Origin of the sequence: Flavobacterium croceum DSM 17960 (assembly GCF_002917885.1) — a bacterium.
Classification (GTDB): domain Bacteria; phylum Bacteroidota; class Bacteroidia; order Flavobacteriales; family Flavobacteriaceae; genus Flavobacterium; species Flavobacterium croceum.
Map to the genome: position 1 here is coordinate 1 of NZ_PQNY01000009.1, position 57,671 is coordinate 57,671.

Below are 57,671 nucleotides of genomic sequence, written 5' to 3' on the forward strand. Positions count from 1 at the left end.
TAAATATTTTATGTTGATTAATTCTTCTTTAATCACACACTCCTAAAAGTGTTGAAACTACAAAACTAATACCTTTACAACTAGTCAAACCTTTGACCCTAAAGATAATAAACGGGCGAAGCAAACAATATTTGACCAATTAAAAATATTTTTCAAGTTGAGCTCTCAAGAAATAGCTCTCAAATTAACTACTTAAATAACGCATTTTCGGCTTTGATTGAATGCATTTTTGTTGAGAAAAAAACTTCTTTAAAAATAATCTTGTCAATACTAAACAATTAATACTTTTCAGTAATTTTAACGAAATAAACGATTCGTAAGGACAAAATAACGTTAAAAACACGCAAAAAAAATACCTCAAGCACGGTACTACTTGAGGTTTTACTCTAAAAATTAGTTCAAAAAAAAGGAAATTTCAGCTTGAATTTGTAACACCTAAGTCAAGTAATAAAACACGTGTTTTTTTGTGTAGGCAAAATCAAAATTCGGTTTTTGGTAATGGCGGTTGTATGGTGTTGCTTGTGGAATAGTGTTGCCTTGCAAACATACACCTGTATTAAAATTGCCTAAGAAAAAATGATTTACCATGTGGTTTTGCTCTGGCTTATTGTTACTCATAAAATCGAGTAAAGCATTGGCAATGGCTACCACACAAAACGTAAAGTATGCTACAACATACTGACGCATATTTTTGATAAAAAGTGTAAAAGGAACCGTCATTTTTTTTCTTTTTAATACTTTAGTCTATTAACTTTATGCTTATTTGTTTACCACTGATTACAAAGGTTTTTAAACCTGAACTTTTAAATGAATAGTTCAAACTGTTTTCGTGCATAATCTTTACATTGTTTGTCTATTAAGCAATTACAAAGTTTGGATTTTTGCATCAATAATAAAAGTTAAACTTATTCACAATTAGCCCATTTTTTTAACAAAGTAGGAGAGATGTTACGAATTTCAGCATCTTACTCTTTAGTATATTAAGATGCCGAAATAAATTCGGCATGACAAGCGATGCGTTTTTCACTTTGATTGTAGATTAGTTTATGTTGTCATTCCGAACCCTTGCTGTCATGCTGAACTCATGCTGTTATACTGAACTCGTGCTGTCATGCTGAACTCGTTTCAGCATCTACAGATTTTTGAGTTGCCGAAATAAATTCGGCATGACAAGCGATGCTTTTTTACTTTGATTGTGGATTAGTTTATGCTGTCATGCTGAACTCGTTTCAGCATCTATGGTTTGGTTTGTATTCTACTGTTTTGAGTTGCCGAAATGAATTCGGCATGACAAGCGAGTAGGGTATGCGTGCTGTTTGTCATTCCGAACTCGTTTCGGAATCTATGGTTTGTTGAGATGCCGAAATGAATTCGGCATGACAATCGAGTAGAGTATACGTGCTGTTATGCCAAACCCTTGCTGTCATGCTGAACTCATGCTGTCATTCCGAACTCGTTTCGGAATCTATAGTTTGTTTTGTATTCTATTGTTTTGAGATGCCGAAATGAATTCGGCATGACAAGCGTTGTGTTTTTCACTTTGATTGTAGATTAGTTTATGTTGTCATTCCGAACTCGTTTCGGAATCTATGGTTTGGTTTGTATTCTACTGTTTTGAGTTGCCGAAATGAATTCGGCATGAGAATAAAGAGGCTTTTTAGAAAGCCTCTTTATTGTCAATTATTTACAATTTATTCTTGATTGCGAAAAACCAATTTTCCGTCAAAACTATCAAGCAATATTATACTATCGGTTTTTATACTACCTGCCAATATTTCTTTACTCAACTGGTTTAGTACTTCGCGCTGAATAACTCTTTTTACTGGGCGAGCGCCAAACTCGGCATCAAAACCTTTGGTAACCAAATAATCTACAGCTTCTGGAGTAGCATCCATAGTAATGTGTTGTTGAGCCAACATTTTGGTTACTTGTTTAAGCTGTAAGCTCACTATTTGTTTAATATTATCTTGCGAAAGTGGTGTAAACATCACAATCTCATCGATACGGTTTATAAACTCGGGGCGAACCGTTTGTTTAAGCAAACCTAATACTTCTGCTTTTGCTGCCTCGGCGGCAGCTTCTACAGAACCTTTTATGTTTTCAAATTTATCTTGTATAATGTGGCTACCCATGTTGGAAGTCATAATGATAATTGTATTTTTAAAATCGGCTAAACGCCCTTTGTTATCTGTGAGTCGTCCTTCGTCTAGCACTTGCAGTAAGATGTTAAACGTATCGGGGTGTGCTTTTTCAATTTCGTCTAGAAGTACCACACTGTATGGTTTTCTTCGTACAGCTTCTGTTAATTGTCCCCCTTCGTCATAACCTACATAGCCTGGAGGCGCACCTACCAAACGGCTTACACTATGGCGCTCTTGGTATTCACTCATATCGATACGGGTAATGGCATTTTCATCGTCAAACAAATACTCGGCCAAGGCTTTTGCTAGTTCTGTTTTACCAACCCCTGTAGTACCTAAAAACAAGAACGAACCAATAGGTTTTTTTACATCTTGCAATCCGGCACGGCTACGGCGTACAGCATCGCTTATAGCTTGTATTGCTTCTTCTTGACCTACTACGCGCTTGTGTAGTTCGAGTTCTAGTTTTAATAGTTTTTCGCGCTCGCTTTGGAGCATTTTTGTAACCGGAATCCCTGTCCATTTAGCAACTACTTCTGCAATATCATCGTGGGTAACTTCTTCTTTTATAAGCGATTCTCCTTCTTGATTTTCGACCAATTGGTGTTGCAATGCATCGAGTTTTTCTTGTGCTTCTTTTATTTTACCATATCTTATTTCGGCCACTTTACCATAATCGCCTTCGCGCTCGGCACGCTCGGCTTCGAGTTTAAAATCTTCAATTTGTTGTTTTACGCTTTGAATACTTTCTACCACTTCTTTTTCTGATTTCCATTTGGCAAAAATCTCATTACGCTCTTCTTTTAAATTGGCTAAATCTAACCCTAACGATTTTAATTTGGTTTCGTCTTGCTCGCGTTTTATAGCTTCAATTTCTATTTCGAGTTGCATAATTTTTCTATCCAAAACATCGAGTTCTTCTGGTTTTGAATTGATTTCCATGCGCAATTTTGAAGCCGCCTCATCCATTAAATCAATGGCTTTATCGGGTAAAAAACGGTTGGTAATGTAGCGTTGCGAAAGCTCTACAGCAGCAATTATGGCATCGTCTTTAATGCGCACTTTGTGGTGTGTTTCGTATTTTTCTTTAATACCTCTTAGTATAGAAATGGCACTTTCTGTATCGGGTTCGTCGATATTTACTTTTTGAAAACGACGCTCTAGCGCTTTATCTTTTTCGAAATATTTTTGATATTCATCTAGAGTTGTAGCCCCTATAGCACGTAGTTCTCCGCGCGCCAAAGCAGGTTTCAAAATGTTAGCCGCATCCATAGCGCCTTCGCCACCGCCTGCACCCACAAGCGTGTGAATTTCATCGATAAATAGCACAATATCACCTTCGGCCGAAGTTACTTCTTTTACAACCGATTTTAATCTTTCTTCAAATTCACCTTTGTATTTTGCACCTGCTATAAGGGCGCCCATATCGAGCGAAAAAACAATTTTATCTTTTAAGTTTTCGGGCACATCGCCGTCTACAATTCGATGCGCCAAACCTTCGGCAATAGCTGTTTTACCTACACCTGGTTCGCCAATAAGCATAGGGTTGTTTTTGGTTCTTCGGGTAAGAATTTGCAATACTCTGCGTATTTCTTCATCACGACCAATTACAGGGTCTAGTTTGCCTGTACGAGCCAATTCGTTTAGATTTTTGGCGTATTTATTTAGAGCATTGTAGGTTTCTTCTACAGATGCCGAAGTAACACGTTCGCCTTTGCGCAATTCATTAATCGCTGCTTCTAGAGCTTTTTCGGTTACGCCTTGGTCTTTAAGTATTTGCGCTACTTTACTTTTTGATTTGAAAATGGCAAGCAAAATATGTTCGATAGAAATGTATTCATCGTTCATTTTTTTGGCTATGATGCCTGCTTCTGTCAATGTAGAACCAGCCTCACGAGAGAGCATAATATCGCCTCCCGATACTTTTGGAAAACTTTGAATTGTGCTTTCTAAAATTTGTTGAAACAAATTTACATTCACGTTTAATTTTTTGAGTATAAATGGTGTAACATTTTCGTCTACTTCCATAATACCCTTAAAAATATGTTCATTTTCCAGTTGTTGCTGTCCGTTGGTTTGTGCAATTTGCTGTGCTTGTTGCAAAGCCTCTTGCGATTTGATGGTTAAGTTTTTTAAGTTCATAATTGTATTTTCTCCTTTTGTGTTGTTGTGCTAAACACTTTGAAAGTGTCATTACTACTTTGGACAATTTATGTTCCAATCTACTTTTTAAGACAAAATGACCACAAAACATAGTTTTTAAAGCACGAAACAAGACAAAATGACATACTGTTGGGTTGGATTTCATGTAGAATGAAGCAAATAAAATACTTGTAAGTGTACAACTTATTATGGATTAAAAAAGGAAATCAATTTAGTAGCGTAAATTTTGTAACCTGTGGCAACAACTTAAATATACTAAACTTTTAAATTCTTAGGGTTTAACAATCATTTATTGGCTAACTATATTGTATAAGAAAAAGATAACTTACTTTTACAAAAACAAGTAAAATATTCAAAAAATGAATTGGAACAACATTACTGAAGAACATGATCTCGAAAATATTATTGAACAATCGCACAAAAAGCCATGTTTGATTTTTAAGCACAGCACCCGTTGTATTATTAGTAAAATGGCTTTAAAAACATTTGAAAGTGAGTTTGATTTAGAACCCTATGTTGAGCCGTATTTTTTAGATTTATTAGCCTATCGAAGCCTATCAAACGCTATAGCCGAAAAGTTTGAAGTACAACACCAATCACCACAATTCATACTTATAAAAGAAGGGAAGGCTGTTTTTGACGCTTCGCATGAAAATATCAGTGTAGAGTCAATTAAAAAATATATTACTAGCACAGCGCTGTAAAAGATAAGATTTTACTTATAATTCTTTAACAAGGGTATGTTTATACACTTGAAATGGTTGTTTTTAAAACAAAAAACTTTAAAATTTAACGCTTTTGATTAAAAAATGTTAAATTTGGTACACTATGTAAAATTATTTTGACATGAACCAGCCAAAATACAACCGAAGAAAACTATTTACTAACTTAGTAAATAAAGAGCAAAATAGCTTGCAAAAAGGCGACCCTCTTTTTGAAAAATATTCTAGAAAAGACTACACAAAAGGACGTAAGTACCAATCGGCCAAGTCGATAGATTCTGTTACCAATTCTAATGCTAAAGACAGTAACGTATTGCGAGTAAACCCTGTTACTTCTGGGCTTGCACCCTATACAGGCCCTTGGACTACTGCAGAAGTATTGCATTTATTGAGAAGAACAGGATATGGGTATAAAAAATCCCATTTGGATATGTTGCTTACTATGAATGTATCGCAAGCGGTAGACAAAGTTTTAACGATAGACGCCACGGTTCCTTCGCCTCCTGTAAATTACTACCAAAATACATTTGCTGACGAAAACAACCTTCCTTATGGTTCTTCTTGGGTAAATGATGCTTTTACGGGCTCTATTGGGGGTACTTCAAACTATTACCGATGGCAAGGTTTAAAACGATGGTGCTTAGGGCTTGGGCTTAATCATGATATTTCTATTCGAGAAAAAATGACTTGGTTTTGGTATCATTTTATTCCGGTAGATTTTAATGCCATATACCAATCGGCCAATTCTTACTGTGGGAATAATTCTGCAAGAATAAGTTATACTTATATTAAATTGTTTCGAGATAATGCTCTGGGCAATTTTAAAACATTGATAAGACAAATGGCAACGCACCCAGCTATGATGTTTTATTTGAACAATCAGGCAAATTCGAGTAGTGCGCCAGATGAAAATTTTGCTCGAGAAATTATGGAACTTTTTACATTGGGGAAAGATCCGCTAAGCCAATATACTGAACAAGATGTTATTGAGGCTGCAAAAGTACTTTCGGGGTGGCGCGTTCAAAATTTGAATACAGCAACACCGCAAACCAATTTTGTTTCTAGTTTGCACAATACAAGTACAAAGCAATTCTCGTCGTTTTTCAACAATACAACGATTACCAATACAGGTGCTACCGAGTTGGATACCTTTATTACTATGCTATTTTCTAAAACTCAAGTAGTATCAGAATATATATGTAGAAGAATTTACCGCTATTTTGTGTATTATGATATTGACCAAAATATAGAAACCAATATTATAACACCATTGGCACAAACTTTTGTAGCAAACAATTGGAATATCAAACCTGTTTTGGAACAGCTTTTTAAAAGTGAACATTTTTATGATATGGCCAATAGAGGAGTGTATATTAAGTCTCCTCTAGATTTAGTGATTGGTACAATGCGTACTTTTAACCTAAACCACAATGTATCTGACCAAACAAACTACCAAGCACAGTATCAACTTTGGGCTACCTTAACCGATGGTTATTTAACACAAATGGAACAAGTAATGGGAAAAGTACCCAGTGTATCGGGTTGGCAAGCTTTTTACCAAAATCCGTCTTTTCATGAGTATTGGATAAACTCAAATACTACGCAAAGACGTTTTGCCTATATTAGTGCTATATTTAATGGGTTTAACTCAACCTCAAATGGATTAACAACAAGAATAGAAGTAGATTTAATGGCTTTTGTACAACAATTTTCGTACGCTACGTGTGCCAATCCAAATTTGCTTATCGATGAGTGTATCAAATATTTATTACCTATAGATTTGAGTGCTACACAAAAAGAAACCATTAAATTACAAACCTTACTTACAGGACAAACCACAGATAGTTATTGGACAAACGCTTGGAATAACTATGTAGGATCGCCAACCAATACATCGTATGTGAGTATTGTAAAATCGAGATTAAAAAGTTTATTAGTAACCATTTGCCAGTATGCAGAATTTCAATTAATGTAAAGATGAAAAGAAGAGATTTTATAAAAGCAAGTTCTTTGGCAGCAGCTCCTATTATTTTAAATGGTGTACCTGTAATGGCATCATCTGCAATAGAAAGTTCTGCTCTAGAAAAAATGGCCAATGCTGCCGTAGGTTGTGGTAAAATATTGGTTATTATTCAGCAAAATGGGGGTAATGATGGTTTAAATACAGTATTCCCACTCGATAAATGGAGTAATTTGCAAAATGCACGTTCTAATATATTAATGAATGAAAGCTCGGTTTTAACCTTAAACAATAATGCCACTACAGGATTACACCCAGCCATGACAGGCTTGAAAAATTTATATGATAACGGAAAAATGATGATTGTACAAGGTGTATCTTATCCAAATCCTAGTTTTAGTCATTTTAGAGCTACAGATATTTGGTTTACAGCCTCCAATAGCAATCAATATTTAGAAAATGGTTGGATAGGCAGAGCTTTAGAAACCATTTATCCCGACTATCCCAATGCGTACCCTAGTGCAGATATGCCAGATCCTTTGGCTATACAAATTGGTTCTACATTGCCTTTTTCTTTGCAAGGAACCAATATTAATATGGGGTATTGTGTGCCTAGCCCAAGTAGTTTACTCAATGTAGTAAATGGTATTACAGACCCTGCTCCAGATTCTGACTACGGAAAAGAACTAACCTTTTTAAGGTTGATGAAAGACCAAAGTAACGTGTATAGAGAAGGCATACAAACGGCTTACAATGTAGCTCAATCGCAAGCAGCAGTGTATCCAACAGGAAATTCACTTGCCGATCAATTAAAAATAGTGGCACGACTTATAAACGGAGGATTGCAAACTCCTATTTATATTGTAAATCATCCAAATACTCACGATAGCCATGAACATCAAGTAGATGAAAATGACAGAACCATAGGTACCCATGCAAACAATTTAGGAATACTTTCTCAGGCAGTAAGCGCATTTCAAGAAGATTTGGGCTATATGGGTAAAGAACATTTGGTTACAGGAATGACCTTTAGCGAATTCGGACGACGCATAAAAAGCAATGCTAGTTTTGGTACCGATCATGGATCTGCAGCACCTGTACTGTTTTTTGGAGCTGCGCTAAACACAAGTCCTGCTGCGGTTGCCAACACTGCATATCCTGTACCAGGCATGATAGGAACCTCGCCAAACTTACCTTTAAACGCTACGGTAAACGATCAAGTACCTATGCAATTTGACTTTAGGCAAATTTATACTGCTATTATGCAAGATTGGTTGTGCATGACAGAAACTCAAGCTGCAGATGTATTGGGAGGAACTTTTGTAAAACTACCTATTTTTAATACTACAGTGCTAAGTAGTACAAACTTTGATGACCCTCAAAATGATTTTATATCTGTTTATCCAAATCCGGTGCGTATAAACGGTACATTAACAGTACAGTTTAAAGACAGTATTGCTGCACATGTATTGATTACTATATATAGTGTAAACGGAAGTTTAGTATATACCGCGCCTCATAAAGTAGAACAAAATTTTGTAGAAATTCCCATAAACTCATTGGCTCCAAATGCCTTATATATACTTGAAGTAAATTACAATAATCAGCAGTTTTACAAAAAAATTGTAACACAATAAAAACAAAGCCAACCAAATAAAAGGTTGGCTTTTTTAGTAATTATGCTAGGAATAAAAAATAATAATTTCCGATATTTGCCTTTTAATATAATACATGAATATGGGAATGAATAAAAATACAGTTTTAGGTTGGGCCACTTTTATAATGATACTTATGGGAATTATTCTTATAGGTCTTGGAGTTTTTAGATACGATGATGTAGCAGGCTGGGGTTTTGGCGCAGTAGGAGTAGGTTTTTTGGCTAATGCATGGGTTTTTAGTTCTCTAAAAGGTAGGGTGTAATGCAAAACAACAAAAACCATTTAGTTATTCTTATTACAGCTATTGTACTAAGTTTTTTCTTAGGATTTAAGGCTGGAACGTTTTACGAAAATACAAGTTCTAGCAGTACTGCTACGCTAAATTCTAAAACCGAAACAGTACCAGCGTCTAGGGAGCATGAAGATTTTAAAACAAGAGAGCAAAAACCAGAGGTAACTTATACTCAAGAGCAAAACAACAATGCTATACCCGAAAAAGTATATACCGTTTTAAAATACATTCGAGAGCATAATGAAGCTCCAGAAGGTTATGTAGGTGGCAGAACTTTTTCGAATAGAGAGCGAATATTGCCTCAATTTGATGACAATCATCAAAAAATAAAATACCAAGAATGGGATGTAAACCCAAAAGAGCATGGCAAAAATAGAGGCGTAGAGCGATTGGTAACGTCAAGCAAAAAAGCCTATTACACCAACAACCATTATAAATCTTTTCAAGAAGTTTATGAATAAAGATACCATCAAACAAGCACTACTGTTGAATGGAGCTAAATGTAACACCAAACAAGAGTTGTTTTCTTATTTTGCAAGTAAATTGGACTTTCCTGATTATTTTGGAAATAATTGGGATGCTTTTGAAGAAATTATCAACGATATTTCGTATAAAAATGTAGTAATCTTTTACAACTTGGAGCAATGTTTACCAAACGATACAGAAAACAAAACAATACTATTTGATATATTAAACCAATACAATCAAGATAATAAAATCGTTTTTTATTATTTAAATTCAGCATTTTAAAAACAATAAAATTATGTCAGACGATAAGAAAGTAATATTTTCAATGTCTAGAGTAAGTAAAACTTATTCTAGCTCAAACAAACAAGTACTTAAAGATATTTACCTAAGCTTTTTTTATGGAGCAAAAATAGGTATACTAGGGCTCAACGGTTCTGGTAAATCATCATTATTAAAAATTATTGCAGGGGTTGATAAAAACTACCAAGGCGATGTTGTTTTTGCACCAGGCTACACTGTAGGCTACTTAGAACAAGAACCCCAATTGGACGAAAACAAAACAGTTATAGAAGTTGTTCGCGAAGGCGTATCGGAAATTGTCGCGATACTAGACGAATTCAATAAAATTAACGATATGTTTGGGTTGCCAGAAGTGTATGAAGATGCCGATAAAATGCAAAAACTGATGGATAGACAAGCAGAACTACAAGATAAAATAGATGCTGCTGGGGCTTGGGAACTCGATACAAAACTCGAAATAGCAATGGACGCTTTGCGTACACCAGAAGGCGATACACCAATAAAAGTATTATCGGGTGGAGAAAAACGTAGAGTAGCACTTTGCCGTTTATTACTACAACAACCCGATGTATTATTGCTCGATGAGCCTACAAACCACCTAGATGCCGAGTCGGTACTATGGCTTGAGCAACATTTACAGCAATATGCTGGAACTGTAATTGCAGTAACCCATGATAGATATTTTCTTGATAATGTAGCAGGCTGGATATTGGAGCTAGATAGAGGAGAAGGTATACCTTGGAAAGGAAATTATTCGTCATGGTTGGATCAAAAAGGAAAAAGACTTGACCTAGAAGAAAAAGTAGCTTCAAAAAGAAGAAAAACTTTAGAAAGAGAGTTAGACTGGGTGCGTCAAGGCGCTAAAGGAAGACAAACAAAACAAAAAGCACGTTTACAGAATTACGATAAATTACTGAATGAAGATCAAAAAGCACTCGACGAAAAATTAGAAATCTATATTCCAAATGGCCCACGCTTGGGAACCAATGTTATAGAAGCAAAAAATGTATCGAAAGCTTTTGGAGATAAAATTTTGTACGAAGATTTAAACTTTACACTACCTCAAGCAGGAATTGTAGGAATAATAGGCCCTAATGGAGCGGGTAAATCGACTATTTTTAGAATGATTATGGGAGAAGAAAACCCAGATTCGGGAAGTTTTTCGATAGGAGATACCGTAAAAATTGCGTATGTAGACCAAACACACGCCAACATTGATCCCGAAAAATCGATTTGGGAAAACTTTTGCGATGGTCAAGAGTTAATTATGATGGGAGGCAGACAAGTAAACTCTCGTGCTTATTTATCGAGATTTAATTTTGGAGGTAGCGATCAAAATAAAAAAGTAGCCACACTTTCGGGAGGTGAACGAAACAGGCTTCATTTGGCAATGACCTTAAAAGAAGAAGGTAATGTTTTACTTCTAGATGAGCCTACCAACGACCTAGATATCAATACACTAAGAGCTCTAGAAGAAGGTTTGGAAAACTTTGCGGGTTGTGCTGTTATTATTTCTCACGATAGATGGTTTCTAGACAGAATATGTACACATATCTTAGCTTTTGAAGGCGACTCTCAAGTATATTTCTTTGAAGGTGGATTTAGTGATTATGAAGATAACAAAAGAAAAAGACTTGGTGTAGATTTAACTCCGAAAAGAATTAAATACAAAAAACTAATAAGAAGTTAATTTTTTTAAATCTCGGTTAATTTTTAATCGAGATTTTTTATTTTTAACCAATAAAAAAAGTTTGAAGCCACACTACATTTTAAAAATTTGTATTTTTTTATTCTGTCTTTTTGTTCATGGGCAAAAAGAAGATAAAACCTTGCGGAAAAATACGATTGATAATCTCAATAAATCGGTTAAATATTTTAATAGTTTCAATGTAGAAAAATCTTTAAAACACGCCAGAATTGCTCTTGATGGTGCTTACAAATTAAAAGATCATTCACTTACAGCAAAATCGTATAATATTATTGCTGTTAATTTTGATGAATTTGGCGAAGTAAGTAAAAGCATTGTGTACTTTAAAAAATTTTTAGAATATGCAGAATTAGCCAAGAACGATACTTTAATGGATTGGGCTAATAATAATCTAGGCAATGTATACTATCATAAAATAAAAGATTATAAAACAAGTGTAAGTTATTATTTAAAAGGGCTTTCTTATTCAAAAAAAATTAATGATCGTTTTGAAGTTCTTTTTTCGGAGTTAAATTTATGTGCTGCTTATTTCAAATTAAAAGAATTTGACAAAGGGTTACAATGTCTTAAAAACACACAAACAACTGTAAAAGAAACCCGAGATATACAACCCAAAGTTGCCTATAATACGTTGTACGGTATATATTGTAGTTATAAAGGTAATGCTGTTTTGGCTGAAAGCTATTTTAAAGAAGCAGAAAAAATTTGCTTGGCAAACGATATAGAAATTATTAGAGCAGATTTGGCCGAACTGTACTTAACCATGTATGAACATTTTGAAAGAAATAATCAGTTTGAAAAAGCACTCATTTATTTCAAAAAAAATACTGAGTTACTTGAACAGCTTCATAATAAAGAAAGAAAACAAAGTTTTGCAAAAGCAGCAAATCAAATCGAGTTTAAAGAGTTAGAAAAACAAATCAATGTTATTGAAAGTGAAAAAAACAAACAATCTAAAGATTTAAAAAATTCTAGAATTATTACACTATTGTTTGCTCTAATACTACTTTTTTTAATATTGCTTTTGTACTCCCAATACAAAAACATCAGATATAGAGAACAAAAAAACAAAGAGTTAAGCCAAGCCAATCAAGAGCTTAAAGAGGCCAAAGAGAAAGCCGAAATAGCATCAAATTTAAAAACGCAGTTTGTTTCTACAATAAGTCATGAATTACGAACACCTCTTTATGGTGTGGTAGGAATTACAGATATTTTGATAGATGAGCATAAAGAATTAGCCCAAAACCAACATCTTAATGCCTTAAAATTTTCAGCAAAATACTTACTGTCTTTGGTAAATGATTTGTTGCAAATGAACAAAATTGAAGAGAATAAAGTAGAGCTTGAAAAAGTACCCTTTCATTTGCAATATGAACTGAATGAAATAGTAGAATCTTTACAGTTTATCGCCATTAGAAATAGTAATAAATTACATTACGAAATAGATACTCAAATTCCGAAAATGCTTGTGGGAGACAAACTTCGCCTTTCTCAAATTTTTATTAATTTGGTAAGTAATGCTTTAAAATTTACCAAAAACGGAACTGTATTTGTAAAGGCTACACTTTTAGAAAAAACAGAAGAAACCTGTAAAATTAAATTTTATGTTATCGATACAGGTGCAGGAATTTCTAAAGAAAATCAGCATAAAATTTTCGATAAATTTGTACAGCTAGACCGTAAAAGTGGCGATTATCAAGGCACAGGGCTAGGGTTAAGTATCGTAAAAAAATTATTGGAATTATTTAACAGTAAAATAGAATTGGAAAGCGAATTAAACCAAGGAACTACATTTCATTTTGACATTTCTTTTGAAATAGATAAAAATTTTCAAAACAATCCTACAAACATAGACGAAATGCCTATTAAAATAAATTCGAATTATAAAATATTAGTAGTTGAAGACAATAAAATAAATAGAATTGTTACTAAAAAAATATTAGATTCAGGTAATATAGAAAGTGTTATTGTAGAAGATGGCTATATTGCTCTAGATATTCTTGATTATGAAAACTTTGATGCTATACTTATGGATATTAATATGCCTCTTATAGATGGTTATGAAACCACCAAAATGATTCGTAAAAAAGGTATCAAAACACCTGTAATTGCTCTTACAGCATACGATCGATCTGAAATTTTAGAAAAAGTAAATTTATCGGGTATGAACGAAGTGTTGATGAAACCTTTTGAGGTTCAAAATCTTTACAAAATATTAAATAAATACAATACCCAACAAAACTAGTTATCTAAACATATCCATACCTGGTATAGAAGGCATACCTTCTTTTGCTACTGCTGCAAGTTCTGTTTCGCTTATTTTTTCTGCACGATCTAAAGCTTTATTTAACGTAGTAATTAAGTAATCTTCGAGCATTTCTTTATCTTGCAATAAACGATCATCTATAGTGATATTTTTAATCGTTCTCGATGCTGTAACCGTTATTTGCACGAGATTATCATGACTATTTTCATCAATTAATACTGTATGCAAACGGTTTTTGGTATCTTCAATTTTTTGTTGGGCTTCTTTTAACTTACCCATCATACCCATAATATCTCCAAACATAGTTAAATTTTTTTTGCAAAAATATTAAATAATGATTCATTTATACAGCTTGTATACAAAAAGAATTATTTCGTCGATTTTTTGCGCTATTTTTGTTTTTTAAATACATATTAATACATACAGAATGACAAAAATAGAACCACCTATTGCAAAAATAGTTCCTCAAGTTTTTGAAAACCACGGCAACCAACGCATTGACAATTATTATTGGCTTAATGATAGAGAAAATCCAGAAGTTATTGCCTACCTTAATCAAGAAAATGAGTATTATAAACAAGCTACACAACATACCAAACCACTACAAGAAGCTTTATTTGAAGAGCTTAAATCGAGAATTAAAGAAGACGATACTTCTGTACCTTATTTTTACAACCAGTATTGGTATATTACCCGCTATGAAAAAGGAAAAAATTATCCTGTATATGCTAGAAAATACCTTACGCTAGATGCTCCCGAAGAAATATTATTTGATTGTAATGTGCTAGCAGAAGGGCACAATTATTTTCATTTAACAGGATTAAATATTTCTGAAGATAACCAATGGGTAAGTTTTGGTATTGATACCGTTTCGCGAAGAAATTATACCATACAAATAAAAAATTTAACAACAGGAGAAATTCTGCCTACAAAAATAGAAAACACTACAGGTGGCGCTACTTGGGCTAGCGATAATAAAACTTTGTTTTATACAAGAAAAGATTCAAAAACACTTAGAGCCGATAAAATATACAAACACAAATTGCATAACGATGTAAGTACCGATGTATTGGTGTATTTTGAAGAAGATGATACTTTTTCGGTAGGTGTATATAAAACAAAATCAAAAAAATACATTTGCATTTCTTCCTACAGCACCTTAACAAGCGAGTACCGATTGGTTTTGTCAAAAACACCCGACGAACCTTTTACTATTTTTCAAGAAAGAATACGAGGTCTCGAATATTCTTTCTCGCATTATGAGAATAATTTTTATATTCTTACCAATAAAGATGAGGCTACAAATTTTAAAATAATGATTACTCCAGAGAATCAAACTTCTGTAGAAAACTGGAAAGATTTTGTACCTCATAGAGAAGATACCTTACTAGAAGATATCGATATTTTTAAAAACTATTTTGTAATTTCAGAACGCAACAATGGTTTGCACAAAATATACATAAAACCTTGGGAAGGAGAAGCTTATTATTTACCTTTTAACTCCGAAACTTACACAGCATATACCACTACCAATATAGACTTTGATACCGAAATACTACGATACGGGTACCAATCTATGGCAACGCCAAATTCTATTATAGATTTTAATATGCGTACCCAAGAAAAAACCATTCTTAAAGAACAAGAAGTTTTGGGCGGAAAATTTAGTAAAGAAAACTATATTGAAGAGCGCATTTGGGCTACAGCAACAGATGGTATTCAAGTTCCAATGTCGTTAGTGTATAGAAAAGATGTGAAAAAAGATAGTACAAATCCATTTTTAATGTATGCCTACGGTTCGTACGGTCATTCTACAGATCCTTATTTTTCTACTTCTAGATTAAGTTTACTAGATCGAGGCTTTATATTTGCCATAGCACACGTAAGAGGTGGTGAAGATTTAGGAAGACAATGGTATGAAGATGGTAAATTACTCAAGAAAAAAAATACGTTTACCGATTTTATAGATTGTTGTAAACATGTTATCAACCAAAAATATACATCACCAAATCATTTGTATGCCGAAGGAGGTTCGGCAGGAGGATTGCTCATGGGAGCTATTATAAATATGACACCAAATTTGTTTAACGGAATTATTGCACAAGTGCCTTTTGTAGATGTAATCAATACCATGCTCGACGATACCATACCGCTTACTACAGGTGAGTATGACGAATGGGGAAATCCAAACGACAAAGAATATTATGATTATATGATGTCTTATTCCCCATACGATAATGTTACAGCGCAAGAGTATCCTAATATGTACGTTTCTACAGGATTACATGATTCGCAAGTACAATATTGGGAACCTGCAAAATGGGTAGCCAAACTCCGAAAATTCAAAACCAACGCTACAGTACTGTATTTAGATACCGATATGGATGCAGGACACGGTGGAGCTTCCGGACGATTTGAAGCCTTAAAAGAAGTGGCAAAAGAGTATGCTTTTTTATTAGATTTAGAAAAAATTACAAAATAGTTTCCAAAAAAATATTAAATTTGCACGTTTGATTGCGTTATAAATAACGCTCTCCGATTAATTTTAATCACTTATGAAAGAAGAAATTAAGGCTTATAATAATATCCTTGACCTTATAGGAAACACCCCACTTATAAGCATTGCAAAAATAGCAAATACATTACCTGGTAACTATTTTGCAAAAGTAGAAGCTTTTAACCCTGGACATTCTTCAAAAGATAGAATTGCACTTTATATTATAGAAGAAGCCGAGCGTTTAGGTATTTTAAAACCAGGCGATACCATAATAGAAACCACATCTGGAAATACTGGATTTAGTGTTGCTATGGTTAGTATTATAAAAGGATATGATTGTATTTTGGCGGTTACTTCTAAATCTTCAAAAGATAAAATAGAAATGTTAAGCGCTATGGGAGCTAAAGTATATGTTTGTCCTGCCAATGTCTCTGCAGACGATGAACGTTCTTACTACTCGGTTGCAAAACGATTACACGAAGAAACAAAAGGATCAATCTACATTAATCAGTATTTTAATCAACTTAATATTGAGGCACATTACAGAACAACAGGGCCAGAAATTTGGGAACAAACCAATGGAAAAATTACACACTTAATAGCTTGTAGTGGTACTGGAGGTACAATTTCTGGAACTGCCAAATTTTTAAAAGAACAAAATCCTAACGTAAAAGTAATTGGTGTAGATGCCTACGGATCTGTATTAAAAAAATACCACGAAACCAAAGAGTTTGATACCAACGAAATTTATCCTTATAGAATAGAAGGAATGGGTAAAAACCTTATTCCAACAGCTACAGATTTTGATGTTATAGACAAATTTGTAAAAGTTACCGATGAAGAAAGTGCTCATGCAGCGAGAGAAATTGCTCGCACTGAAGGCTTATTTGTAGGCTATACTTCGGGGGCAGCATTACAAGCAGTAAAACAATTAGCCGAAGAAGGCGAATTCACATCAAATAGTAATGTTGTTATCATTTTTCCAGATCATGGTTCTCGATATATGAGTAAAATATATAGTGATGAATGGATGAGCGAACAAGGCTTTTTTGATAGTGTAAATGTAGAAGATTCTCAAAAAATAGAGTTTATTAAATAAACCCCTATTATTACTATAGTTTTAAACCGTTAAACCCAATTTGTTTAACGGTTTTTTATTTTTGATAATTTATCAAAAACTTAATTTTAAGCAAAGAAATAAAACTGTACTTTAGTAGTACAAATAATTACAGTAGTCATGCCACTAAACAAAATAATTTTAGGCTCTGAAGAATGGTGCTCTTTTCCCGAATTACAAATACCGGCTATAAAAGCACGCGTAGATTCTGGCGCCAAAACATCGGCATTGCATGCTATTAATATTGCTCCATTTATTAAAGATGGTGAAAACTGGGTTAAGTTTGATATCAATCCGATACAAAAAAATTTAAAAACCGTTATTCACTGCGAGGCTTTATTAGTAGGCAAACGAGTAGTAAAAAGCTCAAGTGGTTTTAGAGAACAACGGTATGTTATTCAAACGAATTTGAATATTGCCAATAATACTTGGAAAATAGAAGTAACACTTACTAATAGAGACTCTATGGGTTTTAGAATGCTATTGGGTAGAGAAGCAATGAGTGGTAGAGTTTTGGTAGACCCTGAGCAAAAATATTTATTAGGAGAAACCTCTACCGAAAGTTTAAAATCTATATACAAAGCAAGCGATATAGCCAAAACAGGTTTAAAAATAGGAGTTTTGGCAAGTAACCCAGAACTCTATAGCAATAAGCGCATTATGGAAGCAGGGGAAATGCGAGGCCATGAAATGCATTTTTTAAATATTAAAGAATGTTACATGAAACTCGATGCCGATAAGCCCGAAATACATTATAGAGGCGGTAAAATTCTTGAAAATTTTGATGCGGTAATACCTAGAATTAGACCAAGCATGACTTTTTATGGTTGCGCACTTACCAGACAATTTGAAGCCATGAAAGTATTTTGTTTGAATTCAGCCGCAGCAATAACGCAATCGAGAGACAAGTTATTTTCTCTACAACTATTACTTCGACACGGTGTAGATATACCTACTACAGGTTTTGCAAATTCTCCTTTAGATACAGACGATTTAATAAAAATGGTAGGAGGCACGCCACTCATTGTTAAATTATTAGAAGGTACTCAAGGAAAAGGTGTGGTGTTGGCAGAGACAAAAAAAGCAGCCGAATCGGTTATTAATGCTTTTAAAAGCTTGAATGCAAATATTTTAGTTCAAGAGTTTATAAAAGAAGCTAATGGTAAAGATTTAAGACTCTTTGTAATAGATGGAAAAGTAGTAGCAGCAATGCAACGTGAAGCTGCTCCTGGAGAATTTAGAGCAAATATTCACATGGGAGGCACTGCCTCTGTAGTAAAAGTAACAGCCGAAGAAAAAAAGATTGCCGTAAGAGCAGCCAAAGCCATGGACTTGAGAGTTGCTGGTGTAGATATTATTCGTTCATCGAAAGGGCCTTTGTTATTAGAAGTAAATTCATCTCCAGGCTTAGAAGGTATAGAGGGCGCAACAAATAAAGATATTGCTGGCGAAATGATAAAAGCAATCGAAAAAAGTATTAAAAAATAGTACGATGAACGCTTATCTTGATATCGTTATTAGAAGTGTTGCCGTATACTTATTTATGCTTATTGCGTTGAGAATTTTTGGTAAAAAAGAACTTTCTCAACTTAATTCGGCCGATGTTATATTAATTTTATTGATTAGTAATGCTGTTCAAAACGCAATGGTTGGCCCAAACACGACACTTTCTGGAGGTGTTGTAGCGGCTTTGGCTTTGTTTTGTATTAATTTTCTAATAAAAAAAATAATGTCTAGATCTCGATTTGTTAAAGAACTAGTACAAGAAAAGCCCGAAATATTAATACACAACGGAATAATAGAATTTAAAACGTTGTCAAAACTAGGCATCACGTCAGATGAACTTCAAGAAGCTATGCGTGAGCATGGTGTTGAACATTACAACGAGGTAAAACTTGCCATGATGGAAATAGACGGAAATATTAGTATAATTTCTGGGAATGAAGCCGTGAAACAAACCTATCATAAAAGAAAAATCCATAAAAGCCTTGTGCAACAAGGATAAAAAAAGGGGCTGTCCAAAAAGTCTGATTATTGTCTTTCCAAATTAATTTCGGAATCTAATAATAGTTGATAATCAAATATTTATAGAAGCTGAAAACAAGTTCAGCTTGACAAGATTGTACTTTTTAGACAACCTCTTTTTTATGATTTGAATCTATATAATTACAAACCCAAATTTGTTTTTGTTTTCTTTACTAAAGCATCTTTACACATTAAAACAGAAATACTTTTTAAGCGAATGTAAGCTACACTCATATACACATAACCTTCTTTTCCAGATTTGGTTCCCCAAGAATTTTTTACTTTGTAGTATATTTTTCCGTTTTGATCTTTTACTTTTCCTACTATATGCATTAAATGATCATCTTGTGTAGATAAATTTTCAAACTCTTGTTGGCGGAGGTCTGGAGTAATATTTTTCTCTGGTTTTATTTCTGTTAAAATAAGCGTATTATCGGTATCATGTTCTGGTATTACGGCCAAACCAAATCTACCAGAAAATGTAGGCTCGCTTACATCACAATCCAAAGCAATTGTATATCCGTTATCTATTGCATTATCAATATTTTGTGTGTATTCATCTAAAGTAATATTGTAAAATAAACCATTAGAAAAATTATCTGGAATATCCAACAAAAAAGGCTTATTGTATTCAAAATTTGTAAACGAAGACAAGGTTACATAATTGTGTAAATCTAGCTTAGTACTTTCTAAAAATGTTTTAGGAGTATATTTTTTGCCTTCATAAGTAAAATCGGTTGGATTTTTACCCATATATACATCCAAAACGGCGTTCACAGCATCTTTCCATTGCGGAGAAAGTTTCTTTCCAGGATTGGATACATATGTTTTTAGCATAGATTCTAAAACAGCAACCATTTCGGCATGGTTATATTTACCTTCAAGCTTATTTCCTTCGTAAACATTCTCGGGTACAATACCAAAATCGCGAGCACTATTTATTACATCATGAGCCAAAGCGCCTTCACCAAACTGTGCTTTGCCTTGACGCATAATATAGTTCCAAGCTTTCTTAGGGTAAGTATTTCTTACATTATACATTTCAGACAAATCGATTTGTTTGCCTGTAGTTCGTATAATTTCTGCTTCTAAAAATGAAGTTGTTGAAAAACTCCAACAAGTACCAGTATTGTCTTGAGAAATCACTGGAGTACTTGTAATGTCTTTAACTGTTTGAAATTGATACGTTTGGGCATACATTGCAGTACCTAAACAAAGTAAAAAACAGCTTAAAATGTTTTTTTTCATAGTTAATAAGTTTTATTTCTTGATGAGAAAAATTAATTTAATTTTACGCTAAAATAATACTTTTTAATTCTTGATAACAAATGAGTAACATAAATTGGCAAACCGTTAAAGAATTTGACGATATCACCTATAAAAAATGTAATGGCGTAGCTCGTATCGCTTTTAATAGACCCGATGTGAGAAATGCTTTTCGTCCAAAAACCACATCAGAACTTTTACAAGCTTTTCACGATGCTCATGAAGACACATCAATAGGTGTTGTGCTACTTTCTGCCGAAGGCCCTTCGACCAAAGATGGTATTTGGAGTTTTTGTAGCGGTGGCGATCAAAAAGCAAGAGGGCATCAAGGATATGTTGGAGAAGATGGTTATCATAGACTGAATATACTAGAAGTGCAACGTCTTATTCGTTTTATGCCCAAAGCAGTAATTGCGGTAGTGCCTGGCTGGGCTGTAGGTGGAGGACATAGTTTGCATGTAGTGTGCGATTTAACTCTAGCGAGTAAAGAACACGCTATTTTTAAACAAACAGATGCCGATGTAACAAGCTTTGACGGCGGATATGGCTCTGCGTATTTAGCGAAAATGGTTGGACAGAAAAAAGCCAGAGAAATTTTCTTTTTAGGCCGAAATTATTCGGCTCAAGAAGCTTACGAAATGGGTATGGTAAATGCTGTAATCCCTCACGATGAACTAGAAGACACAGCGTACGAATGGGCTCAAGAAATACTAGCAAAATCGCCAACATCCATAAAAATGCTAAAATTCGCTATGAATTTAACCGACGACGGAATGGTTGGACAACAAGTTTTTGCTGGCGAAGCAACACGACTTGCGTATATGACAGATGAAGCCAAAGAAGGTAGAAATGCCTTTTTAGAAAAACGAAAACCAAATTTTGAAAAGAAATATATCCCTTAATATTCATATTTATTAATTTTTATACAATGGTGAAAATCAATTTATTTTTAGCACTCTATTTTTCGTGTTTGTGTACCCTTTATTCTCAAAATAAAATTGGACTCTCTACATCTTTGCATTATTCGGGCATTATAAGAAATAGCAACGTTTTGAGTGATGACTTTAATTCTTTTTTAGGAATAGATATAAACTACGAAATACCTTCTAAAAATGAAGCTTTAAATTTTTACGCAGGCTTTTGTGGTGATTTTTATTTGGGAAGAGCCAAAGAAAAATCATTAACAAAGTTAGATACTGAAAACTCTTTTTTATGGAATCCATATGGTAAAATAAGTTATTTTGTATTACCAAAAAAAATGCAATTGGGATTAGCAATTGGATATGCAAAACTACATAAAAGCATGAAAGTTAATCAATGGATTCCTACTTTATACGATCCAAGTGATCCTTTAATAAACTATTCTTCTGTTAGAAATTTAGAGTTTGATTATAGCTCAATATCAATTTCACCAGAAGTAAAAATGTTTATTAAAAAAGATTTATTTACTCAAGTAAATTACAGATATATTCCATTTGGGGATAATATAAATTTTCACACTCTTAATTTAGGATTGGGGTACCATTTTTAGTATAAACAAAAAACTAAAACATAATAATATGAGAAGATGGATTGAAGCGGCACGAGTGAGAACATTACCTTTATCTGTGTCTGGAATATTGGTAGGTAGTTTTTTTGCTATGTCGGGGCCAGAAAAAAATTGGAAAGTTTTGCTACTTGCATTATCAACTACTATTGGTTTGCAAATACTATCCAATTTTGCAAATGACTACGGCGATGGCGTAAAAGGAACCGACAATGACGATAGAGTAGGGCCAAAAAGAGCTATTCAATCTGGAGCTATTACACCCGAGTCGATGAAATTTGCGATGTTTATAACAGGATTTCTTACCCTAGTATCGGCTATGTCGCTTATTTATGTATCGTTCAAAGGTAAATATTTGTGGTATTCTATATTGTTTTTTGTTCTAGGCATACTTGCCATAGCATCGGCAATACGATATACTATTGGTAAAAACCCTTATGGATATAGAGGTTACGGAGATGTTTTTGTATTTATTTTCTTCGGATTTGTAAGTACCATTGGTATTTCATTTATGATTTTAAAAGAAATCGAACCCGTATTGTTCTTGCCTGCAACGGCTATTGGTTTTTTAAGTGTTGGCGTATTAAATTTAAACAATATGCGAGATGTTGCATCAGATAAAAAATCGGGCAAAAACACACTAGTGGTTCAAAATGGCATTGAATGGGCAAGAAAATATCATTTCTTTCTCATTATTTCTGCTATGGTGCTCTTGTTTGTATTTGCAGTGTTATTTGATTGGTATTTTGATGCAGACCCAGAACAGTTTAATATAGACAATTATTTCTTTTTAATATTTTATGTTTTGTTGTTCAAACACTTAAAAGTGGTAAAAAATAATACCAATTCAAAACTATTTGACCCCGAATTGAAAAAAGTAGCCATTGCCACTTTTTTAATTTCGCTTACAATCTCTTTGCAAATGATTTATCTTTTTTCAGATTACGGACTCTATTTGTTAGAATTAACCCTAGATAAAGTTCAAAATCTTTTCAGTTAATATTAAATTTTAAAAGATGAAAATTACATTTTACGGCCATGCTTGTATAGGTATTGAACTATCTGGCAAATCAATATTGATAGACCCATTTATTTCTGCAAATCCTAAAGCATCTCATATAGACATCAATAGCATTAAGGCAGACTATATTTTGATTACTCATGCGCATCAAGATCATATACTCGATGTAGAAGCCATTGCAAAAAGAACAAATGCAGTAATTGTTTCAAATTATGAAATTGCCGTACATTTTGGTAACAAAGGGTTTGCATACCATCCTATGAATCATGGAGGTAGTTGGAATTTTGATTTTGGAAAATTAAAATACGTAAACGCTATTCATACAAGTTCTTTTCCAGACGGCACTTATGGCGGACAACCTGGTGGATTTGTTATAGAAGGAGAACACAAAAATATTTACATTGCTGGCGATACGGCTTTGCATCAAGACATGAAACTTATTCCGTTACGCACACAGCTCGATTTAGCCGTTTTGCCTATTGGAAGTAATTTTACTATGGATGTAGACGATGCTATTATTGCTTCAGATTTTTTGCAATGTGAAAAAATTTTAGGCTACCATTATGATACTTTCGGATATATTGAAATTGATAAAAGCAATGCCAAAAAGAAATTTTTTGATGCAGAAAAAGACCTTATGCTTTTAGAAATTGGAGATAGTATTTTTATCTAATCTCCCACAAATAATGATACATCTTACTATGAAAAAAATAAGTTTAATAGCTCTATTGCTCATTAACACACTGTTTTTTGCTCAAAATAAATTAGGCTATTGGGACAATGTTCGCATTACCAACGAAACTATTTCTTTACGTGCTGGAGAAAAAAAATACATTAAAACAGCTCCATTTCCAGAAGGAACTACCGAAGTTGTTTTTAGAATCACTCTACTCGACGATAATCAAAAAATATCGTCAAGTTTAGTCTCATTGCTCAAAGCCATTCCCGATCCAAGTGGTATAAGTCAAGGTTCGGCTGGTGCGGTTTTTTTAGTATCGACCATTGCAGGTGACGACACTTGTAAATTTGGGGTTTTTACCACTGAAACAGATGCTAAAAATTTTGTAAAAACAGGTAATTTTACCAATGCCTGCTATACACAAGACAAGCCTGTAAATAAAGATGCTAAACTACTTTCTTCTCAATCGAATTGCAAAATCGATTCTGTTTCGCAACTCTATTTTGCATTTGAAAGCAATAATTGGGTGATGAGTGAAAAAGTTTTACTTGAAGTAGTGCCTTGGGTAGACAATAAACTCAGTTCGGGTTGGACAAATACACGTAAAAATGAGTTGATAGAAGTTTTGAAAAAAGTAGATTTTTACAATTCTCTACAAAAAAAAGAAGAGTTTGTGTACCAATCTTTGCAAAGCATTACAAAACAGTATACTTATGCCGAATATTCAAAACTACTTGATGTAGAAAAAAAAGTTATTCTGCAAAACGTATTTGATAGTAGTTTGCAAACCACCGGCGAGGTCGATAAATACTACACTATAATTCGTAGTAAGGCTAATGCCTTGTTTAATAAAGGAAAAATTGACGAAGCTATAGCACTTATTCAAAATGATATTTTTACTAAAAAAAGGAATAAAGCTATAGACTATTATACACTTGCTAAATATTTTATCATACAAAAAAAGTTCGACAAAGTAGCAACGCTTCTCGAACCTGTACAAGATTCTAAAGAAGTAGAAATTCAATTGGCTTTGGCGCATTTTTATATGTTTACTAATAAAATTAACGAGGCTAAAGAAATCCATAAAGCATTCAAAACCTTTTCGTTTGTAGATACTACTTGGGCAATACAAACTCAAAAAGATTTACAACTTTTTGAAAAATGTGGTTTACCCTCAGACAATTTTAAAAAAATATGTAACATTTTTTAGAATAGTATGAATTGTAAAGCAAGATATTTTAAATACATATTGCATTTCAAAAAAGCATCGGGTACATCTAGAGGCATACTTACCGAAAAAGAAACTTGGTTTTTAGTACTAGAGCAAGGCGGTAAAAAAGGAATAGGCGAGTGTGCCATTTTAAGAGGATTAAGTGTAGATGATAGACCCGATTATGAAGAAAAACTAAAATGGGTTTGCCAAGATATCGCACTAGGAAAAGATTATTTACTGAATAATTTGCAGGATTTTCCGTCTATTCAGTTTGGTGTTGAAACCGCTTTTTTGTCATTAGAATCTACAAATACGTTCGAATTATTTCCTTCAAATTTTACAAAAAACACCGATTCGATCAATATAAATGGCTTGGTTTGGATGGGAGATAAAAGCTTTATGCAAGATCAAATTGAAGAAAAGTTAGAACAAGGTTTTAGTTGCATTAAACTTAAAATAGGCGCTATACATTTTGAAAAAGAATTAGCACTTGTAGAATTTATACGAAATAAATTTAGTTCTGATATTATTGAAATTAGAGTTGATGCCAACGGGGCTTTTACCACAACTGAAGCTTTAGATAAACTCACTATACTTTCACAATATCAATTACATAGCATAGAACAACCTATAAAAGCAGGAAACGCAATAGCAATGCAAAAACTATGCAGCGTATCTCCATTGCCTATTGCACTAGACGAAGAACTGATAGGTGTGTTTACCAAGGAACAAAAAGAAAATTTACTACAAACAATTAACCCACAATACATTATTTTAAAACCAAGTTTAGTAGGAGGGTTTGCAGGTACCTCACAATGGATTACTTTGGCAGAGCAATACAAAATAGGTTGGTGGATAACCTCTGCATTAGAATCTAATATTGGGCTTAATGCTATTGCACAATTTACTTATTTGCAAAATAACAAAATGCCTCAAGGCTTAGGTACAGGTGCATTGTATACAAACAATATAAATTCGCCTCTTGAAGTACACAATGGAAAATTGTGGTATACTCAAAATGATTGGCAAGATTTTAGCAATTTTATTGATTCAATAACCTAATAATATCTTTTTCAATATTTTTGGGTTTTGTGTAAGATGCGTAACGTTTAATTGGTGTGCCGTTTTTGTCAATTAAAAATTTTGTAAAATTCCATTTTATCTTACTTCCCCAAAAACCTGATAATTTAGACTTTAAATAGCGGTATACATTGTGTGTGTTTGTGCCATTAACCTCAATTTTTTCAAACATTTGAAATGTAACACCATAATTTAGTAAGCAACCGCTTTTAATTGCTTGATTTGTATTGGGTTCTTGATTTCCAAATTGATTACATGGAAAACCCAATATTTCTAAACCTTGATTCTGATATTTTTTATACAACAATTCTAAGCCTTCATATTGCGGTGTAAAACCACATTTGCTGGCTGTATTAACAATTAAAACAACTTTGTTTTTATATCGGTCAAAAGTAATCGTTTCTCCTTGTATTGTTTTTGCAGATAGTTTGTAAAATTCACTCATATTATTAAAGTTTTTTTGCTTCTTCCCAAAATACATCCATTTCGGCGAGTGTCATTTCGGCTAACGATTTACCTGATTCTACAGCTTTTGTTTCCAAATATTGAAAGCGTTTTATAAATTTTTTGTTGGTGCGTTCCAGAGCATCTTCTGGATTTATTTTCAAAAAACGCGCATAGTTAATTAGCGAAAATAACACATCTCCAAATTCGGCTTCTATTTTATCAATATTGCTTGTTTTTACTTCTTCTTGTAATTCTTGTAATTCTTCTTGAACTTTTTCCCAAACTTGTTGTGGTTCTTCCCAATCAAAACCAACACCTTTAACTTTATCTTGAATGCGGCTTGCTTTTACCAATGCTGGTAAACTTTTCGGAACGCCTTCCAAAACTGATTTTTTACCTTCTTTAAGCTTTATTTTTTCCCAATTTTGTTTTACTTCTTCCTCATTGGCAACAATAACATCTCCATAAATATGCGGATGCCTTGTAATAAGTTTATCACAAATTCCGTTAGCCACATCAGCAATATCAAAGCTTTGGGTTTCACTTCCTATTTTAGCATAAAACACAATATGTAAAAGTAAATCGCCGAGTTCTTTTTTTATTTCTTCTAAATTATTGTCTAGTATAGCGTCGCCGAGTTCGTATGTTTCTTCAATGGTTAAATGCCTTAAACTTTCGAGTGTTTGTTTTTTATCCCACGGACATTTTTCTCGTAAATCGTTCATAATATCAAGTAATCTTGAAAATGCTTCTAGTTGTTGTTGGCGGCTGTGCATAGTAGTGTATTTTTGAAATAAAAAAATCCTGCTTTAAAAACAGGATTCAAATATAATTATTCTTTTTTGGTTGTTTTTTTCTTTTTTTCTTTTACTTCTTCAACCACTTGTTCTTTTATGCTCTCGGCATTTTCTACTTTGGGCTCTTCTTTTGAAACTAAACCTTTAGATTGTAAAATATTATACCAATTTAGTGCTTTTTTTATATCAGATGCATACACTCTATCTTCGTCATAATCGGGAACTACTTCTTTAAAATAAGCAGCCAACTTTGCGTTGTCTTCTTTGGTAGATAGGGCAGGGCCTTCGTTTTCTTTTACTGCAATAGCTCTAAAAATTTCAACCAATGGTTTTTCTTCTGTGTAAGTATACATCGAAATTTCTGAAAGTAAACTTACATTGCTTCTCATACCCACCGTAATTTTTTTACCGTCTGTTAAAGATTCTGCTACAAAGCCAGTACGCGTTTGTAATTTTAGTTCATATAAACCGGGTTTTCCCGAAATAGCTAATATTTTATCAATATTCATTATTATTTATTTTTAATGGGTCGCAAATATATTTTTTTAAATACAAAAAAACGAAATTTTAATGGGTATTTTTCTTTAAAAAAATGAAATAATTACCTTCCTTTTTTGTTGTAGTATTTCATTCGGTAATCAGGAGAGCATTTACCTTCCATAATGTTGTTTAATTTTTTCTTAATTAACGTTTTACGTAAAGAAGAAATTTTATCTATAAATAATATGCCTTCTATATGGTCGTATTCGTGTTGAATTACACGAGCTCTTAAGCCATCATACTCTTCGGTATGTTTCTTAAAATTTTCATCGTAATACTCTATTGTAATTTTCTCGTTTCTGCTCACATCTTCACGAACATCAGGAATGCTTAAACAGCCTTCATTAAAAGACCACATAGTACCTTCTTCTTTAAGTATTTTAGCATTTATAAATACTTTTTTAAAACCTTTTAATGTTTCTGCTTCTTCTTTAGAAATGTCGTCGCTATCGCTAAAAGGATCAGTATCAACTACAAACAAACGTATTGCAAGACCTATTTGAGGTGCAGCAAGACCTACGCCATAGGCATTGTACATCGTTTCATACATGTTTTGTATTAATTCCTTTAGATTTGTATAATCTTCAGATATATTTTCGCCTACTTTTCGTAACACGGGATCTCCGTAACCAACAATGGGTAAAATCATATTGTAAAAAATTTTGGCAAAGATACTAAACTAATTTGAGTGTTTGCGATGTGTATTTTCTTATTTTTTGAACCAACTCTTTATCGTTTTGTAGAGATGATGCATAACTAGGTATCATTTCTAGAAGTTTTTGTTGCCATGCTACCGAATTTATTTGTGAAGGAAAACATTTTTGTAAAACTTCAAGCATAATAGAAACTGCTGTAGAGGCACCTGGAGATGCTCCAAGTAATACAGCCAAAGAACCATCGGCTGTGTTAATTACTTCTGTGCCAAATTCTAATACGCCTACACCGTTTTTATCTTCTTTAATAACTTGTACTCTTTGTCCTGCTTCTTCTAAAACCCAATCGTTAAATTGAGCCGACGGAACATACTCAAGCAAACTCTCAAAACGTTCTTCGGGGGTTTGTATTACCTGATCTATTAAGTATTTTGTAAGAGGTATATTATGCCAACCTGCTGATAACATAGGTCTTATATTATCAATTTTAATAGATTTTAGTAAATCCAAGTATGAGCCGTGTTTTAAAAATTTTGTAGTAAAACCAGCGTAAGGACCAAATAGCAACTCTTTTTTACCATTAATAATACGGCTATCTATATGAGGTACAGACATGGGAGGGGAGCCCACTGTAGCTTTTCCGTATACTTTGGCATGATGTTTTTCTATAACCTCTTGGTTGGTGCAACGTAACCATTGACCACTCACAGGAAATCCGCCATAACCTTCTCCTTCGGGTATATTTGCTTTTTCTAATAAATGTATTGAGGCTCCACCAGCACCTATAAATACAAAGTTGGTTTGTACTATTTTTTCAGAATCTTCAAGAGCATCGTATACTGTTACTTCCCACAAACCACTGTCTAGCTTCTTTAAATTGGTTACTTTATGATTAAAATGTATAGAAACATCTTTTTGTTTTTGCAAATAACCAAACATCTCTCGAGTAAGCGTACCAAAATTCACATCGGTACCTATAGCCATTTTTGTAGCTGCTACAGGTTCTTGTGGTTCTCTATTTTGCATAACCAAAGGCATCCACGAATTTATCACATTTGTATTATTTGAAAATTCCATACCTTCAAACAATACATTTTTTGTAAGTGCTTTATATCTTTTTTCTAGAAAAGAAACATTATTCTCACCCCAAACAAAACTACAATGAGGAACTTTGTTTATAAATTGTTGAGGGTTACAAATTAAATTTTTAGATACCAAATAGCTCCAAAACTGTTTTGAAACTTCAAATTGCTCGGCAATTTTAAATGCTTTAGAAACATCAATAGAACCCTCAACCTTTTCGGGAGTGTAGTTTAGTTCACAAAAGGCCGAATGCCCTGTACCTGCATTATTCCAAGCGTCGGAACTTTCGGTTGCTGCAACATCCATCTTTTCAAAAACAGCTATTTTATAGTCTTTATTTAGGTTTTTTAAAAAAGTTCCTAATGTAGCACTCATAATTCCTGCTCCAATAAGTACAATATCGGTAGTTTGCTTTGTCATAATTTTGAATTATAGTTTACGAGCCAGATAGTCTTGAAGTAATATAGTTGCCGAAATTTCATCAATTAAAGCTTTATTTTGACGTTGTTTTTTTTTTAAACCACTATCAATCATGGTTTTAAAAGCAAGCTTTGATGTAAACCGTTCGTCTACCCTAATTATAGGAGTAGTAGGGAATTGCAATTCAAATTGAGCACAAAATTTATCTATTTTATCAGCGCTTTGCGAAGGTTGCCCGTTCATTTGTTTGGGTTCACCTACCAAAATTTTTTCAACTTTTTCTTTTTGTAAATAATCGTTTAAAAAAGTAAACAAATCTTCGGTAGCAACCGTTGTAAGCCCAGATGCAATAATCTGAAAATCATCTGTTACAGCAATTCCTGTGCGTTTTTCTCCATAATCTATCGCAAGTATTCTTGACATCTTGTTTTTTATTTGCAAATATAGCTAAGATAGCATGGAAACATACATTTGATTGTGCCGTTGCTATTTATTTTTGTAAGTTTGCACATATTGTATCTACAAAAAATGCAAAATATAACTCAAAAAACCTATAGAAGACTTAGTTTATTGGTTTCCTTACGAGGATTATCATTTTGCTGTTTTGATACCATTTCGAGCAAACCGATCTTCTATAAAGAGTTAAAAATAAAGCCTATACACCCCAATCAACCCTTAGAAAATATTTTGGAAGAAGTTTTTAATGAAAATCCAGAATTGCATTCTAAGTACGACGAAGTAACTGTATTACATCACAATAGCTTAAATACTTTTGTGCCTATTTCGCTTTTTGATGAAGATTTTTTGGGAAGCTATTTGCAATACAACACGAAAGTATTTGAAACCGATTTTTTTACGTTTGATGAAATGCCTATGTATGACATGAATAATGTATACATTCCGTATGTTCATGTCAATAATTTTTTTATCGATAAATATGGAAGTTTTGAATACAAGCACGCTTCTACAATATTGGTAGATCGATTACTAAAGTTTTCAAAAAATAGATTTGATAAAACAATGTTTGTTCATGTACAAGAAAAACATTTGGATATTGTTGTTGTTGAAAATCAAAAAGTAATACTTTACAATACTTTTGAGTATAAAACCCCCGAAGATTTTATCTATTTTATTTTATTTACAGCCGAACAATTGCAATTGAATCCTGAAGAATTTGATTTAGAATTTTTAGGAAAAATAAAAGAAACCGATGCAACCTATGCCATAACTTATAAATATGTGCGAAATGTTACTTTTATGGAAGTGCCTACTTTAAATTATGCTTTGGGAGAAGAAGAACACAGAGAACATTATATATTGTTACATTCATGAGAATAATTTCAGGAAAATATAAAGCTCGTAGAATAAATCCGCCGAAAAACTTACCTGTACGTCCTACAACCGACATGAGTAAAGAATCTTTATTCAATATCTTAAACAATTATTTTAACTTTAATGAATTGTCAGTATTAGACCTTTTTTCAGGCACTGGAAATATAAGTTATGAGTTTGCTTCTAGAGGTTCAAGCCCTATTGTTTGTGTAGATGGAAATGCAAATTGTGTAAATTTTATAAAAAAAACGACAAAAGAGTTCGATTTTGACATCACAAGTATACATAATGATGTTTTTAAATTCTTAGAAAAACATACGGGTTGTTACGATTTAATATTTGCCGATCCACCGTATGATATGCCGCAGAAAGATTTTGAGTTTTTGGTACTTCAAATATTTGAAAAACAGTTACTACAACCCGAAGGTATGCTTATTGTTGAACATTCCAAACACACACCAATAGATCATTTACCCCATTTTTCGTTTGATAAAAAATATGGAGCGTCAATATTTTCTTTTTTTGAAATAGAAAACAATGATCTAGAATAAGAATTATAAAAAAGCAGACCTATAAGCCGGATTCTGTACTTTTTATTACCTAAAAAGCCCTTATCATTTATCTAGACTATTTGTTGCCAAATAGCTCTATCTGCCTACCCCTCAGCAACGAGCGAGCAACCCTTAACTGCTGATATACATGGCATTTCACCGCATAGAGTTTACCTGATTTCACTACAGCCGAACTGTACATTCTTTCTGTTGCACTTGTCCTAATAAAATTTTAATACTAAAACTTTACCGACGGGTGTTACCCGCTATACTGCTCTATGGTGTCCAGACTTTCCTCTGATTCTTAAAAGAACCAGCGATAAGGCGGTCTGCTTGGCAAAGGTAGTTTAAAAGTTTGAAACTTTACGAAGTTTGGAATTTGATTATTTAACAACTATATTTGCTATTCAATTTTTGCTATGGAACAATTTGTAGTATCGGCTCGTAAATACCGCCCACAAACCTTTAAAGATGTTGTAGGGCAACAAGCTATTACCAATACATTACTAAATGCCATAGAAAGTAATCATCTCGCTCAAGCGTTGTTGTTTACAGGCCCTAGAGGCGTGGGTAAAACCACTTGTGCTCGTATACTTGCCCGAAAAATCAATCAACCTGGCTATGATGATCCAAATGAAGATTTTGCATTTAATGTTTTTGAACTCGATGCGGCTTCAAACAACTCTGTAGACGATATTAGAAACTTAATAGACCAAGTGCGTATACCACCACAAACAGGTCAATATAAAGTATATATCATAGACGAGGTACACATGCTATCTACTGCTGCTTTCAATGCTTTTTTAAAAACGCTCGAAGAGCCACCAAAACATGCAATATTTATACTTGCAACGACCGAAAAACACAAAATAATTCCAACGATACTTTCGCGTTGTCAAATATTTGATTTTAAGAGAATTACTGTTAAAGATGCCAAAGAGCATTTGGCAGAAGTAGCCAAAAGTCAAGGTATAACTTTTGAAGATGATGCTTTGCATATCATAGCCCAAAAGGCAGACGGAGCCATGCGAGATGCTTTATCTATTTTTGATAGAGTAGTGTCGTATTGTGGTAAAAACCTAACACGCCAAGCTGTTACAGAAAACCTTAATGTTCTTGATTACGAAACGTATTTAACCGTAACTCAATATATTTTAGAAAATGACATTCCGAATATTTTAGTAACTTACAATACTATTTTATCAAAAGGTTTTGATGGGCATCATTTTATATCAGGCTTAGCAAGTCATTTTAGAGATTTATTAGTGTGTAAAAATCCTGCAACATTAACACTGCTAGAGGCTGGAGAGCAAGCGCAAAAAATGTACGGAGAGCAAGCGCAAAAAACATCTCAAGAATTTTTGCTTCAAGCTATTGAAATTGCTAATGATTGTGATTTAAAATACAAAGTTTCTCAAAATCAAAGGTTATTGGTCGAATTAACACTTATGCAATTGTGCTCTATCGGTTTAGATGGAGAAAAAAAAAAGCTAAGTTTATAATTTCGCCTACCTATTTTAAAAACAATTCTTTTTCTATTACTGAACAAAAAAATAATGACACTTCAAGCAAAACTGTAGCATCAAATAATCCTGTTCAAAATATTGAAAAACAAGAAAATAAAACTGAGTTAAAAGTTTCCATTCTTGAAAATCAACCAAAAATTTCTTCTTTATCATTATCAAGTATAAAAGCAAAAAAAGAATTACTTGAAAAACAAAAAAGTTTAGTTAAAGACGACGTTCATCTCCCTACAGAACATTTTACAGAAACCCAAATGCTAGAACAATGGTTTAAATATGCCGATAGACTAGGGGATAAGGGGCATAAAATAATGGAGTCTTTAATGCGTATTGAAGAACCAATTTTGGAGGGTTTTAAAATACTACATACTTTACCAAACGACAGTAGTAAACTCGATTTTGACAAAGAAAAACATGAGCTTTTAGGCTACCTTAGAGGTAAATTACACAACCACGAAATAACAATAGAAACCATTGTAAATGAGACTTTAGATGCTAAAAAAACATTTACGCCTTTGGATAAATTTAATAGATTGAACGAAATAAACCCTAACTTGGAGTTACTGAAAAAAATGTTTGATTTAGATTTCTAAAAAAAATGATATTTACAAAGTGTAAAAGCTCTAAAATCTGTAAAAGTTAAGAGTAAAAATAGTGTTGGTGTTTTCCTACACTTCAAATATTTTCTATATTTGGCAAAGAAAAAAAACAATATTCAATAGAAACATTAATAATTAGTAACGTGTTTTTATCCTAAATTATAAATAGTAAAAAATGAAATTATTAGAAGGAAAAGTAGCTATAATTACAGGAGCTAGTAGAGGAATTGGAAGCGGAATAGCAAGAGTTTTTGCACAACATGGAGCTCATGTTGCTTTTACATACAGCTCATCGGCAGAATCTGCTTTGGCATTAGAAACCGAATTAAACCAACTTGGAGTTAAAGCAAAAGGATACCAATCGAATGCGGCTGTATTTGATGAAGCACAAAAATTAGTAGACGATGTCATGGCCGAATTTGGAACTATTGACATACTTATAAACAACGCCGGAATTACCAAAGACAATTTACTTATGCGCATGAGCGAAGAAGATTTTGATAAAGTTATAGAAATTAACTTAAAATCTGTATTCAATATGACCAAAGCGGTTCAAAAAATCATGCTAAAAAACCGCAAAGGTTCTATAGTAAACATGAGTAGTGTAGTAGGGGTTAAAGGTAATGCTGGTCAGGCAAATTATGCAGCTTCCAAAGCGGGTATGATTGGCTTTACCAAGTCTATAGCTTTAGAATTAGGCTCTCGAAACATACGTTGCAATGCTATTGCACCAGGTTTTATAGAAACAGAAATGACTGCCAAACTTAATGAAGACGTGGTACAAGGTTGGCGCGATGCCATTCCTTTAAAAAGAGGCGGAACTCCAGAAGATGTAGCAAACGCTTGCTTATTTTTATCATCAGATTTAAGCGCTTATGTAACAGGGCAAGTCCTTAATGTAGATGGCGGTATGCTAACCTAATAATTATTTGAAGCTTTTCCTGCTATCCGTTACAATCTTTTCAACTCTTTTTGCAAGAGTTGAAAAGGATTTTCACTACTATCAGGGCTATAATAACCGTTTTTTTAACATTAAATAGTTGTAACAAATACAAGTATATTTTTTAAGATGCCAACAAACACCATTCTATTAATACTACTTTCAGTACTAGTTGCTGGTGGTTTATCTTATATTCAATATTTTTATAAAAATAAAAATAGTGCAACACATACTAAGATAGTAGCGGCTTTACGTTTTGTTTCTATATTTGGTCTTTTATTGCTATTGATTAATCCTATTATTAGTAAAAATACGTTTGAAGATACCAAAACACCACTTGCCGTAGTACTCGATAATTCGGCTTCTATAAAAGATTTAAAAGCCAATATCGATGCGCAAAAAGTATTTGAACAACTTATTTCTAATAAAGATTTACAAGAAAAATACACTATTCAACCTTATCTTTTTGACAAAGAAGTCGTTGCATACACCGATAATGATACATTACAATTTAATGGAAAACAATCTAATATTGGTAAAGTAGCCAAAACACTCGGAAGTATCAATAAAAACACATTATATCCTACAGTACTAATTACAGATGGTAACCAAACCGAAGGCGAAGATTATACCTTTGCATTTCCAACTACTCATAAAGTTTATCCTGTGGTTGTAGGAGATACCACCCAATATTTAGACTTAAAAATTACGCAGGTAAACGCAAACAAATATGCTTTCTTAAAAAATAAATTTCCAGTAGAAGTATTCTTGCAATACAATGGAACAAAACCAATAACAGCCAATTTTAGTATCATTGCAAATGGCACTACTGTAAATAAGTCGAGTGTTTCTTTTTCATCTACAAAAAAATCGGAAGTTTTACAGGTACTATTACCGGCCGAAAAAATTGGATTACAAGTTTATACCGCTAAAATAGAATCAAATACAACCGAAAAAAATCTTTACAACAACACCAAGCGTTTTGCTGTTGAAGTTATCGATCAGCGTACAGAAATTGCAATCATATCGAGCATAAATCACCCCGATATTGGTGCACTTAAAAGAAGTATAGAAACCAATGCGCAACGCAAAGTTACACTAGGCAGTCCAAATCAAATTACAGATTTGTCTAAATTTAATGTGCTTGTTTTGTATCAGCCCAATGCCGATTTTAGAAAAATATACGAAGCTAATAAAAGCTTAAAAATCAACACCTTTACAATAACAGGCTTAGCTACCGACTTTAATTTTTTAAATCAACAACAAAATACAATTAATTTTAAAATGTCTTCTCAAAAAGAAGACTATCTTGCGGTATTTGACACTAATTTTAATTTATTTGCACCCGAAAATATTGGTTTTGAAACCTTTCCACCTTTAGAAAATCCATTTGGAGCATTTGTATTACAAGACAATGTAAGTGTTTTGTTAAAATCTAAAATTAGAAATGTAGAAACCGAAGATCCGTTGCTGTGTTTTACAGAAAATTTAGGGAAAAGAAATGCTTTTTTACTTGGAGAAAATTCATGGAAATGGCGAGCTAAATCTTTTGTGAACAAAAATTCATTTGAAATCTACGACCAATTTATAGACAAAACAATACAATTTTTAGCTTCGAATGACGCCAAGAAAAATTTGATTGTAAGCCATGAACGTTTTTATAATAGTGGAGAACCTGTAGAGATAACGGCTCAATTTTTTAATAAAAACTACGAATTTGACGAAAAAGCAAGGCTTTCTATTGTTGTAACGAATAAAAAGACAAAACAGTCAAAAACCTACGATTTATTAAAATCTACTAATAGTTATAAAGTAAATTTAGACGGATTGTTGGCAGGTACGTATTCTTTTACAGTAAAAGAACTTAATTCAAACACCAGTTACACCAGCGGTTTTGAAATATTAGATTTTGATATTGAAAAACAATTTGTAAATGCAGATTTGGCAAAACTAAAGCAACTTGCAGCCCAAACTTCAGGTAAAACTTTTACAAAAAATCAAGTTGAAGCTTTAATAAAACAATTACTTAATGCCAATGAATATCAGACAATTCAAAAAGCCATTCACAAAAAAACACCACTTATAGAATGGTATTGGTTGCTTATCATTATTGCTTTATCACTCGCAACTGAATGGTTTTTAAGAAAATGGAATGGCTTATTGTGATTTTAACATGAACAAATATTACTCGCTATTTAATTTAGCTTTTATAAAATCGGTTACTAAATAGCCTATTAATTTTCCAGTTAAATGTTTGTTGGTTTCATGATCTAAACTTGGAGCGCCCTCGCATATATGAAGATAGGCTACGTTTTCAGATTTTCCAAAAAAGTAAACAAATCGTCGTAATTCTTCTATAGAAAACCCACTCGGAGTCATAGCACTTGTAGGTATAAAAGGTATAGAATCTAAATCTATTTCTAACCCAAATGTAGATTTGGAAACAAATTGAAATGCGGTTTCCATTTGGTTTACAAAAGTTTTCTCTTCACGAATTTTTATTTCGTCATACGTGTTGTACAAAACTCTTTCTTGCAATTTATTCAATTGTTTCAATACACTTTTTGATGTATAACTTTCGTGCAATCCAAATATAAAATAACGTTGTAAAAAGCCCTCTTCAAAAGCATACGAAAATCCATTACCGCTATGTCTACCTTCTAAAATTCTAAAATCAGAGTGCGCATCAAAATTAATAGCATTAATAGGTTTTCCTTTTGCAAGAGCTGTTCCTTTAATGTTTCCGTAAGCATTGTTGTGGCCACCTCCAATAATTATAGGGGTTTTTCCTGTACTAATTATGGTAGAAATAACGTGAACCACTTCTTTATCAATTTCAGAAACCAAAGCACTCATTATAACTCGATCTTCAGTAGACTTAAAATCAAGATTTTCCATAGCTTGCATCTGCTTTTCTACATCTATTTTTCCTAATATAACCAAGCTATAGCCTTTACAAAATCGATTATGCTGAATATTAGCAATACTTTGTAGCGCTGTTTCCCAAGCAGTATGAGCACCTCTTCTACCAAAATTTGCTCTTACACCTATATCTTCTGGAATTCCTACAAGAACAAAAGGAGCTTCTGAATTTTGTAAAAACGATACCACGTCATGTTGAGGAGGAATTACTTGTATTTGCTCTCCAAACTTTACTTCTCCACATCTATAATTGGTAATTTGAGCCAAATCTGAAGTGGTAAAACGAATTATATTTTCCATATAGAAATACTAACAGTCAAAAATAATATATTTTAAAATAATACGTTATTGTTGAAACCATTTTTTATTTTTGTTAAAATTTTTAATCATGGAATCTAATACTAAAAAAGAAAATCTATACAAAGCGATTATAGCTATTTTATCTATTTTACTGGTATGCAGTATAGTATATATTATTAAATTATCTAATGACTCTAATGAATTAACATCTGAAGTTTCACATATTAAGTCAGAAAAAGAACAATTGCTTGCCGATTTACAGAAGACAAAAGAACAATACGACAATGCCATTGCACAAAATACCACGATGACAGATGAGCTTGAAGCTGAACGAAATAAGGTAGTGGAATTGATGGAAAAAATAAAAAAAGCAGAAGGGGATAGCACTACTTTAAAAAAATATAAGTCTGATTATGCCGTTTTGCAAACCAAGATGAAATCTTTGATAAAAGAAGTAGAAACGCTTAAATCGCAAAACAATAAATTAACAACAGATCTAGACAGTACTAAAGTAATTTTGCGAGAAGCAAAAGAATATAATCAAGTGCTAACAAGCAAAAATGATGAGTTAAACAAAACTGTAGAAAAAGGCTCTAAATTATCTATACTAAATTTGACATCTGCAGCATACAAACAACGTTCGTCAGGAAAACAAATTGCTACCGAAAAAGCTAGAAAAGCCGATTTACTTAAAATAAGTTTTACGATTGCCGAAAATGCTATAGCAAAAGCGGGAGACAAAATGTATTATGTACAAATTATTGATGCAAAAAATAATGTACTTGGCGAAAAAACTACGGTTAATTTTGGAGATAAATCTTTAACGTATAGTTTTACAACTATGGTACAATATGAAAACAAAACAGTTCAAGTAATAAAAGATTTAACAGGAAATGAATTTGCACCAGGTAATTATTTTGTAAATGTGTTTGATAAAACAGAATTATTAGCAAAATCAAGTTTTGTACTAAAATAACATATTTAATTCAAAAATATAGATGGAGTCTTGAATAAGACTCCATTTTTTTATATACCTATGAGTTTAGTATTAATAAGGATTGTTGTATAAAATATAGATACATTCTTGAACTATAATTTATAGTATGTAAATCAGCACTTTTAAAGGGCTTTACTTAAAGTAATACTTTAATTAACAGGCATTAAGCGTAAAAAAATTTAACTTTTTTTTACAGAATACAAGAAAATTTGATTTATATTTGTCCTGCATTCTGATGCAATAACCTGCGAGGTGGTTCCAACACCGTTTGAGCAGGTTTTTCTTTTTTTATACCCAGTTCGGTTTTACACGTCCACGGGTTTGATAGTTCGGTTTACTGTCTATGAAATCACCATTTTGATAATAACACAGGGGTAGACGTGAACGCCGTACATAAACAAGTATATAATCCCAATCGATTTTTTGATTTTTGAGCCAAGTTACATAAGCATAAATACTATGTACATACTCTGTAAAAAGTCGTTTTTCTCGGTCTTTGAAGACTGTAACCGAATAATCGTTTTTGTTTTTGAAATCACTCATTTTACTTTTTTGTTAGAGATAAAAAAAAATAAAATGCTCATTAACAATATAAAAGCCTCTGCCCTACTCGATAGTAGGAGAGAGGCTACATAATTTATACGCAAGTTTCTTGAGCATTCTGATTACTTTAGAGGTGGTTCCAACACCTGCATCAAAATTCAACATTCATAACATTGTTTTTTGTTAGAGATAAAAAAAAATATTAACAAAGTTTTAAACACTCATAAAAAACAAGTCTGAACTCTTGCGCATATCTCCGTCCTGTATGAAATCCATACCGATATGGAGGTAACCCCGTGTCATAAAAAAACGTTCTTTTTCGGATAGGTTAGAAGCCATTGCGAGAATGTCCTGCACGTCCATATTCTTAAAAAACACTTTCAAAATGAAATAATTTTGCTCTGATTTACTGTACACAAAACCTGCATTATTACTCTCTAAATAGAGCAGGGGTAAGACCTCTAATTTTCGGTTATCATTCAATACAATGATAAACGGGGTATCTTCTTTGTAAAACTTACGCCATTCCTCGTATAAACGAATGACAATATAGGGCTTTATCATATGCTTAAGTATTTACGCACTCGTTTTAATTCCGCTTCGTCCAATAGTTTCAAAACGTCATCTTTTAAACTGCGTGAGTTCGTGTATATGCTGTAATACAACTGCTCCAATTTCTTGAAGTTCTTACGTTGATAAATTAACGTATCAGCCACAGCTTTATCGTTTTCCGTCCAACCTCTTGGATCTAACCAATCATACCAATTATTGGCATCGCTGTATTTAGTTCCAAGATTATGCGCTAATGATTTTGCAGCCGCTTGGATATCCGTACGGGTTGTAATTTCATCGGCTTTTTTCTGTGCTACAATTGGATTTTGATTTTCCGTAAAACTCTTATCCTTATCGAGTTCGGTACGTTGGTCTTTATTGAGTTGTAACTGCTTCCTAACGAAACGAAACAAAGGGAAAAAGACAATAATACCAGTGATAAGCCAAGCCCACATTTTCCAATTGTTTAAACGCCAAAACCTATTTGGGTCTTGACGTTTTTTGGGTGTAGGTTTCTTTCTGTACATAATTACTGTTTTTTGAATTTTCTGTACAAGATTACTGCGCCTGTGATACTCACAATAGCGACTAAACCAACGATGATTTTCTTTTTATGGGTAGTCCAAAATTCTTTCATAATTTCAAATAATTTAAAGTTTGCTAAAAAAAAAAGATGAAGTAACAACTTCAAGCGAAGGCGTACTTACATTGCCTAACATTCCGATTGCTTTTTTGAGGTCGCTATCGGTAACCTCTGTATGAGCATTGCCAAGTTCTACCTTGATGATTGCACGTCCTAAAAGCATTAGGAACGCTCCGTTTATCTTCGATAGTTTTTGGTTGGGTTGCACTCCAACAGACTTTGCTACTTTGTTGATGTACGCTGTAGTATCATTTTCGTGCGGAGGTGCATACTCATTAATCAACTTGGTTACTGTATCTTTACCTTTGTTGATGTCGTTAATGAGGTCTTTGTACATTGCTCTTAAGCCCCAATAAATGTTTTCAAATTGCTCGAAATTCTTATCGGTAGACTTTAAGATTTTTCCCTGCCAAGCGATATTTGTTTTTACCAAATTGCCAGGATTATTGTTTCGTAAACCTCTAACTTTGTGATTGTTCAAAAACGATTTAGGCATTTTCTTTGTCTTTTTTGCTTTCAACCGCTTCAAACTTCTCAATTGCATAACCGATAACATCGATTATAACTGTGATATAAGCCCCGTATTTGATAACCATACGTAAGCCGTTTAAAAATCCTTTCATTGTCTTAAAAGTTTAAAAAAAGCCCTAAAAAGGGCTTTAGGTTCTACATTGATGAATGACGTTTTTTGGCATCGACTTTGGTAATCTTTACCCATTGGTCAACTCCGTCAGAGCTTCCTCCCGGTTCAATCTTGTAAAGTTTTCCACCAAGTTCGGCATATCCAACAGGATAACCGTTTTTATTGTTCTTACAAGCGACATTTTGGTACGGTTGACCAAATCTATCAGTTTTGATGTTTTTTGACATTTTCGATTTCGTTTAATTGTTCGACTTCTTTTTTTACTTCCGTTGTTTCCTCTGATTTAGGCTTTTTAAACATTTTCCAAATGGTAGCGACACCAATTGCAACCTGTATTAAAAATTTTCCAATTTCTAAAATCGGAACACCATCAGCAGGAACTTGGGAGACACCTTGCACCGCTAGAATGCCTCCCGTACCTATGAGCGCTTTCATACGTGTACCTTGCGGTTATCTACGACGGTAACCTTGACGTTTAGGTCGTAGAACACGAACGAAAAGAACCACTACAGTAGTCGCTCCAAGTACTGCTCCAACTAATTTTAACCAATTGCGTTTAAACCACGCATTTGTTGTACTCTCTACAAGTGTAGCTCCTGCTTCGCCTGCTTTAGTAGAACCTGCCAATACTTGACCTGCTCCCGAAAGTGCTCCACCTGCTGCACCTGTTAATATTTCCCCGATATTCGGGTTTTTAGACTTCATTTGAGCCTCGTATGCTTGGGCTTCTGCCACAGCTTGTGCTTCCTGCTCACGTTCCATTTTCTTTTGCTCGTGTTGAGCAGAAAGACCTGAAACAATACCGCTCGGGTCAACCATTGAGCCAACTTTTACCAAACTTTTGAAGTTGATATTTTTCTTGGCAAACTTCTTAATGCCTTGACCGATTTTTTTAAAAAATCCCATAGTAATAGTAGGTTTTAGTTAAACAGTTTCATGTCCTCATCATGACGCATCAAGATGTTTACAAGCACGTTGCCTGTTTTCTTTACAGTCATTCTGTTGACACCTTTTAAAGGCAATTGAATAATACCCACGAAAGAAGACATTACCTGTCCGTTTTTCTTCACATAAGCAACGGGGTCGTTGTCGTGTGATAAGGCTCTTAATTCTCTACGTGAGTAGTTGCAAGTTTGACCATTGTCAAAATGGTACTGAATTTCAGTAATATTGTCATTATCTTCAATAACTGCAATATCATAACTGCGAGTGTTCACGTCATTGATTGGCGTTTCTGCGGATAGGATTTTTTCCTCGTAAGTGTAAATTTCTTTACTCTCATCAGGTTCCTCAACTCCGTCAACTAAATAAACTTTAGTTGCATCAAGGTCAGCCAATTCAATTTTAACTTTGTCGTTGTTCTCTAGCTTGATTGCTCCGTGTTCGCATAATTCAATTACGCAAACAGTCTCAAATGCTTCGCCAACGTTTGCACGGAAGTGCGTAACCGCATCATCACCATAAGTTGCACAAGCAATAAATCTCTTAAGATTTACCAAACCTTTAGTGATTTCGATGTTGTTATGTCCGTTGCGTTCAACGTACAAACGAATTTTTTCGTTATTCAAAGCATCAAAATCAACGTTCGAGTAAATGATAATAGAACCGATTGCCTTTTCAACCTGTGCCTTTGCGCTTACTTGGTTGTTCGTTCTTAAAATTTCCATTTGTGATACATTGTTTTAATTATGGCACAAATATTGGGTTAAACGAAAAAGGCTTCTCTGAAAGAAACCTTTTTAAACCATTTTAAACCAAATAAGACTATTTTTGTATATTAAAATATCGCTTGAAGTGGCAAAATAGAACAAACTTCACGTTATACTCGGTCTGAATGTCCTTCTTAATTGATTTAGCCCTTGTTTCGGAGCATTCAAGCAACGTTTGTAGGTCTTTTAATGATAATACTCTAAATTCTGAAATTATAGCCATAATGAACGATTTTTTAGGGTTACTTTGGGGGTACTGCAATACCCCCTTTTTTGATTACTTTTTTAAACTGCTCGGTCAACAAATTTGTAGACAAAAGGCGGGCTATCCATACCCCGCCACAGGCATTTTTATACGTCGAACAATTTCAGCTAAAAACATACACAGATCTGTGGTAGTTTCTGAACGTTGTTTGGGTGTCAAATTTTGAAATTTTCTATTAATATCCCGGTTGAAACTATAATCGGGTAAATCTTTCATTTTAATACCTACAATGTATAACATTGTTCGTTTTTGAGTATAATAACCAAACCAACTTTGGTCAATACAAATAGTGAAACCTCCGTACTCGTCATAAGTACCTGGCTTAACAACTTGCTTTTCTTTCCAAAGTAAACTATCGGCAGGATGTTCTAAAACACCTCCGTTTCTTCTAACCAGATCGAGTGCAAAATATGCTAATTGTTTTTCGCTATCAGGTGCGCAGCTTAAACCTCGTAATCTTGAAAATTTACGACAAGGAGGGTGCGCAATTACCGCGCTTGAACCTGTATAATTCAAAGCGTTTCTTTTCTCATCATAACAATCAAAAAAATCTAATTTTTTATAGTTTGAACGTGGATGTACAAACAACACAGGTATTACCATATTTCAAGCATTTTAATAAATTGGTTAGACAATGAATTTTCTTTTAATTTGTTTTCCATATAATTTTCGGTAAATGTTATATCCATAAGTTGTTCTATTTTCTTTTTTGTTCGGCTTCGGGTACGCTTACAATCAATCAATTTAAGCGGATAGAGTAGGGCTACTTTATCACAACCTTTCTGTACTAATTCAAACATATAATAACTAATAAGTTTATCCATAGGCGATAAATCTGAAGAAACGGAAAACTCACGTTTTTCATAGTAATATTTTAACTGCACATTACAAATCGTATCAAGTTCGATTTGAGAAAGCGTAAACAAATCGTTAACAGTCTGTAGTTTTTCAACGCTTGTAACGTGCTTTTTAAGTACATTATCTTTGTGTTTGGCGTTCTTAATAGTCATTTCTTTACGAATGATATTATCAATTTTTAAACCTTGTTTAATCTGTGGAAAAATGAACGCATTATAAAATTCTGTAGAGTTATTAATCAACTCAAATGCTTTGTTATAGAATTTTACAAACGGATTGCCAATACTTGCAGTTTCACGTTTTGAAAAAGTCAAACCGAAATTGTCATCAACACGCATATTTTCACGCTTTGGGAATATTTCTACAAGATGCTTTTTAGATTGCTTTACCATATGGTGAAGCATAACTAAAGCAGATTTATAAGCATTAAACTCTAAATGATAATTAACGCATAAATCAATATCATTAACAGTTGATTGCAAAAAAGTATCAACTGTAATTTCAATAATTCCGTGCGAGTTTATGAAGTTTACAACATCAGTAACATTGTCTTTATTTAGACCTTGAAAATATTTGTATTTGAGCATTTTAGTAGATACAGTAATACAAATCATTTCTTTAGTTTCTTTAGTTTTTGGATGTGTCCAAACAACTTTTGAAAAACGAAATTTTATTCCGTCAGTTTCTAAATATACAGGTCTTGGATTGTGCAACTCGTCAATTATTTCTGCTGTATCATCGTAAAAAACTTTGTAAGGAGTTACGAGTTTATAATCTTTTACGATAATTTTGTCCAATTCGACAAATACGGTCATCGAATCTATAGACGCTTTATTTAGTGGTATGTCAAATATATTTTGTAACATTCTGATAATCAATTTGTTATAAAATACGCTTGCACTATAATTTATATTATGTAAAATAGAAAATTGGAGTTTTATAATGCATAATTATAAAACGTACTCTCTATTGCTTAATAAATTTAATTCGTGAGGCTGATTGATTTTTTTGAGAATAGATATTCAACAAATAAATGCCTGCTTTTAAATCATCAACAGAAATACTAGTGCAAATATTAGTTTCAACAGATTTTAGTATTTGGCCCACAGTATTGACCATTTCAATTTTTGAAATCAAATCACAGTTATTTACCGTAATGAAATTACCACTTGGATTTGGATAAACAAAAAATGCTTCTTTATCTAAACCATTTATTTGATTTGTAGCCAATGAATTATTCCAAATATCACCAAAATGAATTCCCCAAATATAATCGGCTAAGTTTGGTAAATCTATAAAAGGATTTCTGTTGTGTTGCCATGTGTAGATATAGTTATTTCTATTCATTTCAAAATCATCTCTCGGATCGAGAGTATTCCAATTTAACAATGTAGACAAATCACCTATTTGCCCTATGTTTTCTGCTGGATTTCCATTTACAACACTTAATCCATTATATCTAATAGCCATATAAAAAATGGCACGAGCAACATCGCCTTTCCAACTATTTACTGTAGTACTTGGCCCGTTGTAATCAACGCCATAGTTTCGATTATTTCTAGAAGAGTTTTCTTGCCCATCTACTGCTCTCATATGATGAGCATCTGTAAGCCCTGCCCCTATATCATTTGCATTACTAGCTTGCCAAACATTAATTCCATCGGCAGATGTATTGTATAAATCGCCATAATTGCCTCTTGATTGACAAAATATATGCTCTCTATTCCATTTCCCAATAATACTATTTCCTGTTTGTTGATCTAGTTTTGATCGTGGCTCTTCTGTATAAATTAGCCAAACTTGGTTATTATTCGCAGGATTTTGATCGGCATTTTTTAATATTTCCCAAACATCTCCATAACTATGAGCTCTAACTTGGCTTGGATTTGCTATAATATTTTGTATAGCTTGCTTTAAAGCATTTCCTGAAAGCCCGTTTAACGAATCATAGTAACCATTTGGAATCGTAGGTGTAACATTTCCATAGGTAGGATTGGCAGGAGTTCCAAAATTTGAAACTAAATAATTGACATCTAAAACCCTAATAATGATATTATTGTTGTATAAACTAAACCCCGTTGGAATGTTTGAAATTACTATTTTTAACTCTTTATCTCCATCATTTACCAAATCATTTACAACATTAATGGTTGCGCTTGCACTATTCGTTCCCGCAGTTATAGTGGCTGTACAACTACCTAAATAGTCTGATGTGGTAAAATTTCCATTAGTAATTGTAAAATCTAAAGTGGTATTTTGTGTTACATTTGAAGTTGTAGTAAAAGTTACCACCAAATTATCTCCTTCATTCACTATATTTCCATTTACGCTAGTAGAAATATAGTTAAGCACTACTCCACTCCCATCGTTGTTTGCTCCAGGCGTAGGAGTTGCTAATTCGTAACTACCGTCGTTTTTTCTTTGAATAGACTTAGAAACTGTAGTTGTTTGATTTTCATAGATGCATGTAGTGGTATTTAAAGCAGTCATTAAAGCTGTTGGGCAAACTGTTGTAGAATTGGTATATCCCAAACTATGAATTAATCCGTTGCTATGTGCTACAGTACCCGTTGGAAAATCAGAGGCGTTACCCTGATATAAAGCAACGGCATCGGGACCATTTTGTAATGTTGCACTCGGAAAAATAATAGCAGGCGTTGGAGAAACTTGAGCATTACCAAAATGAATAATTCCATTAATATCTGTACTATAGGTATCCAAATCTATGGCATAATAGCTAATATTAGACAAACCATTGGTAGCCCCATTAAAAAAAACTAAAACATAGCCATCTAAAGACATATTTGGCGTACTAGATTTAAGTTCTATAAATTCTAAATTGTCTGTACTAGGCGTATCAGCGTCCAATTCATTGATTACAATCTGACCAAGACTGCTCCAACTCATAAGTAGAGTAAAGAATATATAAAGTGCGGTATTCTTCATTTGCAAAATTTTTAACAAAGATACTATTTCGATGAATAATATATTTTCTAAAAGTTATCAAAAAAATAAAGAGTTATTAACATTTTTTTTAATTTTTGTGGTATTTATAATATATTTGAAAGTTTAAAATCTGTTTTCAGAACAGAAAACATTATTTTATGAGTTTATTTAGAAAAATTTTCGGCACTCCTTCTGATGATTCTGAAGAAGAAAAACAGAGCGAATACTATACCCCAAAGCCATCTAATTTACCTGTAGATGAGTTATTTACCATTAATTTTAAAAAAAATGGTGGTAAATTTATTTATTGTGAAGATTTAGTCGAAGTTCGAGAACAATTTGAATTTATTCTCGAAGAAAATGATTGGTTTGAGGGCGAAGTTTTATGCTTTGAATCGAAACTTTTTAGCTTATTAGACGAAAACAAACTTTTATATCAAAATCCTAGCAAGCCCAATTTTTTTCTTGCTTCTTGCGAAAATCTTATTGCTGATGAAGGTTCAATACTTTTTTCTTCTTCACAAATAAAACAGTATAAACCTAATGAGCTACCCGATAATATTGTGATTTTGGCAACAACAAGCCAGATTATAGAGTCTAAAAGTGACGGATTGAGAATGATTAAGAAAAAATATGAAAAAGAATATCCTTCAAATATTACTACAATAAAATACTTTGAAAAAGTTAAAGAAGAAGATTTTTTAACTTATGGTAGTTGCACTAAAAATCTATATTTACTGCTTTTAGAAGATTTATAAAATGAATGAGACTCTAAAAAGAGCCCTATCGGGAGCAGTATACATTGTTCTTTTATTGTTTTGTATAATATATTCCAAAGAGAGTTTTTTTATCCTTTTTGGATTATTTATGCTTGTAGCATGTTATGAGTTTAGTAAATTGGTACACATAAATACCTATTTATCTTTAGTACTCGGTTTAGTTTTTTATTCTAGCATTATAGGTTTGGTGTTCTATCCAAAGTTTATCGAACATTTATTAAGTACAAAAATAGTACTCAACATTAATTTAGTATACAATATCTTACTGGCATTTACTCTTGTCATTTCTATTCGATGCATCTTTTTTTTATTTTGCGATTCTGAAAAACAAATATCCGTTTTTTCCAAATATCTGTTTTTATTAGGTTACATAATTTTACCATTCTTATTTATTACTAAAATTTCATTTGGAGAGAAAAATTACAATAACAAAATTATTATTGGACTATTTATATTAATTTGGACAAATGATACTTTTGCTTATTTAGTAGGAAAAAATTTTGGAAAACATAAATTATTAGAGAAAATTTCACCTAAAAAAACCATTGAAGGTTTTGCAGGAGGCGTTTTATTTGCCATGTTAGCCGCTGCCCTACTTTCAAAATTTTATATCAAGCCCAACCCTTCGTTCCAAAATACATCATATCTAATTTGGATTTTTATAGCTCTTATTGCTGGAGTTGTAGGTACTATTGGCGACTTAATTGAATCTAAATTTAAAAGGTTGGCAGGTGTAAAAGATAGCGGAAGCATTATGCCTGGACACGGAGGCATATTAGACCGCTTGGATAGTATTATATTTGTAGCACCTTTTATATATTTGTTTTACCAAATCTTATATTATATATCAAACTATGCTTAGAATTAAATGGCTTTCTTTTCATGAAGAAGGAGCAAAAATTATCTTAATAGCTACTTTTATTGCTGTTGCTATTATTATGGGAGTACATTATATTGTAGAAACCCCTATATGGCTTGTAAAAACAATACAAATAGCAGCATTGCTCATGCTTATTATGGTTTTACAATTTTTTAGAAACCCTGCAAGACCACTTACCCCCAACGATAAATACATAACAGCTCCAGTAGATGGAAAAGTTGTTGTAATTGAAGAAGTTGAAGAACCTGAATATTTTAAAGATAAAAGACTACAAGTATCTATATTTATGTCGCCTATTAATGTACATGTTACTCGATATGCTACAAGCGGAAAGGTAAAATATAGTAAATACCATCCTGGTAAATATCTAGTAGCTTGGCATCCAAAAGCTAGTACCGAAAATGAAAGAACAACTATTGTAGTAGAGAACACTAACTTTGGAGAAGTTATGTATAGACAAATTGCGGGCGCTCTAGCAAAACGTATTGTAAACTATGCTAAAGAAGGAACTTTTGTGAAGCAAGGTGCTGATGCTGGTTTTATAAAATTTGGTTCTAGAGTTGATATTTACTTACCTTTGGGAACCGAAATTAATGTGAAAATTGGAGAAAAAGCAGTAGGCAACAAAACTATTATTGCAACAAAATAATATGAATAGCGAACTGGATATAAGGTTTCAAAAAGCCGTTGAATTGGCAAATACAATGTCGCAAAGTAATTTGCCTCAAGATATTCAATTGCGCCTTTATGCTAGTTACAAACAAGCAATATCTGGTACAACACATCCAAAAACCAATTATTTAAATTATTTAGATTTACGAAGCGCTTTTAAGATGAATGCTTGGTTACAAATAAGTCATTTATCGCAAGATGAAGCAAAAGAAATGTATATAAGTTTAATAAACGAATGTAACAATACATCAATTTAATTACGTTTTGCAATGATGAAGAAAACATTTACATATTTATTGGTTTGCACAACACAATTATTTATTTTTTCTTGTAAGGATAAAAAACTAACCGAAGTTACAGTAGAAGTTCCATTGCCCGAAAATCAAGAAAAAGTGATTACGCAAAGTAGCCCAAAAGATGTCAAGGCAACCGAAGGTTATTTTCAATTATATACACTTCCTTTTGAATACAATGCTTTAGCTCCCCATATTGATTCGCAAACCATGGAGAATCATTATTCTAAACACTATTTAACATACACCAACAATACCAATAAGTTACTTGCCGATGTAGAAGATAAATCGTTATCTGTAGAAGATTTATTAAAAAAATTGGATCTTACAAGTATAGATTTACGAAATAATTTAGGTGGATACTACAACCATACGTTATTTTTTGAGATATTATCACCCAAAGCTTCCGAAAAACCAACAGACACTTTAATGGGAGCTATCCATGCCACATTTGGTGATTTTGATAATTTTAAGAAAGAATTTTCAACAGCCGCAGAAAAACAATTTGGTTCTGGTTGGGCATGGTTGGTTGTTGATAAAGAAGGTAAGTTACAAATTACTACGAGTCAAAATCAAGACAATCCGTTAATGCCAAAACAACCCATTCAAGGAACACCTGTACTATGTATTGATGTTTGGGAACATGCTTATTACTTATCATATCAATACAAACGACGTAAATATATTGATGCATTTTTTAATTGTATAGATTGGAAAAAAGTACAAGAAAAATATGAAAACGCTATTAAAAAATAGCGTTTTTATTTTAATATTTGTCGAGTGTGTTCTTTTGTTTTTACATCGGTAATAATATCCTCTAGTATTCCTTGTTCATTTATTATAAATGTTGTTCTGTGAATACCGTCAAATTCTCTTCCCATAAACTTTTTTGGTCCCCAAACTTTATAAGCCATAATTACACTTTTATCAACATCTGCCAATAAAGGGAAGGGCAAATTATTTTTTTCTGCGAACTTTAATTGTGCCTTTTCAGTATCGGCACTTACTCCCAATACCACATAATTTTGAGCGAGAAAACGTTCGTAATTATCTCGTAAATCGCAAGCTTCTGTCGTGCAACCAGGAGTACTTGCTTTTGGGTAAAAAAACAAAACCACTTTTTTTCCAGCATAATCTGCCAATTTGTGGGTTTTCCCATTTTGATCTAAAGCAACAAAATCGGGTGCTTTATCTCCTATTTTTAACGTAGTCATATCTATAATTTTATTTATAATATTATTTTTGCTTAAATATACCATTTATTGTTTTCAAAATAACTAAAAATGACAAAAAAGGAACGTGCAACATTTGTTATAAATACGTTAAATTCATTATACCCCGAAGTGCCTATACCTTTGGATCACAAAGATGCTTACACACTTTTAATCGCTGTACTATTATCGGCTCAATGTACTGATGCGCGTGTGAATACGATAACTCCTCTCCTATTTTCTAAGGCTGACAATCCGTATGATATGGTGAAAATGTCTGTAGAAGAAATTGAAAAAATCATCAAACCTTGTGGCTTATCTCCAATGAAATCTAAAGGCATTTTTGGTTTATCGCATATACTTATTGATAAATACAATGGTAAGGTGCCTCAATCTTTTGAAGCCTTAGAAGCCTTACCTGCTGTAGGGCACAAAACGGCAAGTGTAGTAATGAGTCAAGCTTTTGGTGTCCCTGCATTTCCTGTAGATACGCATATACATAGATTACTGTATCGATGGAATTTATCCAACGGAAAATCGGTACAACAAACCGAAAAAGATGCTAAAAATATCTTCCCTGAATATCTTTGGAATATACTTCATCTTCAAATTATTTATTATGGAAGAGAATATTCGCCTGCTCGAGGCTGGAATTTAGAAAACGATATTATTACAAAAACTATAGGAAGAAAATCTGTTCTAAATGAGTTTTATAAAAACAAAACATCTCGATAACAACAAAGGTATCGAGATGTTTTTTAGTTCACAATAGTTTCTAGTTTCATGTTGCCTATCGTAATTACTTTCAAGGCTTTAGAATAATTAAGTATGAAATTTATTGTTTCTTTTTTGGGTAACATTTTGGTTTTAATTACCAGTTTTCTAGAGTAAAGTTTTGCCATATATTGCTTTGTTTTACTAAATAACGAACAATATATAGTATTATTGTACTACACCGATAAATTAATTTTATTTTTTTCTATCGTTTTTCTCAAATTCAACAAAGCATAACGCATTCTGCCCAATGCAGTATTGATGCTAACACCTGTTGCTTCTGCAATTTCATTAAAACTCATATCTTGATAAATACGCATAACCAGTACTTCGCGTTGGTCGTTTGGTAAATCGCTTACAAGTTTTTGTAAATCAGACTCTATGATGTTTTGAATAAGTTTACTCTCTACATTATCTGAATCATCTTTAATATAAGCAAATACAGAAAATTCATCATTATCTCTTACCATTGACATTTTATTATTTCTTCTAAAATAGTCTATAACCAAGTTGTGTGCAATGCGCATAACCCATGGCAAAAATTTGCCTTCTTCGTTGTAAGAATTACTTTTTAAAGTTTTAATCACTTTAATAAAAGTGTCTTGAAAAATATCATCTGCAATATCTCTATCGGCTATTTTAGAATAGATAAAATTATAAATTTTTGATTGATGTCTATTAATGAGTAAAGCCAAAGCATTTTCATCGCCAGCAATATAATTTTTTACCAATAAAGCGTCTGGGGTTTGATAAGAAGTAGCCATAAAATTACTTTTTAAGAAATGAATAAGTCGTTAAATATCTTTAAAAAGTAAATTTTTATCTTATAGGCTATGCGTTTTTGTTATAATTATTGCCAAATATAAATTAATAATTTGTTAAAATGCAAATAAAAACTAAAAAATTAACACATCAAGCACAATATTTTGTAGTAAACCACTTTATTTCTATCATTTCAATTAAATAAGTAATAGATTTCTATTTATCTTCTTGGAGGTTTTGGTGCGAGCATTTTAGTAGCTTCAAGTATAATAGTGTCAAATTTTTGCTTTTGACTGGCATTACATATAGCGCGTATTTGTTTAAAATGATTGAATGTAGAAAGTTCTTCTTTTCTTTTTATCTCTAGAATTTTATTGAGTTTATTGGCAATAAGAATAGAATCTGTTTGATTTGCTTTTAACAAGCTAAAATAGTCGTCGTGAGCTTTTCTATTTTCGATTCTTAATTGTTCTTGCTCGGTTCTATGTATATATATTAAATTTTCCAACTGTTCTTTTTGATGATTATTGAGCATAAGTTCGTGTTCAAAATAATCTGCTAATTTGTGCTTAGGGTCTTGATTATTACTTCCTAAAAAAACATAATACAACGTAGTTGCATTGATAACTACGAGTACTATTAATACTATTTTGTAAAATTTATTAGCTTCCATAGTTTATTGATTGTTTAAATAGTTTTCATAAATACCTTTTACAGCGTCGCTATTTTTTGAATTTTGAATTTTTTGTATACAAATCAAATTCAATGTAATAAGTATCAAAATTGTGGCTGCCATTTTTAGTATTTCACTTTTGCCAATACTATTTTTTTTTGTGTAGTATAACCCATAAAGTGTTTGCCTGTCATTTTGAGTAAACTCAACAGAATTTATAGTATCTGATAGTTTATAAATGCTTTCTATCCAAATTTCTTTATTTTCCATATTCTAAGAATTATAATCTTTATAATAATCTGCTAATATTTTTTTTAAATTTTGCTTGGCTCTAAATAGTAAGGCTTCTACAGAAGACAAAGTTGTTTGCATAATTTGTGCAACTTCTACATAACTTTGCTGTTCTATTTTGTGCAATAAAAATGCGGTTTTTTGTTGTTCTGGTAATTGATGTATTGCTTTAAATAAAATGACTTTTTGTTCTTGATTTTCAATATTTTCGTTAGCTGTAAAAGAACTTTTTATTTGATTTTCTTTCCATTCATAATTAGTAGTACTAATTGATATTGTAGCGCCATTACGCTTTTTTCTTGTATGATAACGTATATATTCTAAACACTTATTTACTGTAATTCTATAAATCCAAGTGGATAAGCTCGACTTTTTATCAAATTTATGAATGTTGGTATATATTGCTATAAACACCTCTTGCATAGCATCTTGCACATCATCTTCATGTTGCAAATAATGATAGCACATATTTTTTACTTTGACCCCATAGGTATCTACCAACCAAATGTATGCCTTTTGGTCTCCAGAAATAAGTAATGCTATTTGCTCTAGTTCTTTCACTATATTTATTTAGACGACAATGATATAAAAAACTTTTGGTAGAATAATTTTTTGTGCAGCAACAGAAGTAATCAAATACAATTTTAAATGATTAAATTTGCAAAAATTAATTGCAAACCATGATTTCTACAGATATCTCTCAGCTTGATCCAAAGAAAAATATTTTAATAAAAGGAGCTCAAATTCACAATTTAAAAAATTTGGATGTAGCCATACCGAGAAATCAAATGGTTGTTATTACAGGGCTTTCTGGATCTGGAAAATCATCGTTAGCGTTTGACACTTTGTATGCAGAAGGACAACGTCGCTATGTAGAAAGTCTATCTAGTTACGCCCGCCAATTTTTGGGCAGGCTCGATAAGCCTAAGGTAGATTATATTAAAGGTATTGCTCCTGCTATTGCTATTGAACAAAAAGTCAATTCTACCAATGCTCGTTCTACCGTAGGTACTTCTACAGAAATTTACGATTATTTAAAACTTTTGTTTGCTCGTATTGGTAAAACGTATTCTCCTGTATCGGGCAAAGAAGTAAAAAAACACACCGTTACTGATGTAGTAAATGCAGTAAAACAATTAGAAGAAAATAGCAAATGGTTATTGCTTGCCCCTATTCATCTTGAAGAAGGCAGAAAAATAGAAGATAAGTTACAAGTATTGCTTCAACAAGGTTTTGCTCGAATACTTATTGATAATAAAACTGTACGACTTGATGAGTTTTTATCAGACAAAAATGCGTTGAAAGTTTCTAAAAATTATAACCTTATTGTAGATCGTATTGTTGTAAAAACTGATGAAGAATTTTATAACCGACTTGCTGATGCGGTTCAAACTGCATTCTACGAGGGCAAAGGAATGTGTTATTTACAATCTGTAGACACACAAGAGCGTATCGATTTTAATACCAATTTCACGTTAGATGGACTGTCTTTTTTAGAGCCAAACATTCATTTATTTAGTTTTAATAATCCTTATGGTGCTTGTCCTACTTGCGATGGCTACGGAAATATAATAGGTATAGATGAAGATTTGGTAATACCCAATACGGCACTATCTATTTATGATAATGCGGTATTTCCTTGGCGAGGCGATAGCATGAGTTGGTATCGTGATCAATTGGTTAATAATGCCTACAAATTTGATTTTCCTATTCATAAACCTTATTTTGAACTTACCGAAAGTCAAAAAAGCCTTATTTGGAAAGGTAACAAATATTTTGTTGGGCTTGATGACTTTTTTAAAGAGCTTGAAGAAAAAAACTATAAAATTCAAAATAGAGTATTGTTATCGCGCTACAGAGGCAAAACCAAATGTCCAACTTGTAGAGGTACTCGATTACGAAACGAAACAAATAATATTAAAATAGGTGGCAAAACGATTACAGATTTGGTGATAATGCCTATTAAAAATCTTATCTCTTTTTTCAAAGAATTAAAATTATCAGATTACGATTTTAATGTTTCAAAACGTTTACTATTAGAAATAAATAATAGATTACTTTTTTTACAAAATGTAGGTTTAGAATACCTTACATTAAATCGAAACTCGGCTAGTTTATCTGGAGGAGAATCCCAACGAATAAATTTGGCTACATCGTTGGGTAGTAGTTTGGTAGGTTCCATGTATATACTAGATGAGCCCAGTATTGGTCTTCATCCAAAAGATACAGAAAAACTTATTCAAGTATTAAAAGACCTTAAACAATTAGGAAATACCGTTATAGTAGTTGAGCATGATGAAGATATTATGAAAGCTGCAGATATGATTATAGATATTGGTCCTGAGGCAGGCTCATTGGGTGGTGAATTGGTTGCACAAGGAACTTTTAGTGAATTGTTAAAGTCTAACTCTTTGACGGCTAAATACCTTAATGGAACAAGTGAAATTTCAGTACCTACGAAAAGAAGAGTATCAAAAAATAGCATCAAAATTATTGGCGCACGTGAAAACAATTTAAAGAATATTGATGTTACTTTTCCGTTAGAATCTCTAACCGTAATTACAGGTGTTTCGGGTAGTGGAAAAAGTACTTTGGTAAAAAAAATACTCTACCCTGCTCTACAAAAAAAACTAACAGGTATAGGAGAAAAAGCAGGTCAATTTACAGCGTTAGAAGGAAGTTTTTCACACATTCAGCATGTAGAATATGTAGACCAAAATCCTATAGGTAAAAGTTCTCGCTCAAATCCTGTAACTTATATTAAAGCTTATGATGATATTCGGGATTTATTTTCAAAACAAAAATTATCAAAAATAAGAGGCTACCAACCCAAACATTTTTCGTTTAATGTAGATGGAGGTCGTTGTGAAACTTGTAAGGGCGATGGTGTAATTAATGTAGAAATGGTTTTTATGGCCGATGTTGAATTGCCTTGCGAAACCTGTGGAGGAAAACGCTTTAAAAAAGAAATTCTCGAAGTACTTTTTGAAGGAAAAAGTATTGATGATATTTTAAAAATGACAATTGAAGAAGCATTAGCATTTTTTGAAAAACATAAACAAACAAAAATTATCCAGAAACTTCAGCCTTTGCATGACGTTGGCTTGAGCTATGTTCAATTAGGGCAGTCATCTTCTACATTATCTGGTGGTGAAGCACAACGAATTAAATTGGCTTCGTTTTTGGTAAAAGGAACAACCAAAGATAAAACACTCTTTATTTTTGATGAGCCTACTACAGGTTTGCATTTTCATGATATTAATAAATTATTAAAATCTTTTGATGCTCTTATAGACAAAGGACATTCTATTATAGTTATTGAGCACAATTTAGATTTAATAAAATGTGCCGACTACATTATTGATTTAGGCCCAGAAGGTGGAGAAAACGGAGGTTGTTTGTTGGCAAGCGGTACCCCAGAACAAATTGTAAAGAACAAAAAATCTATAATTGCGCCTTATTTAAAAGAAAAGTTGTAAGCGTTTTTAAGTTGATTTTGCTAATTTACTATTCTTGTATCCAAAGTTAAAATAAATAATTAAGCCAATAAGTAACCAAGCAAAAAAGTAAATCCAGTTCCAAATAGTAAGTTGTGCCATCATATACAAACAACTTATCAATCCTAATAACGGTATTAATGATAAGTTTTGTTTCCAAGACCAAATTACTAATCCAATTAGTGAGATAAGAAAAATCCACATAGGAATTTTATGTTTAAACAATGCAAATCCAGATTCAAAAATTTTATTTTCGTCTAAAGGAGCTTTTGTAATTACACTTTCGTAAGTTTCATTATCTACCAATTTACTCAAAAGCATTTCCATATCATCAAGCGTATTTTTTTCTTGAGGAACCAAATAACTATGTAGCGCTTTAATTTCGCTTTCATTCAAATTATTGATTATTTCAGATGGTGTTCGCACTTGTTTCTCATTGCTAATAAAGGCGTAA

The 57,671-nt window shown here is 32.7% G+C and carries 61 protein-coding genes and 1 other RNA gene (1 of these 62 running past the window's edge); 32 read left to right on the forward strand and 30 right to left on the reverse strand.

The genetic code is table 11. The features are described from left to right. Window positions 1-435: 435 nt before the first annotated feature. Both Q361_RS07685 and clpB read right to left on the reverse strand, forming a co-directional pair. Complete coding sequence (locus Q361_RS07685; RefSeq protein ID WP_103726144.1) at window positions 436-720, reverse strand: hypothetical protein; 285 nt, start codon at window positions 718-720, stop codon at window positions 436-438. 971 nt (window positions 721-1,691) lie between these two features. Then, window positions 1,692-4,283, reverse strand: coding sequence for an ATP-dependent chaperone ClpB (gene clpB / locus Q361_RS07690; protein WP_103726145.1), 2,592 nt, complete (start codon window positions 4,281-4,283; stop codon window positions 1,692-1,694). Between the two features lie 380 nt (window positions 4,284-4,663). Between clpB and ytxJ the strand changes: the two genes are divergently transcribed. From ytxJ to Q361_RS07730, 8 genes are all read left to right on the forward strand, one after another. Continuing rightward, window positions 4,664-5,008, forward strand: coding sequence for a bacillithiol system redox-active protein YtxJ (ytxJ, locus tag Q361_RS07695; RefSeq protein ID WP_103726146.1), 345 nt, complete (start codon window positions 4,664-4,666; stop codon window positions 5,006-5,008). A gap of 142 nt (window positions 5,009-5,150) precedes the next feature. Further along, window positions 5,151-7,001, forward strand: coding sequence for a DUF1800 domain-containing protein (locus tag Q361_RS07700; protein ID WP_103726147.1), 1,851 nt, complete (start codon window positions 5,151-5,153; stop codon window positions 6,999-7,001). 2 nt (window positions 7,002-7,003) lie between these two features. Then, complete coding sequence (locus Q361_RS07705) at window positions 7,004-8,623, forward strand: DUF1501 domain-containing protein (protein ID WP_103726148.1); 1,620 nt, start codon at window positions 7,004-7,006, stop codon at window positions 8,621-8,623. 100 nt (window positions 8,624-8,723) lie between these two features. Further along, window positions 8,724-8,906, forward strand: coding sequence for a CAL67264 family membrane protein (locus tag Q361_RS07710; protein WP_103726268.1), 183 nt, complete (start codon window positions 8,724-8,726; stop codon window positions 8,904-8,906). Beyond that, window positions 8,906-9,397: a ribonuclease domain-containing protein gene (locus Q361_RS07715; protein WP_103726149.1), complete on the forward strand. Its 492-nt coding sequence runs from the start codon at window positions 8,906-8,908 to the stop codon at window positions 9,395-9,397. Before Q361_RS07710 ends, Q361_RS07715 begins: the two co-directional genes overlap by 1 nt. Further along, a complete protein-coding gene (locus tag Q361_RS07720; protein WP_103726150.1) occupies window positions 9,390-9,686 on the forward strand; it encodes a barstar family protein in 297 nt (98 codons plus the stop codon). Before Q361_RS07715 ends, Q361_RS07720 begins: the two co-directional genes overlap by 8 nt. Before the next feature lie 13 nt (window positions 9,687-9,699). Further along, window positions 9,700-11,394 carry an energy-dependent translational throttle protein EttA gene (gene ettA, locus Q361_RS07725; RefSeq protein WP_103726151.1) on the forward strand — a complete coding sequence of 565 codons (1,695 nt, stop codon included), beginning with the start codon at window positions 9,700-9,702 and terminating at the stop codon, window positions 11,392-11,394. A gap of 139 nt (window positions 11,395-11,533) precedes the next feature. Next, on the forward strand, window positions 11,534-13,657 hold the full coding sequence (locus Q361_RS07730; protein ID WP_146046991.1) for an ATP-binding protein: 2,124 nt from the start codon (window positions 11,534-11,536) through the stop codon (window positions 13,655-13,657). Here the strand turns inward: Q361_RS07730 and Q361_RS07735 are convergent, their stop codons facing one another. Next, on the reverse strand, window positions 13,658-13,981 hold the full coding sequence (locus tag Q361_RS07735) for a YbaB/EbfC family nucleoid-associated protein (RefSeq protein ID WP_103726153.1): 324 nt from the start codon (window positions 13,979-13,981) through the stop codon (window positions 13,658-13,660). It abuts the gene before it with no gap. 124 nt (window positions 13,982-14,105) lie between these two features. On the opposite strand from Q361_RS07735, the gene Q361_RS07740 reads away from it, so the two are divergent. The 4 genes from Q361_RS07740 (at window position 14,106) to Q361_RS07755 (ending at window position 19,297) form a co-directional block, all read left to right on the forward strand. After that, on the forward strand, window positions 14,106-16,160 hold the full coding sequence (locus Q361_RS07740; protein WP_103726154.1) for a S9 family peptidase: 2,055 nt from the start codon (window positions 14,106-14,108) through the stop codon (window positions 16,158-16,160). Between the two features lie 73 nt (window positions 16,161-16,233). Then, window positions 16,234-17,274, forward strand: coding sequence for a PLP-dependent cysteine synthase family protein (locus Q361_RS07745; protein ID WP_103726155.1), 1,041 nt, complete (start codon window positions 16,234-16,236; stop codon window positions 17,272-17,274). Between the two features lie 138 nt (window positions 17,275-17,412). Beyond that, window positions 17,413-18,780: a 30S ribosomal protein S6--L-glutamate ligase gene (rimK, locus tag Q361_RS07750; protein ID WP_103726156.1), complete on the forward strand. Its 1,368-nt coding sequence runs from the start codon at window positions 17,413-17,415 to the stop codon at window positions 18,778-18,780. Window positions 18,781-18,784: 4 nt separating this feature from the next. Beyond that, window positions 18,785-19,297 (forward strand): DUF421 domain-containing protein, encoded by a 513-nt coding sequence (locus Q361_RS07755; RefSeq protein ID WP_103726157.1) that lies wholly within the window; start codon window positions 18,785-18,787, stop codon window positions 19,295-19,297. Window positions 19,298-19,458: 161 nt separating this feature from the next. On the opposite strand, the gene Q361_RS07760 is transcribed toward Q361_RS07755, so the two are convergent. Beyond that, the gene (locus Q361_RS07760; RefSeq protein ID WP_103726158.1) at window positions 19,459-20,565 is read right to left on the reverse strand and encodes a C1 family peptidase; all 1,107 of its coding nucleotides are present in this window, start codon (window positions 20,563-20,565) and stop codon (window positions 19,459-19,461) included. Between the two features lie 80 nt (window positions 20,566-20,645). Between Q361_RS07760 and Q361_RS07765 the strand changes: the two genes are divergently transcribed. The 6 genes from Q361_RS07765 to Q361_RS07790 are packed head-to-tail and all read left to right on the forward strand — an operon-like array spanning window position 20,646 to window position 26,104. After that, entirely contained in the window at window positions 20,646-21,485 is an 840-nt protein-coding gene (locus Q361_RS07765; RefSeq protein WP_103726159.1) for a 1,4-dihydroxy-2-naphthoyl-CoA synthase, read from the forward strand. A 26-nt stretch (window positions 21,486-21,511) separates the two neighbouring features. Further along, complete coding sequence (locus Q361_RS07770) at window positions 21,512-22,114, forward strand: outer membrane beta-barrel protein (RefSeq protein WP_103726160.1); 603 nt, start codon at window positions 21,512-21,514, stop codon at window positions 22,112-22,114. Between the two features lie 28 nt (window positions 22,115-22,142). Beyond that, window positions 22,143-23,129, forward strand: coding sequence for a 1,4-dihydroxy-2-naphthoate octaprenyltransferase (menA, locus tag Q361_RS07775; RefSeq protein WP_103726161.1), 987 nt, complete (start codon window positions 22,143-22,145; stop codon window positions 23,127-23,129). A gap of 16 nt (window positions 23,130-23,145) precedes the next feature. After that, the gene (locus tag Q361_RS07780) at window positions 23,146-23,823 is read left to right on the forward strand and encodes a metal-dependent hydrolase (RefSeq protein WP_103726162.1); all 678 of its coding nucleotides are present in this window, start codon (window positions 23,146-23,148) and stop codon (window positions 23,821-23,823) included. 13 nt (window positions 23,824-23,836) lie between these two features. Beyond that, window positions 23,837-25,039 carry a tetratricopeptide repeat protein gene (locus Q361_RS07785; RefSeq protein WP_146046992.1) on the forward strand — a complete coding sequence of 401 codons (1,203 nt, stop codon included), beginning with the start codon at window positions 23,837-23,839 and terminating at the stop codon, window positions 25,037-25,039. A gap of 6 nt (window positions 25,040-25,045) precedes the next feature. Next, entirely contained in the window at window positions 25,046-26,104 is a 1,059-nt protein-coding gene (locus Q361_RS07790; protein ID WP_103726164.1) for an o-succinylbenzoate synthase, read from the forward strand. Here Q361_RS07790 and Q361_RS07795 read toward each other — a convergent pair. From Q361_RS07795 to ruvX, 6 genes are all read right to left on the reverse strand, one after another. Further along, entirely contained in the window at window positions 26,085-26,567 is a 483-nt protein-coding gene (locus Q361_RS07795; RefSeq protein ID WP_103726269.1) for a glutathione peroxidase, read from the reverse strand. The two genes, Q361_RS07790 and Q361_RS07795, sit on opposite strands and share 20 nt — an antisense overlap. Before the next feature lie 4 nt (window positions 26,568-26,571). After that, on the reverse strand, window positions 26,572-27,345 hold the full coding sequence (mazG, locus tag Q361_RS07800) for a nucleoside triphosphate pyrophosphohydrolase (RefSeq protein ID WP_103726165.1): 774 nt from the start codon (window positions 27,343-27,345) through the stop codon (window positions 26,572-26,574). Window positions 27,346-27,401: 56 nt separating this feature from the next. After that, window positions 27,402-27,875: a DUF5606 family protein gene (locus tag Q361_RS07805; RefSeq protein WP_103726166.1), complete on the reverse strand. Its 474-nt coding sequence runs from the start codon at window positions 27,873-27,875 to the stop codon at window positions 27,402-27,404. Between the two features lie 92 nt (window positions 27,876-27,967). Further along, entirely contained in the window at window positions 27,968-28,555 is a 588-nt protein-coding gene (def, locus tag Q361_RS07810; protein WP_103726167.1) for a peptide deformylase, read from the reverse strand. Between the two features lie 25 nt (window positions 28,556-28,580). Further along, the gene (gene mqo, locus Q361_RS07815) at window positions 28,581-30,062 is read right to left on the reverse strand and encodes a malate dehydrogenase (quinone) (protein WP_103726168.1); all 1,482 of its coding nucleotides are present in this window, start codon (window positions 30,060-30,062) and stop codon (window positions 28,581-28,583) included. Window positions 30,063-30,071: 9 nt separating this feature from the next. Next, window positions 30,072-30,485: a Holliday junction resolvase RuvX gene (gene ruvX, locus Q361_RS07820; RefSeq protein ID WP_103726169.1), complete on the reverse strand. Its 414-nt coding sequence runs from the start codon at window positions 30,483-30,485 to the stop codon at window positions 30,072-30,074. 105 nt (window positions 30,486-30,590) lie between these two features. On the opposite strand from ruvX, the gene Q361_RS07825 reads away from it, so the two are divergent. Then, on the forward strand, window positions 30,591-31,394 hold the full coding sequence (locus Q361_RS07825; RefSeq protein ID WP_103726170.1) for a DUF3822 family protein: 804 nt from the start codon (window positions 30,591-30,593) through the stop codon (window positions 31,392-31,394). Next, the gene (locus Q361_RS07830; protein WP_103726171.1) at window positions 31,391-31,945 is read left to right on the forward strand and encodes an RsmD family RNA methyltransferase; all 555 of its coding nucleotides are present in this window, start codon (window positions 31,391-31,393) and stop codon (window positions 31,943-31,945) included. Before Q361_RS07825 ends, Q361_RS07830 begins: the two co-directional genes overlap by 4 nt. 6 nt (window positions 31,946-31,951) lie before the next feature. Here the strand turns inward: Q361_RS07830 and rnpB are convergent. After that, window positions 31,952-32,281: RNase P RNA component class A (gene rnpB, locus Q361_RS07835), an RNA gene on the reverse strand. Between the two features lie 83 nt (window positions 32,282-32,364). On the opposite strand from rnpB, the gene dnaX reads away from it, so the two are divergent. The 4 genes from dnaX (at window position 32,365) to Q361_RS07855 (ending at window position 37,173) form a co-directional block, all read left to right on the forward strand. Further along, window positions 32,365-33,447, forward strand: a complete 1,083-nt coding sequence (gene dnaX, locus Q361_RS07840) for a DNA polymerase III subunit gamma/tau (RefSeq protein ID WP_103726172.1) — start codon at window positions 32,365-32,367, stop codon at window positions 33,445-33,447. Beyond that, complete coding sequence (locus Q361_RS07845) at window positions 33,402-34,061, forward strand: DNA polymerase III subunit gamma/tau (RefSeq protein WP_245874618.1); 660 nt, start codon at window positions 33,402-33,404, stop codon at window positions 34,059-34,061. The genes dnaX and Q361_RS07845 overlap by 46 nt, the downstream gene beginning before the upstream one ends. 181 nt (window positions 34,062-34,242) lie before the next feature. Continuing rightward, window positions 34,243-34,989, forward strand: a complete 747-nt coding sequence (gene fabG, locus Q361_RS07850; RefSeq protein ID WP_103726173.1) for a 3-oxoacyl-[acyl-carrier-protein] reductase — start codon at window positions 34,243-34,245, stop codon at window positions 34,987-34,989. Window positions 34,990-35,136: 147 nt separating this feature from the next. Then, entirely contained in the window at window positions 35,137-37,173 is a 2,037-nt protein-coding gene (locus Q361_RS07855) for a hypothetical protein (protein ID WP_103726174.1), read from the forward strand. Window positions 37,174-37,191: 18 nt separating this feature from the next. Here the strand turns inward: Q361_RS07855 and Q361_RS07860 are convergent, their stop codons facing one another. Continuing rightward, window positions 37,192-38,229, reverse strand: coding sequence for a formimidoylglutamase (locus Q361_RS07860; protein WP_103726175.1), 1,038 nt, complete (start codon window positions 38,227-38,229; stop codon window positions 37,192-37,194). A gap of 88 nt (window positions 38,230-38,317) precedes the next feature. Between Q361_RS07860 and Q361_RS07865 the strand changes: the two genes are divergently transcribed. Then, window positions 38,318-39,205: a DUF1204 domain-containing protein gene (locus tag Q361_RS07865; RefSeq protein WP_103726176.1), complete on the forward strand. Its 888-nt coding sequence runs from the start codon at window positions 38,318-38,320 to the stop codon at window positions 39,203-39,205. A 777-nt stretch (window positions 39,206-39,982) separates the two neighbouring features. Here Q361_RS07865 and Q361_RS07875 read toward each other — a convergent pair. The 11 genes from Q361_RS07875 to Q361_RS07920 all read right to left on the reverse strand — a co-directional run bounded on the left by Q361_RS07875 (window position 39,983) and on the right by Q361_RS07920 (window position 47,385). Next, window positions 39,983-40,333, reverse strand: coding sequence for a hypothetical protein (locus Q361_RS07875; RefSeq protein ID WP_103726178.1), 351 nt, complete (start codon window positions 40,331-40,333; stop codon window positions 39,983-39,985). Beyond that, window positions 40,330-40,848, reverse strand: a complete 519-nt coding sequence (locus Q361_RS07880) for a hypothetical protein (RefSeq protein WP_103726179.1) — start codon at window positions 40,846-40,848, stop codon at window positions 40,330-40,332. Before Q361_RS07880 ends, Q361_RS07875 begins: the two co-directional genes overlap by 4 nt. Before the next feature lie 123 nt (window positions 40,849-40,971). Then, window positions 40,972-41,460: a hypothetical protein gene (locus tag Q361_RS07885; RefSeq protein WP_103726180.1), complete on the reverse strand. Its 489-nt coding sequence runs from the start codon at window positions 41,458-41,460 to the stop codon at window positions 40,972-40,974. Continuing rightward, window positions 41,453-41,587 (reverse strand): hypothetical protein, encoded by a 135-nt coding sequence (locus Q361_RS13965; protein ID WP_262496230.1) that lies wholly within the window; start codon window positions 41,585-41,587, stop codon window positions 41,453-41,455. The genes Q361_RS07885 and Q361_RS13965 overlap by 8 nt, the downstream gene beginning before the upstream one ends. A gap of 43 nt (window positions 41,588-41,630) precedes the next feature. After that, window positions 41,631-41,834, reverse strand: coding sequence for a hypothetical protein (locus Q361_RS07890; RefSeq protein ID WP_103726181.1), 204 nt, complete (start codon window positions 41,832-41,834; stop codon window positions 41,631-41,633). Then, a complete protein-coding gene (locus Q361_RS07895) occupies window positions 41,812-42,042 on the reverse strand; it encodes a hypothetical protein (protein ID WP_103726182.1) in 231 nt (76 codons plus the stop codon). Before Q361_RS07895 ends, Q361_RS07890 begins: the two co-directional genes overlap by 23 nt. 15 nt (window positions 42,043-42,057) lie before the next feature. Beyond that, complete coding sequence (locus Q361_RS07900; protein ID WP_103726183.1) at window positions 42,058-42,513, reverse strand: hypothetical protein; 456 nt, start codon at window positions 42,511-42,513, stop codon at window positions 42,058-42,060. Between the two features lie 14 nt (window positions 42,514-42,527). Beyond that, a complete protein-coding gene (locus Q361_RS07905; protein WP_103726184.1) occupies window positions 42,528-43,274 on the reverse strand; it encodes a hypothetical protein in 747 nt (248 codons plus the stop codon). A 367-nt stretch (window positions 43,275-43,641) separates the two neighbouring features. Further along, a complete protein-coding gene (locus Q361_RS07910; protein ID WP_103726185.1) occupies window positions 43,642-44,184 on the reverse strand; it encodes a hypothetical protein in 543 nt (180 codons plus the stop codon). Continuing rightward, a complete protein-coding gene (locus tag Q361_RS07915; RefSeq protein WP_103726186.1) occupies window positions 44,178-45,305 on the reverse strand; it encodes a hypothetical protein in 1,128 nt (375 codons plus the stop codon). The genes Q361_RS07910 and Q361_RS07915 overlap by 7 nt, the downstream gene beginning before the upstream one ends. A 100-nt stretch (window positions 45,306-45,405) precedes the next feature. Beyond that, the gene (locus Q361_RS07920) at window positions 45,406-47,385 is read right to left on the reverse strand and encodes an endonuclease (RefSeq protein WP_245874619.1); all 1,980 of its coding nucleotides are present in this window, start codon (window positions 47,383-47,385) and stop codon (window positions 45,406-45,408) included. Window positions 47,386-47,543: 158 nt separating this feature from the next. On the opposite strand from Q361_RS07920, the gene Q361_RS07925 reads away from it, so the two are divergent. From Q361_RS07925 to Q361_RS07945, 5 genes are read left to right on the forward strand one after another with little or no spacing between them, the layout of a single operon-like run. Next, window positions 47,544-48,143 carry a lactate utilization protein B/C gene (locus tag Q361_RS07925; protein ID WP_103726188.1) on the forward strand — a complete coding sequence of 200 codons (600 nt, stop codon included), beginning with the start codon at window positions 47,544-47,546 and terminating at the stop codon, window positions 48,141-48,143. A gap of 1 nt (window position 48,144) precedes the next feature. After that, on the forward strand, window positions 48,145-49,026 hold the full coding sequence (locus Q361_RS07930; protein ID WP_103726189.1) for a phosphatidate cytidylyltransferase: 882 nt from the start codon (window positions 48,145-48,147) through the stop codon (window positions 49,024-49,026). Continuing rightward, window positions 49,019-49,693: a phosphatidylserine decarboxylase family protein gene (locus Q361_RS07935; RefSeq protein WP_103726190.1), complete on the forward strand. Its 675-nt coding sequence runs from the start codon at window positions 49,019-49,021 to the stop codon at window positions 49,691-49,693. The genes Q361_RS07930 and Q361_RS07935 overlap by 8 nt, the downstream gene beginning before the upstream one ends. A 1-nt stretch (window position 49,694) precedes the next feature. Next, window positions 49,695-49,973: an acyl-CoA-binding protein gene (locus Q361_RS07940; RefSeq protein WP_103726191.1), complete on the forward strand. Its 279-nt coding sequence runs from the start codon at window positions 49,695-49,697 to the stop codon at window positions 49,971-49,973. Between the two features lie 12 nt (window positions 49,974-49,985). Continuing rightward, window positions 49,986-50,765, forward strand: a complete 780-nt coding sequence (locus Q361_RS07945) for a superoxide dismutase (RefSeq protein ID WP_317047142.1) — start codon at window positions 49,986-49,988, stop codon at window positions 50,763-50,765. Between the two features lie 5 nt (window positions 50,766-50,770). On the opposite strand, the gene bcp is transcribed toward Q361_RS07945, so the two are convergent. Beyond that, window positions 50,771-51,223 (reverse strand): thioredoxin-dependent thiol peroxidase, encoded by a 453-nt coding sequence (gene bcp, locus Q361_RS07950; protein WP_103726271.1) that lies wholly within the window; start codon window positions 51,221-51,223, stop codon window positions 50,771-50,773. Window positions 51,224-51,292: 69 nt separating this feature from the next. On the opposite strand from bcp, the gene Q361_RS07955 reads away from it, so the two are divergent. Continuing rightward, the gene (locus tag Q361_RS07955; RefSeq protein WP_103726193.1) at window positions 51,293-51,955 is read left to right on the forward strand and encodes an endonuclease III domain-containing protein; all 663 of its coding nucleotides are present in this window, start codon (window positions 51,293-51,295) and stop codon (window positions 51,953-51,955) included. A gap of 23 nt (window positions 51,956-51,978) precedes the next feature. On the opposite strand, the gene Q361_RS13730 is transcribed toward Q361_RS07955, so the two are convergent. From Q361_RS13730 to Q361_RS07975, 5 genes are all read right to left on the reverse strand, one after another. After that, the gene (locus Q361_RS13730) at window positions 51,979-52,122 is read right to left on the reverse strand and encodes a hypothetical protein (protein WP_169929282.1); all 144 of its coding nucleotides are present in this window, start codon (window positions 52,120-52,122) and stop codon (window positions 51,979-51,981) included. 48 nt (window positions 52,123-52,170) lie between these two features. After that, complete coding sequence (locus tag Q361_RS07960) at window positions 52,171-52,758, reverse strand: RNA polymerase sigma factor (RefSeq protein ID WP_103726194.1); 588 nt, start codon at window positions 52,756-52,758, stop codon at window positions 52,171-52,173. A 218-nt stretch (window positions 52,759-52,976) separates the two neighbouring features. Beyond that, on the reverse strand, window positions 52,977-53,429 hold the full coding sequence (locus tag Q361_RS07965) for a Spy/CpxP family protein refolding chaperone (RefSeq protein WP_103726195.1): 453 nt from the start codon (window positions 53,427-53,429) through the stop codon (window positions 52,977-52,979). A 3-nt stretch (window positions 53,430-53,432) separates the two neighbouring features. Then, window positions 53,433-53,699 (reverse strand): hypothetical protein, encoded by a 267-nt coding sequence (locus Q361_RS07970; RefSeq protein WP_103726196.1) that lies wholly within the window; start codon window positions 53,697-53,699, stop codon window positions 53,433-53,435. Window positions 53,700-53,702: 3 nt separating this feature from the next. Then, window positions 53,703-54,281 (reverse strand): RNA polymerase sigma factor, encoded by a 579-nt coding sequence (locus Q361_RS07975; RefSeq protein WP_103726197.1) that lies wholly within the window; start codon window positions 54,279-54,281, stop codon window positions 53,703-53,705. Between the two features lie 119 nt (window positions 54,282-54,400). Here Q361_RS07975 and uvrA point away from each other — a divergent pair, with 119 nt between their 5' ends. Beyond that, window positions 54,401-57,199 (forward strand): excinuclease ABC subunit UvrA, encoded by a 2,799-nt coding sequence (gene uvrA / locus Q361_RS07980; RefSeq protein WP_103726198.1) that lies wholly within the window; start codon window positions 54,401-54,403, stop codon window positions 57,197-57,199. A gap of 6 nt (window positions 57,200-57,205) precedes the next feature. On the opposite strand, the gene Q361_RS07985 is transcribed toward uvrA, so the two are convergent. Continuing rightward, window positions 57,206-57,671 carry the final stretch of an amino acid permease gene (locus Q361_RS07985; RefSeq protein WP_103726199.1) on the reverse strand. 1,448 nt of this gene lie beyond the right edge of the window, so 466 of the gene's 1,914 nt are visible here — the last part of the coding sequence; its start codon lies beyond the right edge, outside the window; its stop codon occupies window positions 57,206-57,208.

Coding starts and splice junctions, on each gene's coding strand:
- Q361_RS07865 (WP_103726176.1), top strand. CDS start 38,318: ATGGAATCTAATACTAAAAAAGAAAATCTATACAAAGCGATTATAGCT.
- Q361_RS07780 (WP_103726162.1), top strand. CDS start 23,146: ATGAAAATTACATTTTACGGCCATGCTTGTATAGGTATTGAACTATCT.
- Q361_RS07890 (WP_103726181.1), bottom strand. CDS start 41,834: ATGTCAAAAAACATCAAAACTGATAGATTTGGTCAACCGTACCAAAAT.
- fabG (WP_103726173.1), top strand. CDS start 34,243: ATGAAATTATTAGAAGGAAAAGTAGCTATAATTACAGGAGCTAGTAGA.
- Q361_RS07910 (WP_103726185.1), bottom strand. CDS start 44,184: ATGGTAATACCTGTGTTGTTTGTACATCCACGTTCAAACTATAAAAAA.
- Q361_RS07745 (WP_103726155.1), top strand. CDS start 16,234: ATGAAAGAAGAAATTAAGGCTTATAATAATATCCTTGACCTTATAGGA.
- Q361_RS07920 (WP_245874619.1), bottom strand. CDS start 47,385: ATGAAGAATACCGCACTTTATATATTCTTTACTCTACTTATGAGTTGG.
- Q361_RS07770 (WP_103726160.1), top strand. CDS start 21,512: ATGGTGAAAATCAATTTATTTTTAGCACTCTATTTTTCGTGTTTGTGT.
- Q361_RS07830 (WP_103726171.1), top strand. CDS start 31,391: ATGAGAATAATTTCAGGAAAATATAAAGCTCGTAGAATAAATCCGCCG.
- bcp (WP_103726271.1), bottom strand. CDS start 51,223: ATGACTACGTTAAAAATAGGAGATAAAGCACCCGATTTTGTTGCTTTA.
- Q361_RS07795 (WP_103726269.1), bottom strand. CDS start 26,567: ATGAGTGAATTTTACAAACTATCTGCAAAAACAATACAAGGAGAAACG.
- rimK (WP_103726156.1), top strand. CDS start 17,413: ATGCCACTAAACAAAATAATTTTAGGCTCTGAAGAATGGTGCTCTTTT.
- Q361_RS07905 (WP_103726184.1), bottom strand. CDS start 43,274: ATGGAAATTTTAAGAACGAACAACCAAGTAAGCGCAAAGGCACAGGTT.
- ruvX (WP_103726169.1), bottom strand. CDS start 30,485: ATGTCAAGAATACTTGCGATAGATTATGGAGAAAAACGCACAGGAATT.
- Q361_RS07935 (WP_103726190.1), top strand. CDS start 49,019: ATGCTTAGAATTAAATGGCTTTCTTTTCATGAAGAAGGAGCAAAAATT.
- Q361_RS07855 (WP_103726174.1), top strand. CDS start 35,137: ATGCCAACAAACACCATTCTATTAATACTACTTTCAGTACTAGTTGCT.
- ytxJ (WP_103726146.1), top strand. CDS start 4,664: ATGAATTGGAACAACATTACTGAAGAACATGATCTCGAAAATATTATT.
- Q361_RS13730 (WP_169929282.1), bottom strand. CDS start 52,122: ATGGCAAAACTTTACTCTAGAAAACTGGTAATTAAAACCAAAATGTTA.
- Q361_RS07715 (WP_103726149.1), top strand. CDS start 8,906: ATGCAAAACAACAAAAACCATTTAGTTATTCTTATTACAGCTATTGTA.
- menA (WP_103726161.1), top strand. CDS start 22,143: ATGAGAAGATGGATTGAAGCGGCACGAGTGAGAACATTACCTTTATCT.
- Q361_RS07960 (WP_103726194.1), bottom strand. CDS start 52,758: ATGGCTACTTCTTATCAAACCCCAGACGCTTTATTGGTAAAAAATTAT.
- Q361_RS07740 (WP_103726154.1), top strand. CDS start 14,106: ATGACAAAAATAGAACCACCTATTGCAAAAATAGTTCCTCAAGTTTTT.
- uvrA (WP_103726198.1), top strand. CDS start 54,401: ATGATTTCTACAGATATCTCTCAGCTTGATCCAAAGAAAAATATTTTA.
- Q361_RS07880 (WP_103726179.1), bottom strand. CDS start 40,848: ATGTACAGAAAGAAACCTACACCCAAAAAACGTCAAGACCCAAATAGG.
- Q361_RS07875 (WP_103726178.1), bottom strand. CDS start 40,333: ATGATAAAGCCCTATATTGTCATTCGTTTATACGAGGAATGGCGTAAG.
- Q361_RS07945 (WP_317047142.1), top strand. CDS start 49,986: ATGATGAAGAAAACATTTACATATTTATTGGTTTGCACAACACAATTA.
- Q361_RS07700 (WP_103726147.1), top strand. CDS start 5,151: ATGAACCAGCCAAAATACAACCGAAGAAAACTATTTACTAACTTAGTA.
- Q361_RS07895 (WP_103726182.1), bottom strand. CDS start 42,042: ATGAAAGCGCTCATAGGTACGGGAGGCATTCTAGCGGTGCAAGGTGTC.
- Q361_RS07785 (WP_146046992.1), top strand. CDS start 23,837: ATGATACATCTTACTATGAAAAAAATAAGTTTAATAGCTCTATTGCTC.
- Q361_RS07790 (WP_103726164.1), top strand. CDS start 25,046: ATGAATTGTAAAGCAAGATATTTTAAATACATATTGCATTTCAAAAAA.
- mazG (WP_103726165.1), bottom strand. CDS start 27,345: ATGCACAGCCGCCAACAACAACTAGAAGCATTTTCAAGATTACTTGAT.
- Q361_RS13965 (WP_262496230.1), bottom strand. CDS start 41,587: ATGAAAGGATTTTTAAACGGCTTACGTATGGTTATCAAATACGGGGCT.
- Q361_RS07970 (WP_103726196.1), bottom strand. CDS start 53,699: ATGGAAAATAAAGAAATTTGGATAGAAAGCATTTATAAACTATCAGAT.
- mqo (WP_103726168.1), bottom strand. CDS start 30,062: ATGACAAAGCAAACTACCGATATTGTACTTATTGGAGCAGGAATTATG.
- Q361_RS07710 (WP_103726268.1), top strand. CDS start 8,724: ATGGGAATGAATAAAAATACAGTTTTAGGTTGGGCCACTTTTATAATG.
- clpB (WP_103726145.1), bottom strand. CDS start 4,283: ATGAACTTAAAAAACTTAACCATCAAATCGCAAGAGGCTTTGCAACAA.
- Q361_RS07765 (WP_103726159.1), top strand. CDS start 20,646: ATGAGTAACATAAATTGGCAAACCGTTAAAGAATTTGACGATATCACC.
- Q361_RS07860 (WP_103726175.1), bottom strand. CDS start 38,229: ATGGAAAATATAATTCGTTTTACCACTTCAGATTTGGCTCAAATTACC.
- Q361_RS07930 (WP_103726189.1), top strand. CDS start 48,145: ATGAATGAGACTCTAAAAAGAGCCCTATCGGGAGCAGTATACATTGTT.
- Q361_RS07805 (WP_103726166.1), bottom strand. CDS start 27,875: ATGAATATTGATAAAATATTAGCTATTTCGGGAAAACCCGGTTTATAT.
- Q361_RS07760 (WP_103726158.1), bottom strand. CDS start 20,565: ATGAAAAAAAACATTTTAAGCTGTTTTTTACTTTGTTTAGGTACTGCA.
- dnaX (WP_103726172.1), top strand. CDS start 32,365: ATGGAACAATTTGTAGTATCGGCTCGTAAATACCGCCCACAAACCTTT.
- Q361_RS07940 (WP_103726191.1), top strand. CDS start 49,695: ATGAATAGCGAACTGGATATAAGGTTTCAAAAAGCCGTTGAATTGGCA.
- Q361_RS07685 (WP_103726144.1), bottom strand. CDS start 720: ATGACGGTTCCTTTTACACTTTTTATCAAAAATATGCGTCAGTATGTT.
- Q361_RS07965 (WP_103726195.1), bottom strand. CDS start 53,429: ATGGAAGCTAATAAATTTTACAAAATAGTATTAATAGTACTCGTAGTT.
- Q361_RS07720 (WP_103726150.1), top strand. CDS start 9,390: ATGAATAAAGATACCATCAAACAAGCACTACTGTTGAATGGAGCTAAA.
- Q361_RS07705 (WP_103726148.1), top strand. CDS start 7,004: ATGAAAAGAAGAGATTTTATAAAAGCAAGTTCTTTGGCAGCAGCTCCT.
- Q361_RS07735 (WP_103726153.1), bottom strand. CDS start 13,981: ATGTTTGGAGATATTATGGGTATGATGGGTAAGTTAAAAGAAGCCCAA.
- Q361_RS07955 (WP_103726193.1), top strand. CDS start 51,293: ATGACAAAAAAGGAACGTGCAACATTTGTTATAAATACGTTAAATTCA.
- ettA (WP_103726151.1), top strand. CDS start 9,700: ATGTCAGACGATAAGAAAGTAATATTTTCAATGTCTAGAGTAAGTAAA.
- Q361_RS07825 (WP_103726170.1), top strand. CDS start 30,591: ATGCAAAATATAACTCAAAAAACCTATAGAAGACTTAGTTTATTGGTT.
- Q361_RS07900 (WP_103726183.1), bottom strand. CDS start 42,513: ATGGGATTTTTTAAAAAAATCGGTCAAGGCATTAAGAAGTTTGCCAAG.
- Q361_RS07925 (WP_103726188.1), top strand. CDS start 47,544: ATGAGTTTATTTAGAAAAATTTTCGGCACTCCTTCTGATGATTCTGAA.
- Q361_RS07885 (WP_103726180.1), bottom strand. CDS start 41,460: ATGCCTAAATCGTTTTTGAACAATCACAAAGTTAGAGGTTTACGAAAC.
- Q361_RS07915 (WP_103726186.1), bottom strand. CDS start 45,305: ATGTTACAAAATATATTTGACATACCACTAAATAAAGCGTCTATAGAT.
- Q361_RS07755 (WP_103726157.1), top strand. CDS start 18,785: ATGAACGCTTATCTTGATATCGTTATTAGAAGTGTTGCCGTATACTTA.
- def (WP_103726167.1), bottom strand. CDS start 28,555: ATGATTTTACCCATTGTTGGTTACGGAGATCCCGTGTTACGAAAAGTA.